41 protein-coding genes and 2 pseudogenes are annotated in these 51,574 nt (G+C 63.4%); 18 read left to right on the forward strand and 25 right to left on the reverse strand.

Annotation, left to right across the window (positions count from 1 at the left end; translation table 11 throughout):
* The 3 genes and pseudogenes from EB836_RS15995 to EB836_RS16005 all read right to left on the reverse strand — a co-directional run.
* Positions 1–226 (reverse strand): annotated as a pseudogene (locus EB836_RS15995) (ISL3 family transposase); the annotation flags it as partial.
* 294 nt (positions 227–520) lie between these two features.
* A complete protein-coding gene (locus EB836_RS16000) occupies positions 521–1,879 on the reverse strand; it encodes a hypothetical protein (RefSeq protein WP_135542174.1) in 1,359 nt (452 codons plus the stop codon).
* Positions 1,880–2,000: 121 nt separating this feature from the next.
* Positions 2,001–3,206, reverse strand: coding sequence for an NADP-dependent malic enzyme (locus EB836_RS16005; protein ID WP_135542175.1), 1,206 nt, complete (start codon positions 3,204–3,206; stop codon positions 2,001–2,003).
* 707 nt (positions 3,207–3,913) lie between these two features.
* Here EB836_RS16005 and EB836_RS16010 point away from each other — a divergent pair.
* The gene (locus tag EB836_RS16010) at positions 3,914–6,391 is read left to right on the forward strand and encodes an HNH endonuclease signature motif containing protein (protein ID WP_135542177.1); all 2,478 of its coding nucleotides are present in this window, start codon (positions 3,914–3,916) and stop codon (positions 6,389–6,391) included.
* Between the two features lie 281 nt (positions 6,392–6,672).
* Complete coding sequence (locus tag EB836_RS16015; protein ID WP_135542179.1) at positions 6,673–7,326, forward strand: histidine phosphatase family protein; 654 nt, start codon at positions 6,673–6,675, stop codon at positions 7,324–7,326.
* 170 nt (positions 7,327–7,496) lie between these two features.
* Here EB836_RS16015 and EB836_RS16020 read toward each other — a convergent pair whose 3' ends face one another.
* From EB836_RS16020 to arsB, 3 genes and pseudogenes are all read right to left on the reverse strand, one after another.
* Positions 7,497–8,930 carry an FAD-dependent oxidoreductase gene (locus EB836_RS16020; RefSeq protein ID WP_135542181.1) on the reverse strand — a complete coding sequence of 478 codons (1,434 nt, stop codon included), beginning with the start codon at positions 8,928–8,930 and terminating at the stop codon, positions 7,497–7,499.
* A gap of 133 nt (positions 8,931–9,063) precedes the next feature.
* Positions 9,064–9,468 (reverse strand): annotated as a pseudogene (locus tag EB836_RS16025) (arsenate reductase ArsC); the annotation flags it as partial.
* A 2-nt stretch (positions 9,469–9,470) separates the two neighbouring features.
* Positions 9,471–10,562, reverse strand: a complete 1,092-nt coding sequence (arsB, locus tag EB836_RS16030; RefSeq protein ID WP_135542183.1) for an ACR3 family arsenite efflux transporter — start codon at positions 10,560–10,562, stop codon at positions 9,471–9,473.
* A gap of 173 nt (positions 10,563–10,735) precedes the next feature.
* On the opposite strand from arsB, the gene EB836_RS16035 reads away from it, so the two are divergent.
* Positions 10,736–11,050: a metalloregulator ArsR/SmtB family transcription factor gene (locus EB836_RS16035; protein ID WP_240690077.1), complete on the forward strand. Its 315-nt coding sequence runs from the start codon at positions 10,736–10,738 to the stop codon at positions 11,048–11,050.
* Between the two features lie 125 nt (positions 11,051–11,175).
* Here EB836_RS16035 and EB836_RS16040 read toward each other — a convergent pair whose 3' ends face one another.
* Complete coding sequence (locus EB836_RS16040) at positions 11,176–13,287, reverse strand: SpaA isopeptide-forming pilin-related protein (RefSeq protein WP_167854490.1); 2,112 nt, start codon at positions 13,285–13,287, stop codon at positions 11,176–11,178.
* 452 nt (positions 13,288–13,739) lie between these two features.
* Between EB836_RS16040 and EB836_RS16045 the strand changes: the two genes are divergently transcribed.
* Positions 13,740–15,542, forward strand: a complete 1,803-nt coding sequence (locus EB836_RS16045; RefSeq protein ID WP_135542185.1) for a sigma-70 family RNA polymerase sigma factor — start codon at positions 13,740–13,742, stop codon at positions 15,540–15,542.
* Positions 15,543–15,559: 17 nt separating this feature from the next.
* Here the strand turns inward: EB836_RS16045 and EB836_RS18535 are convergent, their stop codons facing one another.
* Complete coding sequence (locus EB836_RS18535; RefSeq protein WP_240690068.1) at positions 15,560–17,845, reverse strand: LuxR C-terminal-related transcriptional regulator; 2,286 nt, start codon at positions 17,843–17,845, stop codon at positions 15,560–15,562.
* Positions 17,846–18,068: 223 nt separating this feature from the next.
* On the opposite strand from EB836_RS18535, the gene EB836_RS16055 reads away from it, so the two are divergent.
* The gene (locus tag EB836_RS16055; RefSeq protein WP_240690070.1) at positions 18,069–18,938 is read left to right on the forward strand and encodes an Ltp family lipoprotein; all 870 of its coding nucleotides are present in this window, start codon (positions 18,069–18,071) and stop codon (positions 18,936–18,938) included.
* 84 nt (positions 18,939–19,022) lie between these two features.
* On the opposite strand, the gene EB836_RS16060 is transcribed toward EB836_RS16055, so the two are convergent.
* From EB836_RS16060 to EB836_RS16075, 4 genes are all read right to left on the reverse strand, one after another.
* On the reverse strand, positions 19,023–19,739 hold the full coding sequence (locus EB836_RS16060) for a response regulator (protein WP_135542187.1): 717 nt from the start codon (positions 19,737–19,739) through the stop codon (positions 19,023–19,025).
* A complete protein-coding gene (locus EB836_RS16065) occupies positions 19,729–21,456 on the reverse strand; it encodes a sensor histidine kinase (protein ID WP_240690071.1) in 1,728 nt (575 codons plus the stop codon). The genes EB836_RS16060 and EB836_RS16065 overlap by 11 nt, the downstream gene beginning before the upstream one ends.
* The gene (locus EB836_RS16070; RefSeq protein ID WP_135542189.1) at positions 21,453–21,860 is read right to left on the reverse strand and encodes a hypothetical protein; all 408 of its coding nucleotides are present in this window, start codon (positions 21,858–21,860) and stop codon (positions 21,453–21,455) included. Before EB836_RS16070 ends, EB836_RS16065 begins: the two co-directional genes overlap by 4 nt.
* A 70-nt stretch (positions 21,861–21,930) precedes the next feature.
* Entirely contained in the window at positions 21,931–22,584 is a 654-nt protein-coding gene (locus tag EB836_RS16075; RefSeq protein WP_205683394.1) for a TetR/AcrR family transcriptional regulator C-terminal domain-containing protein, read from the reverse strand.
* A 346-nt stretch (positions 22,585–22,930) separates the two neighbouring features.
* Here EB836_RS16075 and EB836_RS16080 point away from each other — a divergent pair, with 346 nt between their 5' ends.
* The 3 genes from EB836_RS16080 (at position 22,931) to EB836_RS16090 (ending at position 26,280) form a co-directional block, all read left to right on the forward strand.
* Positions 22,931–24,322 (forward strand): trehalose-6-phosphate synthase, encoded by a 1,392-nt coding sequence (locus EB836_RS16080; RefSeq protein WP_135542191.1) that lies wholly within the window; start codon positions 22,931–22,933, stop codon positions 24,320–24,322.
* Between the two features lie 69 nt (positions 24,323–24,391).
* On the forward strand, positions 24,392–24,697 hold the full coding sequence (locus EB836_RS16085; RefSeq protein ID WP_135542193.1) for a hypothetical protein: 306 nt from the start codon (positions 24,392–24,394) through the stop codon (positions 24,695–24,697).
* Positions 24,698–24,999: 302 nt separating this feature from the next.
* Entirely contained in the window at positions 25,000–26,280 is a 1,281-nt protein-coding gene (locus EB836_RS16090) for a cation:dicarboxylase symporter family transporter (RefSeq protein WP_240690079.1), read from the forward strand.
* A gap of 284 nt (positions 26,281–26,564) precedes the next feature.
* On the opposite strand, the gene EB836_RS16095 is transcribed toward EB836_RS16090, so the two are convergent.
* Positions 26,565–27,101 carry an HXXEE domain-containing protein gene (locus EB836_RS16095; RefSeq protein WP_135542195.1) on the reverse strand — a complete coding sequence of 179 codons (537 nt, stop codon included), beginning with the start codon at positions 27,099–27,101 and terminating at the stop codon, positions 26,565–26,567.
* A gap of 51 nt (positions 27,102–27,152) precedes the next feature.
* Between EB836_RS16095 and EB836_RS16100 the strand changes: the two genes are divergently transcribed.
* Complete coding sequence (locus EB836_RS16100; RefSeq protein WP_135542197.1) at positions 27,153–27,824, forward strand: TetR/AcrR family transcriptional regulator; 672 nt, start codon at positions 27,153–27,155, stop codon at positions 27,822–27,824.
* 156 nt (positions 27,825–27,980) lie between these two features.
* Here EB836_RS16100 and EB836_RS16105 read toward each other — a convergent pair whose 3' ends face one another.
* Entirely contained in the window at positions 27,981–28,325 is a 345-nt protein-coding gene (locus EB836_RS16105; RefSeq protein WP_135542200.1) for a hypothetical protein, read from the reverse strand.
* Positions 28,326–28,759: 434 nt separating this feature from the next.
* Positions 28,760–29,962: an FAD-dependent monooxygenase gene (locus tag EB836_RS16110; protein ID WP_135542202.1), complete on the reverse strand. Its 1,203-nt coding sequence runs from the start codon at positions 29,960–29,962 to the stop codon at positions 28,760–28,762.
* A 50-nt stretch (positions 29,963–30,012) separates the two neighbouring features.
* On the opposite strand from EB836_RS16110, the gene EB836_RS16115 reads away from it, so the two are divergent.
* Positions 30,013–30,231, forward strand: coding sequence for a helix-turn-helix domain-containing protein (locus EB836_RS16115; protein ID WP_135542204.1), 219 nt, complete (start codon positions 30,013–30,015; stop codon positions 30,229–30,231).
* Complete coding sequence (locus tag EB836_RS16120) at positions 30,224–30,679, forward strand: Clp protease N-terminal domain-containing protein (RefSeq protein WP_135542206.1); 456 nt, start codon at positions 30,224–30,226, stop codon at positions 30,677–30,679. The genes EB836_RS16115 and EB836_RS16120 overlap by 8 nt, the downstream gene beginning before the upstream one ends.
* Before the next feature lie 479 nt (positions 30,680–31,158).
* On the opposite strand, the gene EB836_RS16125 is transcribed toward EB836_RS16120, so the two are convergent.
* The gene (locus tag EB836_RS16125) at positions 31,159–32,736 is read right to left on the reverse strand and encodes a hypothetical protein (protein WP_240690073.1); all 1,578 of its coding nucleotides are present in this window, start codon (positions 32,734–32,736) and stop codon (positions 31,159–31,161) included.
* 186 nt (positions 32,737–32,922) lie between these two features.
* Here EB836_RS16125 and EB836_RS16130 point away from each other — a divergent pair, with 186 nt between their 5' ends.
* Positions 32,923–34,113 carry a YbfB/YjiJ family MFS transporter gene (locus EB836_RS16130; RefSeq protein ID WP_240690075.1) on the forward strand — a complete coding sequence of 397 codons (1,191 nt, stop codon included), beginning with the start codon at positions 32,923–32,925 and terminating at the stop codon, positions 34,111–34,113.
* A gap of 60 nt (positions 34,114–34,173) precedes the next feature.
* On the opposite strand, the gene EB836_RS16135 is transcribed toward EB836_RS16130, so the two are convergent.
* A complete protein-coding gene (locus tag EB836_RS16135) occupies positions 34,174–35,610 on the reverse strand; it encodes a plasmid pRiA4b ORF-3 family protein (RefSeq protein WP_135542210.1) in 1,437 nt (478 codons plus the stop codon).
* Between the two features lie 187 nt (positions 35,611–35,797).
* On the opposite strand from EB836_RS16135, the gene EB836_RS16140 reads away from it, so the two are divergent.
* The gene (locus tag EB836_RS16140) at positions 35,798–36,373 is read left to right on the forward strand and encodes a peroxidase-related enzyme (protein ID WP_135542212.1); all 576 of its coding nucleotides are present in this window, start codon (positions 35,798–35,800) and stop codon (positions 36,371–36,373) included.
* 18 nt (positions 36,374–36,391) lie between these two features.
* On the opposite strand, the gene EB836_RS16145 is transcribed toward EB836_RS16140, so the two are convergent.
* Positions 36,392–36,769: a hypothetical protein gene (locus EB836_RS16145; RefSeq protein ID WP_135542214.1), complete on the reverse strand. Its 378-nt coding sequence runs from the start codon at positions 36,767–36,769 to the stop codon at positions 36,392–36,394.
* Positions 36,770–37,342: 573 nt separating this feature from the next.
* On the opposite strand from EB836_RS16145, the gene EB836_RS16150 reads away from it, so the two are divergent.
* From EB836_RS16150 to EB836_RS16165, 4 genes are all read left to right on the forward strand, one after another.
* Positions 37,343–38,218, forward strand: coding sequence for an NmrA/HSCARG family protein (locus EB836_RS16150; RefSeq protein WP_167854491.1), 876 nt, complete (start codon positions 37,343–37,345; stop codon positions 38,216–38,218).
* Positions 38,219–38,289: 71 nt separating this feature from the next.
* Positions 38,290–38,862, forward strand: coding sequence for a TetR/AcrR family transcriptional regulator (locus EB836_RS16155; RefSeq protein ID WP_205683395.1), 573 nt, complete (start codon positions 38,290–38,292; stop codon positions 38,860–38,862).
* 219 nt (positions 38,863–39,081) lie between these two features.
* On the forward strand, positions 39,082–39,849 hold the full coding sequence (locus EB836_RS16160; protein WP_135542218.1) for a YceI family protein: 768 nt from the start codon (positions 39,082–39,084) through the stop codon (positions 39,847–39,849).
* 191 nt (positions 39,850–40,040) lie between these two features.
* A complete protein-coding gene (locus EB836_RS16165; RefSeq protein ID WP_135542220.1) occupies positions 40,041–41,759 on the forward strand; it encodes a DUF885 domain-containing protein in 1,719 nt (572 codons plus the stop codon).
* Between the two features lie 69 nt (positions 41,760–41,828).
* Here the strand turns inward: EB836_RS16165 and EB836_RS16170 are convergent, their stop codons facing one another.
* The 6 genes from EB836_RS16170 to EB836_RS16195 all read right to left on the reverse strand — a co-directional run bounded on the left by EB836_RS16170 (position 41,829) and on the right by EB836_RS16195 (position 49,237).
* On the reverse strand, positions 41,829–43,634 hold the full coding sequence (locus EB836_RS16170) for an ABC transporter family substrate-binding protein (RefSeq protein WP_135542222.1): 1,806 nt from the start codon (positions 43,632–43,634) through the stop codon (positions 41,829–41,831).
* Between the two features lie 72 nt (positions 43,635–43,706).
* A complete protein-coding gene (locus EB836_RS16175; RefSeq protein WP_135542224.1) occupies positions 43,707–44,372 on the reverse strand; it encodes an ABC transporter permease in 666 nt (221 codons plus the stop codon).
* A complete protein-coding gene (locus EB836_RS16180) occupies positions 44,372–45,091 on the reverse strand; it encodes an ABC transporter permease (protein WP_135542226.1) in 720 nt (239 codons plus the stop codon). The genes EB836_RS16175 and EB836_RS16180 overlap by 1 nt, the downstream gene beginning before the upstream one ends.
* The gene (locus EB836_RS16185; protein ID WP_135542228.1) at positions 45,088–46,104 is read right to left on the reverse strand and encodes an ABC transporter ATP-binding protein; all 1,017 of its coding nucleotides are present in this window, start codon (positions 46,102–46,104) and stop codon (positions 45,088–45,090) included. Before EB836_RS16185 ends, EB836_RS16180 begins: the two co-directional genes overlap by 4 nt.
* Position 46,105: 1 nt before the next feature.
* A complete protein-coding gene (locus EB836_RS16190; RefSeq protein WP_135542229.1) occupies positions 46,106–47,074 on the reverse strand; it encodes a glycine betaine ABC transporter substrate-binding protein in 969 nt (322 codons plus the stop codon).
* Between the two features lie 6 nt (positions 47,075–47,080).
* Entirely contained in the window at positions 47,081–49,237 is a 2,157-nt protein-coding gene (locus EB836_RS16195; protein WP_167854492.1) for a CocE/NonD family hydrolase, read from the reverse strand.
* A 161-nt stretch (positions 49,238–49,398) separates the two neighbouring features.
* On the opposite strand from EB836_RS16195, the gene EB836_RS16200 reads away from it, so the two are divergent.
* Complete coding sequence (locus EB836_RS16200) at positions 49,399–49,683, forward strand: hypothetical protein (RefSeq protein WP_205683396.1); 285 nt, start codon at positions 49,399–49,401, stop codon at positions 49,681–49,683.
* Positions 49,684–49,946: 263 nt separating this feature from the next.
* Here EB836_RS16200 and EB836_RS16205 read toward each other — a convergent pair whose 3' ends face one another.
* Complete coding sequence (locus tag EB836_RS16205) at positions 49,947–51,047, reverse strand: hypothetical protein (RefSeq protein WP_135542233.1); 1,101 nt, start codon at positions 51,045–51,047, stop codon at positions 49,947–49,949.
* Between the last annotated feature and the right edge of the window lie 527 nt (positions 51,048–51,574).

A 51,574-nucleotide genomic window follows, 5' to 3' on the forward strand; every position in this document is an offset into this window, starting at 1 on the left:
GCGTGGTTGGTCGGTGGCCGAAAGGTTCGTGGGCCAGCTGGCGGACGACGGTATCGCGAACGATCCCGTGACCACCACATCGTCGGCACCAGTCATCAGCAGTGTTTGGACGGCATTCCAGAATGGCTTTGTGCCCGGTGATGTGTTGGCCGGTGCAGGTCAGATCGAGGTCATTGAGTCTGCAGAAGGTCGTGAGGTCAGGCGTCGAGAAAGTAGGCTTGGCCACGTCGAGGTCTTTCGGATGGACGGTGTGAGAACTTCCATCATCGGAAGACCTCGACGCCTATCTGAGCAGCGACTCGCCGTGTCTGAAAATCCCTGACCCACACTCTCGATTACGAAGAGCCCCTTAACCGGCGCACCACTTTGTCCGACCACACGCCCAACAACAGATTTAAAAGCGTTCCGCACCCAGTCCAACATTCTGGCTTCCGGCGTTTTGACACCGCCAACGCGGCACGCGCCCGCCCCAGGTCGGGGAAACCTTCAAGACAAGGACTTGAGCGCAATCAGCGGCCCATTATTCGTAGACAGTGACATAGTCTCGATCGGCATCAAACGACAGGGCCGCGACCCACCGCCGCTGGTTTTCGTAGTCAACGACGCTCAATTTCATTCCCATTCCAACGGCTGGAATTTCAAACAGGCCATTCTCGAATTCTCGGCTACCTGCGCCAAATGTATGGGCGATAGGACTTGGTCGCGAACTAATGCTTGAAATTGAACTAACGACCACAGCCGCCACATCAAAACGCGAAACTTTGAACTGGACGTAGCAATTGTCACCATAACGTACCGCCCAAGGAGCATTCACTTCAACAGACGCCGCTGGTTCTAGATCACCACGAAAGTTACGCCCCTCGGCAATTACGCCATGCACGTCATCTTCGAAAGTCGTTTGAATGGCCGCCATCACGGCGTTTTCGCCGAGGAAGAAGTCTTCATAAATTTTCGCGACAGCAGAGATGTTTGACGAGCCTTCGTTATGAGCATTCGCGAGGGCCTTCACTTGGTAGACTCCAAATTTCACTTCACCATCCGGAATAACAACTCCCGAATATTGTCTACTGACTCGCTCCAGAGACTTGCGATCAACTTCGTTCAATCGAATTCGCCAACGATTTCGCCAAGATCCCGCTCTTTCAATCGACTGCTGCGCAATGCCCAGTGTCCGCGGGACCAAAACAGGAAACGAATACTTGAACAGAAATAATTCAATTTGTCGAAGAAATTTTGGGCGATTACTCGACTCATGCGCAACCATAGCAAGAAGCAACGGCAAATCTGCCTTATTTTCGAAAGCACATTTTGCTAAATACCCAATATAATAATCGTCAATTTTGAGCTGACTCAACGAACCGGCACGCCCGCCACCAGTACCACGGCTCAGAGTTATAGCCTTGAACACAGCAAACAGAATGGCGACACATACAGCCGTCCAAAACCCTTGTACCAGCGATTTCGCCTCTGGGACAACACTGTCAAGATTCGGACGCCCCCAGTCCAGAGCCCCCACGACTACAGCCAAGGAGATGGATATTCCAAGCAAATAAACACCCTGGACAACAAACCCTGAATGTCTGGAGTATGCCGAAAACAGTGAAAGAAAATTCGTGGTTGCGATGTGGCCAAAGTAAAACACCCACAGCGCAAGGCTGACGTCAGTCTCTAGTTCGTGGGCCACTGCAACTAGGAATACGGCGGCAAGACCAAAAGGCACCAGGCGCCACACAAGAACTTTTAGAGGAGCTTCGACCACCCAATGCTTCGCTCTATCAGAGCTGTCGAAGTAGTTGTCTGGCCAGGACATCCTGGCTACCAGGAACACGACCTTGAGCGCTACTGCCGCACTGGCACCCACAACTACTGGCAGAATCACGGAACTCCCTTCATTCATGTTCCCGCAAACTAAGGAATCTACGCGAAATAGTGCGGGCTGGCGTCAGGCCCCTCTAAAAACCCGTCACCAACCCGCACAGGCAGAGTTGAACCACCAGACGTCAGCGGGTGGCCATGGCTTCGAGCGCGGACTTCTCGACCGCCTCGGCGACGGCCGGAGCGACACGGGAATCGAGTGCACCGGGCACGATATAACCGGGTGCCAGGTCATCACCGACGAGATCGGCGATCGCACGAGCGGCGACGAGCTTCATGTCATCGGTGATCTCGTCGGCATCGGCGTCGAGCGCGCCGCGGAAGATCCCGGGAAACGCGAGGACGTTGTTGATCTGGTTCGGGAAGTCGCTGCGTCCGGTGGCCACCACGGTGGCGTACTTGGCGGCGATGTCTGGGACCACCTCGGGGTTCGGGTTCGACAGCGCGAAGATGACTGCGTCGTCGGCCATGTTCTCCAGGTGCGCCTCGGCGATGGTGCCGCCGGAGACTCCGATGAAGGCGTCGGCACCGTCGAGGGCTTCGCCGATCCCGCCGGAGATCCCGCGCGGATTCGTCGACCCGGCGATCGCCTGCTTGGTCTCGGACAGGTCGGACCGGCCGGCTTCGACGATGCCCTTCGAGTCGAGAACGACGATGTCCTTCACCCCGGCGTCGGCGAGGATCTTTGCCACGGCCACGCCGGCAGCACCGGCACCGGAGACGACGACGCGGACGGAGTCGAAGGACTTCTCCACCACCCGCAACGCGTTCGTCAGCGCGGCGAGGACAACGACGGCGGTGCCGTGTTGGTCATCGTGCATGACGGGGATGTCGAGGGCCTCCTTGACCCGGTCCTCGATCTCGAAGCAGCGCGGGGCCGAGATGTCCTCGAGGTTGATCGCACCGAAGGTCGGAGCCATGCGGATGATGGTTTCGACGATCTCGTCGGTGTCGTTGGTGTCGAGCACGATCGGGATCGCGTTGAGGCCGGAGAAGCTCTTGAACAGGGCGCACTTGCCCTCCATCACCGGCAGCGAGGCGGCCGGACCGATGTCACCGAGCCCGAGCACGGCCGATCCGTCGGAGATGACCGCGACGAGGCGGCCCGTCCAGGTGTGGGTGCGCGCGAGCTGCGGCTCGTCCTTGATCGCGGTGCAGACCTTGGCCACGCCCGGCGTGTAGGCGATCGAGAGATCGCGCTGGGTCTGCAGCGGGCTGGTCAGCTCGGCGGACAGCTTGCCGCCTTCGTGCGCGGCGAAGATCTCCTGATCGGTGATGGGAGTCGGCGCGTTCTGGCCCGAAGCGGTGGAGTTTTCGGCGGTGGTCGTCATGATTGATCCTCGTGGTTGATGCGGCGACAGGGCGTATTCGTCGTTGCCGGCAGTGATCGTCTGACCGCGGGCAGTGGCGGCGCAGCGTCGGCGGAACTCGGATGAGTTCACATGAATCCGTGCGGGCTCGCTTGAGCCACGGTGAGTTCGGATGAGCCGGAAGTGGGCTCGCCGAGGCGGTCGGACGAAGAACTGGTCACCAGTGAAGGATGGTGCGGTGACGTCGGCGCGTCCTGTGGTGCAGACCCTAGGTGAAGGGCGCCGCAGGTGCGCGCTGTGCGGATACGGCTCGCATGGGGGCGAGTGTCGACCTCATGGGTCGCATCCGGCAACCCGATCAGCATAACCGATGAGGTGACCCATTTCACCTGAAATCCCTCCCCTCGCCGAGGTTGCCCTCCTTTTCGGTGGCATGTTCTCTAGACCTTTAGGCCGAGGTCCGGGGGCGATGGCGGCGGTGCCGAGCAGGCCGGGCGCACGGCGGGCAGAGACTGCGGCTGCGTCGATCACAGCTTCAATGTCATGTCAGTGCCGGATGCGAAAATGATCGGACAACGGAATCACTGGCCATTGGGAATCGAGAAACATTCGAACAATTTCTCACTTTTCTATTGTGTACCATTGTTTGATCGTTTACCATAGTAATAACAGCTTTTCAATTCAGCTCCACTTCTCCGACAATGAGGTCTGAGGCAGGTGAAATCGCAATGAAGGGCACCACAGGCTCGGCTCCGTCGAGCACTGACGAGGCAGCGGCATCCGGCTGCTCGCCGCGTTATGCCATCCGGCTCGAATCGAACATGTCCCACTTCGCCGAGGCGGCCGCGGCCTCCGATCGCGCCCGTTTCGAAGTCCTCGAATCGGCTTCGGCAACGGTGCTCGAGCAGGTCCTTCTCAACTCGGAGTTCGCCGTGCCCGAAGGTTCGGAGCCGTTCCGATGCGCAACGATCGCCGGAACCTTGGAACGTCGCCGTCATGAGACGCAGACCGAAGGCGATGTGGCGGGTCGCCGTCAACGGGACGCTCGCAGGAAAACAGCCGCCTGCACCAAGGCTGAAGTCGACCTCTATGACGCCGAGTTCGCCCGCGCCCAGCGGAAAGCAGCCGAGAAGGCCGCAGAGGAGGAGCTGCCCGACTTCCCCGAGTTCGACCCTAAGGCGTGGTTCGCGCAGTGGGTCTACGACAACGTGCTGTCGGAGGACCTCGTCGAGATCTCGACGGTCCTCGGTACGAACAGTGCGCGCACGTACCGTCAGCTGTCGGGTGCGATGACGATCTTCTACGGTCTTCCCCGATTCGCTGACCGCGTCCGCAAAGGCGAATTCACCCAAGCACACGTCGAGGTGGTCACCCAGCTGTGCGTGACGGTCTCCTTCGAATTCCTTCCCAAGCTCGACGAGTACCTCGCCACAAAGCGCGCGGACATCACCTGCGAGACCCTCCGCCGGGCGCTGGCGAAGATGATCAGCCTGCTCGTTCCTCCCGTCGCCATGACCGAGATTGCGGCGAAGCGACGCCGCGTCGACGTCGAGGGGTTCAAAGACGGCTCGGCCTGCCTCACCGTCAACGGCCCTTCGGCTGAGATCTTCGCCTGCTACAACCGCATCCAGGCCATGGCGCTGACCATCCACGGGAAGAACAGGTCAGCTCTCAATCTGCCCGTCGGCATGGCGATCAGCGATGAGCGGTCCATCGACCAGCTCCAGTACGACCTGTTCGTCCGCCCCGTACCTGAGCTGAGCGTCAAGGTCGTGTCCATCGACCCGGTCACCGGTTTTCAGGTGACCAAAGAAGCTTCTCTGCTCGACGCCGATGGCGAGATGATTCCCGGCATCGACACCGAGGACGGCCTCGCCGACTTCGCCAAGACCGTAGCCGATGAGGTTGCGGACGACGATGCTTCCCCGTCCGACCGTGCCACCGGATCCGCTTTCCGCGCCGCCGCACCCACGCGAAACAGCAGCGGAAGCGGCAGCGGCGACAGCGACAGCGTCGCCAGCCCCACCCGCGGCGGCAACGGCGACAGCGACAGCGTCGACGAGCTCGGCCCGGCCGAGTACTGGGTGAAGGTGCGCATGCCCACCAACCAACAGTGGCTGGCCAGTCAGGCCGCCACGGTCGCGACCGTACCGTTCCTCTCACTGACCGGAGACTCAGAGCTGCCCGGCACCTTCGCTGATGGCTCACCCATGCCCGCCGAGGTGGCACGCATGATCGCTGGACGGTCGAAGTCCATCCAACGGATCCTCACTGACCCCGCCACCGGCACCCCGCTCGATGCAAAGGCGACGAGCTACCAGGTTCCCAACGACCTGCGCAGGACGCTGGTCGAACAATGGACGGTCTGCACCGTCCCTGGTTGCTCGCGCCGGGCCGAGAAGGCGGAGATCGACCACGTCATCCCGTTCTTCCACCTCAATCCCAGCAGGGGAGGGCTCACTCGGTTCGGCAACCTTCATCCTCTGTGCAAGAAGCACCATGCGTTGAAGACCGCCGGTCGCTACGGCGTGACTATGCCCAAATCCGGAGAGGTCGACTACAAGTTCCGGCACGGAGTCTCGGCCAAGGTGACAGCTCCCGACCAGCCGATCAACATTGCCCAAGCTCTCGAACTCGAAGCCTTGGCACAGGTCCGCCTCAGGCGGTGGAGTCTGCCCAAGAGCATGGTTCCGCCAGCACCACAGGTGCTCGAACTCATGCCCGGAGAGTCGACGATTCGCCAGCGCGACGAGGCGAAGCGTCTCAAAGAGGAGCGAGAGGCACGGCAGCAACGTCTGACACGGGCCTACAAAAACGGTCAGGCTGCACGGCGGCGGCTGATGCTCGAACGTTGCCTCAACTGGGAGAGTGCTGTCTTCCAACCTTGCCTCCCCGCCGGTTCCGACCCTGCGGCGAGGAAGCAGCTGACCGGGAATGCCCGGTATGCCCGAATCATCAAATGCCGCCGTCTTTCAGGAATCGACGACGAGGATGTCGACTTCGACCCCAACAAACCTAGTGCCCCCAACGGACCCAGTGATACCAACGGGTCCCATGAGCCCAGTGACCCCACCGCCGTCGCCTCACGGCCCAAGCGCACGACGAAATCCAAAGTCTCCGGGGCGAACGACCCGTGGGACCACCGCTATGTCCCCACGAAGGTCAACTGGGACCACGACCTCGAGGCCGATCCCCCACCGTTCTGACCGTGTCCGCTCGTCTGACTGTGCCCGCTCGTCTGGCCCTGTCCGCTCGTCTGGCCGTGTTTGCTCGCCTAACCCGGTCCATTCGCCTGGCCCGGCCCATTCGCCTAGCTGCGCACGCGCGGTCGGGGACGAAGCACCGCTGAAATATCTGGCGCATCTTCTTCGCGGAGGCACCACAAATTTGAGATTGGGCTAGAAGAACTCCCGCCAGCGGATATGTTGAGAAGTATCAGCATCCCCGAAAACGTTTCGATGTGTTGCCTTATGAAGCAGGAGTGAAGATGAGTGTGCTCTATCTGGTCCGACACGGACAGGCCTCGTTCGGTACCGACGACTACGATCGGCTGTCCGATCTCGGCAAGGAGCAGAGCCGCGTCACCGGCCGGTTCCTCGCGGCTCAAGGTGTAGCTCCCGACAGGCTCATCCACGGTGAGATGCTGCGGCAGCGGCAGACGGCCGAAGGGCTTCTCGAGGGACTGGGCATGACGATCGATACCCGTGTCGATGCCGGCTGGAATGAATACAGTGCGTGGGAGATCACCGGGGTTCTGCCCGAGACCGACCCGCGGGCGAAATACGACTCAAAAGTCTTTCAAGCTGAACTCGAACGCGGCTGTGCCCGCTGGGCCTCCGGTGAGCATGACGAGGACTATTCGGAGACTTACACTCAGTTCACCTCACGAGTCGATCGGGCCCTCGACGATGCTGTCGCCGCAATGGGTTCGGGCGAGTCGACGGTCGTCGTCTCCAGTGCCGGCGCCATCGCGTGGACGGCCGCTCGACTGCTCGGTGCCGGCTTCGACCAGTGGATGGCGTTCAACCGGGTGACCATCAACACCGGCATCACGAAGATCATCACCGGCCGCGGCGGCACCAGCCTCATCTCCTTCAACGACCACGGCCACCAGGCTCCGCAGGACGCAACCTACCGTTGAGGCTGAAGCGCCGGGTGCCGAGGCGCTGGGGTGCCGGGGTGCTGGGGCGCCGGGGTGCCGGGTGCTGAGGCGCCGAAGTATCGAAGTGTCAACACGGTCGTTGCGCAGCCGGCCGGCGGGGCGTCTCTGCTCATGAGCTGGTCCGGGGCCTTCAACTGTCGGCGAGACCTCTATTTCGCTTCGCTTTCGCCCGAACGACCGTGCCTCAGTCCTGTGGGGATTCCGATCACGACAGGCTCGGCCGGTCCGCAGCATCCGGTCGACTCGACGCCTTCCTCTTCCGACGGACTGTCGCACGAGGAACCGACATCGGCTGAACACACGCCTGTTTCGGGCAGAACGAGCTCGATTCGGTCGGCAGCGTCTTGGTCCCCCGCGATCGCGGCGACGATGGAGCGAATCTGCTCGTACCCGGTGAACATCAGGAAGGTCGGAGCTCGACCGTAGGATTTCATTCCCGCAATGTAGAAGTCCTTCTCCGGGTGGGAGAGCATTCGAGCACCGTGGGGTGGGACGGTGCCACAGCTGTGGAACTCCGGGTCGATGAGCGGGCCGAGTTCCTGTGGCGCTTCGACGACGGGATCAAGGTCGAGTCGGATTTCTCGAAGGAACCCGAAGTCGGGCCGGAAGCCTGTGGCCGGGACGACCCGATCGGCATGGAGCTTCACGGGGCCTTCGTCCGTCGCGGCTATGATCGTGAGACCGTCATCACCGCTGAGGTCCGCGGTCGTGACACCATCATCACCGCGGAGTTCCGTGATCGTCATCGACGTATGCACGTCGATCACTCCGGTCTCGACGAGGCGCCGCAGCCGTGAGCCGAGAGCTCCGCGAGCAGGCAGACCGTCCTTGTCCTCTCCGCCGTAGACACTGGCTGGGTCTGCGCCCCTGATCGCCCAGCTGATGCGAGTATCCGGTTCGCGTTCGCGAAGTTCGGCCAGAGCCAGCAGCGTATTTGCTGCCGAATGGCCCCCACCGACGACTACTGTGTGCTTGCCGGCGAACCACGCACGGTCGCGGTTGAGCACGTCTGGCAGAGCTGAGGTGACGGTCCCTTCCCGGCGGGCCCGATCTTCACCGAAGGCAGGCAGACCGGCCCGCCCGATCGGGTTCGGTGTCTGCCAGGTACCGGAAGCATCGATGACCGCACGCGCGTAGTGTTCGGACACCGTCCCATCCGATTTCTCAGTGCGGATGAGGAAGGGCGTCTCATCTCGGCCCGGCGTTCGAGTCCGGTCTTTGCCGATTCGGCTCACGGCTGTGACTCGAGAGTCCAAATTGATGGTCGTGCGCAGCTCGGGAGTCTCGGCCAACGGTTTGAGATAGTCCGTGACCAGCTCTTCACCGGTAGGCAGATAGTCTCCGTCTGGTTCGCTCCAACCAGCGGCTTCCAGGAGACCGCGTGCCGCATGGTCGACGTTGTACTTCCACGGAGAGAACAGCCCGATGTGTCCCCACTCCGAGACAGCCGAAGCTGGAGCAGGGCCCGATTCGAACACCAGCGGCCGAAGACCTCGCGTGACCAAGTGCGCGGCGGCAGCCAGCCCGACAGGTCCGGCGCCGATGACGGCTACCGGCAGTTCATCGCGAGTGGTTTCAGACATGAGGCGCCTCCTCGGCGTTTGATGTCGATGTGTTTCGATGGCCATCCGAGGCAGGGCCGGCAGGCTCGGGCACGGGCGCAAGCACGGACTCAGGAGCGATCTCGGCCTCGGGAGCGATCTCGGCCTCGGGAGCAAGCTCGGTCACGAGAGCCTCAACGCGAGAGCGTATCTCGTCGCGGATTCTCCTGACGGCGTCGAGACTTTGCCCGGCGGGGTCGTCGAGCGTCCAGTCTTCGTATCTCGTGCCGGGGAAGACAGGGCAGGCATCCCCACAGCCCATGGTGATGACCACATCGGACGCGCGAACGTCTTCAGTGGCAAGAAGCGCGGGTCGGTTGTCCGTGATGTCGACGCCGACTTCGGTCATCGCCGCAACTGCAGTGGAGTTGAGCGAATCTGCCGGTTCGCTGCCGGCGGACCGGATCTCAACGAGGTCACCGGCCGCGTGGTGGAGGAAACCTGCCGCCATCTGCGATCTGCCCGAGTTGTGCACGCAGACGAACAGCACGCGTGGTTTCCTCGACGGTGTTGGACTCATGCTCAGATCGCTCGCCGTTCAGCGCTGGATGGAAAGAATCGCGGACGAGCCCAGAGCGCCACATAGACGAGACCGACGAGGATGGGCACCTCGATCAGCGGTCCGACCACGCCCGCCAGCGCTTGCCCGGAAGTCACACCGTAGGTGCCGATCGCAACGGCGATGGCCAGTTCGAAATTATTGCCTGCTGCAGTGAACGCCAAGGTCGTTGTCTTCTCGTATCCGAGCCTCAGCACACGGCCGACGACCATCCCGATGGCGAAGACGCTGACGAAATAGACGAGCAGCGGCAAGGCGATGCGAGCAACGTTCTTCGGGTGAGTGGTGATCTCGTCACCCTGGAGCGCGAAGAGCACGACGATCGTGAAGAGCAGACCGTAGAGCGCCCACGGGCCGAGCTTGGGGAGGAAGCGCTCTTCATACCAGGACCGCCCCTTGACCTTCTCCCCGAACGTGCGGGTGAGGAACCCCGCAATGAGAGGGACGCCGAGGAAGACGAGGACGCTGAGAGTGATTGCCCAGAACGAGAACTCGCTGCTGGTCGTCGGCAGACCCAGAAGCTCGGGCAACCACTGCAGGTAGAACCAACCGAGGAGTCCGAAGGCCAGCACCTGGAACACTGAGTTGATCGCCACAAGCACCGCGGCGGCTTCTCTGTCACCGCAGGCGAGATCGTTCCAGATGAAGACCATGGCGATGCATCGAGCAAGACCGACGATGATCAGCCCTGTGCGGTACTCGGGGAGATCGGGCAGGAAAAGCCATGCGAGGACGAACATGAACGCGGGCGCGGCCAACCAGTTGATGATCAGCGAGGTGACCATGAGCCTCTTGTCGGCGAGCACGTGCCCTGTCTCGTCGAAGCGGACCTTAGCCAGGACCGGATACATCATGACGAGCAGGCCCACCGCGATCGGCAGAGACACATCGGCGACTTTGACGGAGTCCAGTGCCGCCCCGAGACCGGGAATGATCCTGCCGAGGAGGAGGCCGACACCCATGGCCACGAGGATCCAAACCGGCAGGAATCGATCAAGAGTCGAAAGCTTCGCAGCCACCGGCGAGGCTGTATGCGCGGTCGTCGTGGAGGTCATCGCTCTCCCTGGGAAAGAGTCGGTCGGGCGGCGGGACTCACCGCAGACACATTGAAGTTCATCGATACGATCGAAACACAACGCATCGACAACTGTCAATATGTAGGCATAATGGTGGTGTGAGCCTTGCACACCCCGACCCAGACATCGCTTCGGACACCTGCTGCCCGTCGCTGACCGTTGCGCCTCTGAGCCGCGACGACGCCCAGGACTTCGCCCGCACACTCAAAGCCGTGTCCGACCCGACCCGGCTCCAGCTGGTGTCCCTTGTCGCCGCACACGACGATCAGGAGGCCTGCCTGTGCGACCTCATCGACCCTGTCGGTCTCGGTCAGCCCACGGTGTCCCACCATCTGAAGATCCTCGTCGACGCGGGAGTCCTGCGTCGCGAGAAGCGCGGAATCTGGTCGTACTATTCGCTGGAGGCGGAGACCCTGAGCAGATTGGCGTCATTCCTGTCCCCGAGTAGGACACCGCAACCAGACTGAGTTGCTGAAAGTCTCACCGAGCCGAACGTCGGCCGAGGCCGCCGACAACGGTCCCCGAGTGCACAGGGGCGGAGCCGATATCAGTTCGGCTCCGCCCCCGTTCTCATCTCAGGCTCGAGACTTCATCACATCGGGGTGGTCTTCCGTCGCCTCGAGACGAGGACAGCAGCGATTCCGCCCCCGATGAGAAGCACGCCGAGGAGGCCGAACGTCACAGCCCCGGCAGCACCTGTCCGCGGCAGATGATCATTGCCATTGCCGTGACCGTTTGCGTCACTGTCACTCGCAGACCCATCGGCCGAGGTGGTGCCACCGTCCGACGCGCTCGACGCGTTACTGTCCGCGGCGGGATTCGTCGAGACATCTTCACGCCCCTCGGGATCGGTCGAGGCCTCCCCCGCCGGGTCAGTCGACGCTTTCCCCTCAGGATTGGTCGACGTGTCGGCATCAGGATCGGCAGACGCCTCCGCCGCTGGGTCAGTCGATGCCTTCGCATCCGGGTCAGTCGAGACATTCCCGTCCGGATCGGCCGCGGTATCAGCGTCAGGATCAGTCGATGCTTTCGCATCCGGGTCGGCCGCGGTGTCCGAATCCGGATCGGCAGCAGTGTCAGCGTCAGGATCGCTCGCGGTGTCCGCATCAGGGTCAGCCGCAGAGTCCGCGTCCGGGTCAGTCGCGGTGTCGGCATCAGGATCGGCCGCAGTGTCCGCGTCCGGGTCAGTCGCGGTGTCAGCGTCAGACTCCTGCGATGCCTCGGATTCGGCGTTCGGGTCGGTCGACGCTTCTGCATCTGGATCTGCGGAGGCATCGCCGTCCGGATCGGCATCGGCACCGGTGCTCTTCGTGTTGACGATGTCGGAGAACGTCACGACCCGCTTCTCGCCACTGATCGTCACCGTCTGCGTCTCATCCGAGAGTGCATAGCCCTCGGGAGCGCTGGTCTCCTTGATGGTGTAGTCGCCCCAGGCCAGGTCCGACACTTCGAACTGTCCGGCAGCCTCGTCGGCGTCGAGATCGCCGTTGTCGGTTACGACGAAGTCTTTGCCGTTCGGACCCGTGAGAGTGAACTCAGCTCCGGCAAGCGCTTTGCCGTCCTCATCGACCTTCTTCCAGCTCAGCGCCCCGGGGATCTGCTCATTGATGATCTGGCAGGTGACGATCGCGTCCGTGCCGACTGTTTCGGTCAGCTGGAATCCATCAGCGATGTTCTTCGTGTCGACTTCACGTCCGTCTGCGGTGCAGACCGCGTTCGCACCGGTCTGCTGTTGCAGCCGGTAGCCTTCCTGCTGCTCTTCGGTGGCCTGCACTCCATCGGCAGGAGCCTTCAGTTTGAAGCTCACCGTACCGTCGGCGTTCGTGGTCTTCTCGGCCCCGTCCACCGCATCCGGAGACGAGATCGCCCAGCCTTCGCCGGGATGCTTCTTCGTCTCTCCGTGGCCCCCGACTCCGGGATCGATGAGCTTCGTGACATTGAGTGTGCCGCGGCAGCTCTTCGTGGCGATCTCGCGCAGCTGTTTGGTCAGTGCGGAGTAATCGGAGATCACGTAGTAGTCGTCGCCTGCTGTTTGGCCGGAGACCAACTTGATGTTGTCCTCATTGATCTCGCTGCCCACCCCGAGGCCGACGACCTTGGTTCCCTCGGATTTCAGCGCGTTCGCCGATTCGATGGCTTTGTCGATGTCGATCTGGTCGGTTCGCGTACCGCGGTCGGTGTTGCCCCTCTCGGATCCCGGCACACCGTAGGCCGTGGGTTTGCCGTCGGTGACGAACAGCACCAGATCATGGCTTGTTCCGTCGAGCTGTCCGAGCCCCCGGTCCCAGTTCGTGCCTCCCGCGTCCTGCGGAACTCGCCGGAGTGCATCGACCCGGTCGTTGAGCTCGCCGACGGAGTCAGAGGTTGCAACAGATGTGCTGGCGATCGGGTCATTGGTGCCATCGGGTCCGAAGGTCGCGAAGGTGTTGACGGACACTCTGCTCGGAGTTCCGGCCAGGCCCTCGGTGACAGCCTTGGCCGCCGTCTTCGAATCATCGACGTCACGATCGGACAGGGAATTCGACAGGTCGAGGACGACCCCGATATCGAGACCACACTTGTCTGCCAATGAGGGGTTCGGCTGTGGTTCGGGGGCCGCCTGCGCGGGCGAGACGGCCGCGCCGAGGAATGCGAACGAAGCGAGAACGGACGACGCGAGGATCGCGGCTCCGTGCTTCGTGAGGGGATGTCGCTTCAGGGACAAGGAGTTGCTCCTTCGGAACGGTCCCGCCGCCTCGGCGTTCTGCGAACGACAGGCGAGGGGATGCACTGGAAATGATGTGAGGTGGCCCTGCAGCCACGTGGTTCCGCAGGGCCGCCTCGGTGAGTCCGGGACTCGGAGGGGACCCGAATCGGCTGTTGTACAACCGCCGGCTCGGGCATGGAGCGGCCTTGGGTCTTGACCTCTCCATAGACTGAGACCCGTGAGCGGCCGCATTCGTTCGCGAGTCGAGAAAAGTTTTTTCTCCGCCGCACAGGTCCGAAACCTCGCCGCCACCCGCCGAGACGCCAATGTTTGGGAAGCCGAGAATTCCTGCTGTATAGTTTCAGCATTCCCCCGAAATACCCCGGTACTGTTCCCCGAATCACAGTCGAGGTCCCCGATATGCATACTCGAAAACGACGTCCGTACCGCTGCTTTGAGGCACCGGGCCGATGACCGAGGCGTTGTCGTCTCCGGCCGACGGTTCCCCGTCCTCAGCCGGGTTTGCGCACTCGAGCAGCACACTCACTGACGCCGAGCTCTGTGCCCGCATCCGTCACCATCGACCCGATTCCTCAGCAGGACGGGCGGCCTTCGGTGAGCTCTATGCCCGGCATCGGCTGCCCGCACTGCACTTCGCACTGCGCCTCAACAGAGAACGCGGTCGAGCCGAGGATGCCGTCGCCGAAGCCTTTGCCAAGATCTGGCGCGCCTGGGGACGGGGTGCGGGTCCCGAAGAGTCGTTCAAGCCCTACCTCATGGCCGCTGTGCGGTCCGAGTCGTACCGGCGCTCAGCGACGACCCGTGCCACCACGACCGTTGAACCCGAGGTGCTGACGTTCCTCGCCGACCCCGAACCGAGCGACCACGCCGCCGAGGTGGCTGAGCGAGACCAGCTTGGCCGTGCGTTCAGAGGGCTCCCCGATGCGTGGCAGAGCGCGCTCACACTGATCGACATCGACGGCGTACCGACCGCCGATGCCGCCGCATCGATGGACTTGTCCCCGAACTCCTTCAGCTCGCTTCTTCGGCGCGCCCGAGAAGGGCTTCGCGCCGCATACCTGCAGCAGCACGTCGAGCCGAGTCCACCGGAATGTGCGGAGTTCTCCGCCGACCTCGCGCGCTTCGTGCGCCATCAGCTGAGCCCGAAACGCGCCGAGGCGATCCAGGCTCATCTCAGTCAGTGCAGTCACTGCCGTCGACAGTCCTTCAGACTCCGCAGCCTCAACACGACGTTCCAGGCATGGATCACGCCTGCCGTACTCGCCGCCGCGCTCATCGAGATCGGCCATTTCCCGAAGGGCGGCGTGCTGCTGACGGGAACGAGCACGTTGAAGGCCGAATCCGGGGCTCAGATGGGAGCGGGCGCCTCTGAGCCACACTCGAGCGCACTCATCGGAGGCTCGAAGAGCGGCGTGGGCGCCGCAGGCGCGGGAAGCTCCGGGAGCGGCGGTGCGGGGATCGCAGCCGGAGTGTCGACACTCAAAGTCGCTCTCGCAAGCATCGCTGCCACCGCTGCCATCGCCGCCGGCACCGTCACTCTGGTGGATCTGCAGAACGATTCCGCCCCTCGTCCTGCCGCTGCGGCGGAAGCTTCTTCGGCACCCGCGCCCGCACCACTACCGATTTCTCCTCCGACCTCTTCGCCGCAGGCGGCGGTGCCGGATCGCGGCAGCGAGAACAGTGCGGACGCAGCCGAACGCGACGAAAAATCGGATTCCGTTCGCTCCGGCCCACCCGACGAGGCCCCGGCGCCGGACGCACACGATGAACATTCTCCGGTCCCACAGGAAGACGCTCAAACGCCGGCCCCTGAAGCGGAGAACCAGCCATCTGCACCGAGCGATGAGCCGGCAGGGACTCCGAGCGATAAACGTGCGGAGGCTCCGGGTGATGAGCCGGCAGAGGCTCCGGGTGATCGGGATGAGCCGGCAGAGGAGGGCGAAGAGCAGAAGCCCGCCGAGGAGGCGGATGAGTCCTCGCCTCCGCCGATCACCGATGCTGCCGACCCTGCACCGACCGAGGGACCGACGACTGCGGGTGATCCGGGACCGGAGCCCACGGAGTCAGACGCAGAGACCTCTGCCGCCTCGGATGGTTCCAGCGACTCGGACGATTCCGCCGACGCAGGCACCCCGTCCGACTCGGACGATTCCGCCGACGCAGGTTCTTCCGACGCCTCGGATACCGTGGGCGAAGACGGTGACGGGGGATCCCACTGCCACTACTTCGGCTGGTGGGAACACTGTCACTGAGCCTTCTCTGAGGAGCCCTACCCCCGCTGGTTCCGGTGAGCGTAAGCAACAGCCTCGGCCCGGCTGCGCACCCCGAGCTTCCGGTACAACGCCGACAGCCGGTTCTTCAGTGTTCCGGGCACGACTCCGAAGTCCCTGGCGATCTGTGCCACGGACTTCGGGGAGTCGATGGCGAAGAGCAGCGACATCTCGGCCGAGGTGAGGTCGGTCTGGAAGTCAGGCGGCACCGGCACCGTCTCGGGAAGCTCACGCAGCCGTCTCTGCAGTTCGGCCGCCGTCACCTCCTCGGCGCAGAAGGATCTGGCCAGGGCGCGCCATCTCGTGCATTCGGCCGTTGCGGAGATGAGCGCCTCTCGGGCGGCCTTCGACAGTTGGGCGACGGCGAGCGCCGAGGAGGTGATCGCACAGTAGTCGAGCATGTGGCCGAAGGCCTCGAATGCTTCGGCCGCGCGGCCTTCGTGGTGGAGCATCTCCACGCGCAGCGCCATCGCACAGCTCTTGATCCGGGGTCCCTGATCGCCATCGAGTATCTGCCCGGTGGTGGTCCACAGCCGGTCGTGCTGACCGAAGGCCAGGGCCAGGCGCGCCTTGATGATCGAGTATCCGGGACTCTCCGGGCCCATGTGATCGCCGAGGTCCTGCAGGCCCTTCGTGTCCCCCGCGGCCACCAGGACGAGACCGAGGATGTTGACCATGCCGGAGAAGCGCGCATTGGAAACCCCGGCCTGCGGCGAGAACCCGACCTCCTCGCTCTCGGCCAACAGCTTCGCCGCGATCGAGGCGTAGTCGAGGTACACATAGCTCAGGCTGTGGACGAGGTCGGGGACCGGACCGAGATACTGGGTCGGCCGTGCCGCCTCGAGCGCGGGTATGCAGCGCACGGCAGCGTCGACGTCTATCCGGTCGAGGCTGCGCATCATCTCGACGCAGAGGGCGGTGTGTTCATCGGGAAGCGAATCCATCCCGAACCGACGAGCGTTGACCCGCGCCTGCGCGAGCCTGCGATCCATGTCCACCCCGTGGCCGTGGCCCATTCCGGCCAGAGCCGTGACCACCAGTCCGGAGAGCAGGGGGTGGGGCGAGTTCGGTGTGTAGATCTCGGCGAACCGGACGACCTGTTCGAGCACCCTCATCGCTTCGGGAAAACGCCCGGCTGCGACCAGGTTCCGTCCGTGTTCGAGGTCGAGTTCGGCCTGCAGCATGAGCGTCGGCCCGGGTGCTTGCGCAGCGATCCGGCGCAGGCGCTGCCGCCCGAGGTCGATCACGTCCAGTGCTGCTTTGCTCTCGCGGTTCAGCCGATGCGAGCGCGCTTCGAGCATCGTCAGCACGCTCACCTCGTTCGCGGTGAGCGCATCCGCAGGATCGGCGGACAGCCGACCGGCCATTTCGGGCAGCACGATGCTGTCGAAGTCGGTCGCAGCCAGCAGCTGGGCCATGTCATCGGTGCCGAGCCGCAGACGGGTCGAGTCGATGCGGCGTGCCGCGCTGCGGGCCAGGGTGAGGATGGGGTTGCCGGCCAGCACATCTTCGGGGACGCCGAGGAGGGCCTCGATGGCGCCGGGAACGTCGACGAAGACGTTGACCGAACGCCGCGTCCACCCTCGTTCGAGGGCACGCCAGTCTCTGGTCTCGACGACGAGGTCGAGGATTTCACCGAGTCCGGCCCGACTCTCCGAACGCTGCCGGCCGACCGCATCGGCCACTGCCGCGCTGAGGGCCTGTCGGGGGCTCTTCTCGGCCAGATCCGCATCGACTTCGGTGACTCGGCGCATGAGGGCGCGGATGACAGCGGGGACGGCGAACACCTCATCGGTGCCGGTGGACACGGTGAGCAGGCCCTCTGCAGTCAGCAGTGAGGTGAGGTCCGCGGGGGCAGCCGTCGTTTCCACCTCGGCGGAGGCGAAGGCCGAATGGACCAGGTCGATCATGCTCGTCGTGATCTGCGGGGCCCATGAGAACAGGGCGAGCAGGTACAGGGCCCCGGATTCGCGCGACGGTCCGGCCGGGGTGGGTGTGAACTCGGGGCCGAGCATGGCGAAGGTGCGGTCCGGGTCGGTGTCGGCTGCCGGGAGACCGGCATCGCTGCGGCCTCTGAGAATGGCGCCGGCGATTCGGATCCGACCGCCGGTCGAGTGGCGCAGCCGGTCGACTTCGGCGTCGGTCAGGGACTCGCCGACCTCGATGGCTGCAGCGAATTCCGCCGCCGAGGCGGCGCGGGGACCGAATTGCGCCTCGAACGCCGAGGGCCGCCTTGAGGCCGGCGCTTCCGGGTTCTCGGGTCGTTTCGCGGGTTCAGCTTTCACAGATGGGGATCTCTTCTCTCATCTCGGCCAGAGCCGAGGCATGCAGCCGGGGAGCTGCGGGGATGGTCAGGGGCGTGCGTTCTCAGATTATGGCAGAGTTCGATCGTTACACAACCGAGACAACATCTGACGTTTTCAGTTGAAATTTTAACCTTAATTGATTGGTGGAACACCCCTCTTCAAGAATCCGGAAGTGATAATGACCCAGCAGCCTCCAGCGCCGATGAACTACCCGAGCCAGTGGAACCCTGCCCAGCCCTCATACGGACACAACCAGCCCACTGTCGGGCAGAAATCGTTTCTCGCTACATGGTTGCTGTCGTGGCTGCTCGGCGGACTCGGTGCCGATCGCTTCTATCTCGGGAAGATCGGAACCGGAATTCTCAAGCTCATCACCTTCGGCGGTTTGGGCTTATGGTCCCTCATCGACCTGATCATCACCCTGGTCGGCGCCCGGAAGGACAAGCAGGGACTGCCCCTGCAAGGCTATGACCAGCACAAGAAGACCGCCTGGATCATCACGGGCATCTTCTTCGTCCTGGGGCTCATCTTCGGCGGAATAGCCGCTGCCACCGCCCCCACACCACAGACCGACGATTCGTCGATCGTCTCCGAAGAAGAAGCCGCCGACGAAGCGCCCGTGGCCGAACCGGCCGAGGAACCTGCCGAAGAACCTGCCGAAGAACCCGCCGAGGCCGAGCCGGCCGCCGAAGAGGAACCTGCCGATGAGCCCGCGGAGGAAGAGCCCGCTGAAGAGCCGGCCGCGGAAGAGGACGACTCGAGCGTGCCCGCCGAGTACTCGTCCGCTCTGACCAAGGCCGAGACCTACTCGGACATGATGCACATGAGCAAGCAGGGCATCTACGATCAGCTGACGAGCGAATACGGCGAAGACTTCTCAGACGAGGCAGCCCAGTATGCCATCGACAACGTCGAAGCCGACTGGAACCAGAACGCCCTCGAGAAGGCCCGGAGCTACCAGGACGACATGGCGATGTCACCCAACGCCATCCACGACCAGCTCACGAGCGAGTATGGCGAACAATTCACCAGCTCGGAAGCCGACTACGCGATCGAACACCTCAACGACTGAGGCGGTTCACAGCCGCGGCCTCTCACGCGCGCCGAACAGTGCGTGATCTGCAAAGCGGGCGAAGGAAGCGATTCCTTCGCTCGCTCACAGCCACCGGTATTCGTACTCCGGTCGGCCCGGTGTTCCGTGGCGGGGCTGCTTGATCGCCTGCTTCGTCGCGACGAGATGTTCGAGGTAGCGGCGGACGGTCACGCGTGAGAGATCGAGCGCTTGTCCGACCTCGGTGGCCGAGACGGGAACCGCGGACTTGCGCACTTCGGCCGAGACCGTGTCGAGGGTTTCGGCGATCAGCCCCTTGGGCAGGCGTGTGGCCGAGACCGAACGCAGAGCCGACAGCGCATTGTCGACCGAGGCCTGAGTCGCCAATGACCCCGACCCCGTGAGCCCGCGGCGGAACTCCCGTGCGTTCTCCAGCTTCTCCCTGAACGCGGCGAAGCTGAAGGGTTTGATGAGGTACTGTGTGATGCCCGTTGCGATCGCCGAGCGGATCACCTGCAGATGCCGCACCGCGGTGATCGCGATGATGTCGACATCGCGGCCGCGGGAGTTCAACCGCCCGGCGATCTCGAGTCCGTGCGAGTCCGTGAGGTTCATGTCGAGCAGCACGATGTCGACGGCACGGCCCGCCTCGGCGAGGTCATCGAATGTCGTGAGCGCATCCCGGCCGCTCAAGCTGATGCCGGCGACGGCGAAACCGGGGATGCGGCGCACGAAGTCGGCGTGCGCCTCGGCGGTGGTGGGATCGTCCTCGACGATGAGGACCTGCAGCTGCGCTCCCGCCTCCACGGCGTCACTGTCCATCGTCGGCTCCTTCCCCATCGGCACCTGCCCCCAGTGGGAGTGTAACCGTGAAGATCGCACCGCCATCGGATTCGACATCGAGGTCCCCGCCGAGGCGGCGCACCGCCTGCCGCACCAGGACGAGTCCGAATCCGTGCTGCCCCACTCCCCCGCTGTGGGGTTTGCCCGAGGCGCCGAGGTGGAAGAGCGCGTCGATGTCCTCCGCGGCGACGCCGTCGCCGGAGTCGGCGATGGTGATGATGAGTTCCCCCTCGGCGGCGACGAAGTCGGCCCACACGTGCTTCTCCTCGGAGTCCGCGGCCGCGTCGAAGGCGTTGTCGAGGAGGTTGCCGGCGACGGTGACGAGGTCGCGGGCGTCGAGGCGCCCGGGCGGCAGTTCGCCGGTGGCGGTGACGGTGAGTTCGATGCCGCGTTCGTGAGCCTGGGCGGCCTTGCCGATCATCAGCGCGGTGATGAAGGGTTCGTCGAGCGCCCCGACGAAGGAGTCGGTGAGTCGTTGGGATTCCTGTTCGTCCTTGACCGCGAAGTCGAGTGCTTCCTGGGCGCGGCCGAGTTCGATGAGAGTCGAGACGGTGTGCAACCGGTTCGCGTGTTCGTGCGTCTGCGCCCGCAGCGCCTCGGACAGGGTCGTCATCGTCGCCAGCTCCCCGGTGAGCTCCTGGATGTCGGTGCGATCGCGCAGGGTCGCCACCGTGCCGCCGCGCCCGGCCCCGCGGCCGCTGCTTCCCCTGCGTCTGCTGTGCCCCCTGCGTCTGCCGCGACCGCGCGCAGCCTGGGAGGTGCCGCTGCTGCGCGGCTGGCTCGCCGTCTTCTGGCTGATGACGAGGACTCGGTCCTCGGTCAGGTGGATTTCGTCGACGGCGACTCGACCGCTCGACAGCAGGTCGCGCACGGATTCGGGCAGGGCCACCTCGGCGAGGGCGATGGGGGTGGACTCATCCGGCTCGGGCAGGCCGAGCAGGGCGGCGGCCTCGTCGTTGTAGAGGACGAGGCGACCGGAGTCATCGGCGAGGATGAGCCCCTCACGCAGCGAATGCAGGGCCGAATCGTAGAACGCGAAGAGCCGCCTGAGCTCCTCGGGACCGTAGCCGAGCGTCACGTCGCGCAGATAGCGGCTGAGCAGCCAGGAGCCGAGTCCGCCGAGAGCGATCGCGGCGAGCGCGACGATGATGATCTGCGGCAGCGACGCCGCCTGCGCCACGGACAGGGTCTCAAGGGTCACGCCGACGGCGACCATTGCGGTGACCTCGCCGTCGGCGTCCTCGATGGGCACGATCGCTCGCACCGAGGCGCCGAGCGTGCCCACGTACTCCTCGGTCTGGCTGTGACCGGCCCGGGCCCGGTCGGTGGATCCGAGGTAGTGCCTGCCCAGCTGAGCAGGGTCCGGGTGGGTGTAACGGGTGCCGTCGCGATCCATGATCGTGATGAAGTCGACCTCGGCGGTGTCGATCACGGTCAGTGCGTAGGGCTGCAGTTGTGCCGAAGGATCGTCGCCGGTCACCGCCGTGTTCACGAACGGGTCGTGTGCGAGGGTCTCGGCGATGCTGAGCACCCGTTCGGCGGTGGCCTGGCGGATATTGCCCATGGTCGTCACATAGCTGGTCACCGACAGGGCGGTGCAGACGAGGATGATGAGGACGAGTTGGACGAGGAAGAGCCGCCGGGCCAGAGGGCCGCCACGGGGGCGGAATCGATCCCGATTCCGCCCGACCGTCACTTCTTCTTGCCGCCGGAGATCAGGAGAGCCAGTCCGATCGCGGCCAGCCAGGTGTCCTTGGCCACGGGGATGCCGTCCTCGGACGGGCGGATTCCGTCGTCCTCGGTCATCGAGTCGATGGAGAAGTAGTTCGCGACCAGGCCGGCGGCGAAGGTCGTCAGCGCAGCACCGGCGATGCGGGTGGGCACGAAGGGAAGCAGCAGAGCGGATCCGACCGCAACCTCGCCGTAGCTGAGGAACTTCCCGAACTGGGACGCGGTGAGGTTCTCGACCATCGGCACACCGTTGGCGGCCATCTGCTGGAGGCCCGCGGCGGTCTCCTCATCCATGCCGAGCTTGCCGATGCCCGAGTTGAGGATGAAAGCGCCGGGAACCGCGCGCAGAAGTGCTGTGCTGAGTTTCATAACCTGCTCCTTCGTTGTGGGATTGTCGCTGAGCCCAGACTATCCGTGAGGGTCCGAAGGCGCCACAGCCTCAGCTCTGCGTACTGATGCGGATCCGTTCGATGAGATCGTCGAGGGCGTCGTCGAACTCGCGCTGGGCGTGGTCTTCCATGAGCAGGTTCTGCAGACGCTGCACAGTCGGGTGTTCGGCAAGATCCGTGGAATGGCTTTCGCCCTCCTCCCCCAGGACCTCGGGGGCCGTCGACGCGACCTGGAGCAGCAGGGCTCCGACGAGGAAGCTGGTGAAGGCTTTGTAGGCGGCCACGGCCTGCGCATCGGAGAAGCCGAAGCGCAGCAGCGACGACAGGAAGTCCTCAACCCAGCGCACGCTGCGCAGAGGAGGACGGAGCCAGGGAGCCTCCGGCGGCTGCGTCGCGATGAGCGGGAAGATCCGCGGATGCGCGCAGGCCAGGTTGCGCGTGGCATTGGCGACCCGCTGCAGGTACTCCTCCCAGGACTGGGAGTCCTCTGTCATGAGTTCGTCATCGAAGAGTCCGTCGATGAGCTCATCGACCATCGCTTCGAGCAGGTCCGCACGCCCGGAAACGTGCCGATACAGCGCCATCGCCTCTACGTCCAAGGCAGTTCCGAGGCGACGCATCGTGAGTTCATCGAGACCGCAGGCGTCGACGAAGGCGATCGCCGACTCGACGACCTGGGCACGATCGAGTCGCTGCTGAACCACGTGCACCTTCCTTCCCCTGCCGCAGATGACGCAGACCGGACGGTTTGCACGACCAGTCTACTCGGATGAGAAGTCACGTCGAGAGAAGTTCTTTGAATCAGATTACGCTGTAAACATCGCACGGAGCCCTAAGCTACCACCGCACCATTCGGACCCCGAACCCACCCATCCCGATCCACCGCAGAGATGACACTGTCGAGCACCCGGTCGACGTCGAGGTCAGCGAGGCGGTCGGCGACCATCGACATTGCGTGCCCGTAAATCTCTCTGCTAATTTGATTACACCGTAAACACAGCTGGCCGACAAGCCGCCACGCGCCCGTTCGACCACTACAGAGGAGTAGAGATGCCGGATTCCGAAAAGCATTCCTTCATCGTGGTGGCCGATCGCCTCCCCGTGGATCGCAACGACGGGACATGGGAGTTCTCCCTCGGCGGATTGAGTTCAGCCGTGGCGCCCGTCGTCCGCGACCACCGTGGCGCGTGGATCGGCTGGACCGGATCGCATGACGGTGACGGCACACCGTTCGACTTCGATGACATGCGGCTCATCCCGATTCCGCTGAGCGCCGACGAGCATCGTCGCTATCATGAGGGCTTCTGCAGCGCCACCCTCTGGCCTCTGCACCACGGCCTCTTCGTCGCTCCTCAGATCCATCGCTCGTGGTGGCGAGCGTATCGGGACATCAATGCCCGATTCGCGCAGGCCGCCGTCGATGCCGCAGCCCCTGATGCCATGGTGTGGGTCCACGACTACCACCTGCAGCTCGTGCCCGAGATGATCCGCGCCCAGCGCCCCGACATCCGCATCGGATTCTTCGACTACATTCCCTTCCCGCCCGTCGAGCAGCTGGCACAGCTGCCGTGGCGTGACGAGATCCTCAACGGCATCCTCGGTGCCGATGTCATCGGCTTCCAACGCGAAGACGATGCCTTCAACTTCCGTCGGGCCGTGCATCGGCTGCTGGGCACAGCCCCCGAGCAGATGGATAAGCACATCGGCTCCTATCCGACGTCGATCGACGTCGACAAGATCCGGGCTGCCGCGCAGTCCCCGTCGGCGCAGGCGGCCGCTCGGCGCATCCGCAAGGATCTCGGCGACCCCGATGTGCTCATGCTCGGCGTCGATCGGCTCGACTACTCGAAGGGGATCCTCCACCGGCTGCTCGCCTTCGAGGAGCTGCTCAATGACGGCCTCGTCGATCCGGCGACGACGTGCCTCGTCCAAGTCGCCGTGCCTTCGAGAGAAGGCGTCCCTGCCTACCGGGAGCTGCGCGACGAGGTCGAACACACGGTGGGGCGCATCAACGGCCGGTTCTCCACCCTCGGCCGGAATGTCATCGACTACTCGCATCGCTCCTATTCGACCGACATCGCCGTGGCACTGCACCTGGCCGCCGATGTGCTGCTCGTGACCTCACTGCGAGACGGAATGAACCTCGTCGCCAAGGAATTCGTCACTGCCCGCCGCGGTCGGGCCGGTGCCCTCGTGCTGTCCGAGTTCGCCGGCGCCGCCGACGAGCTGAGCCAAGCCGTGATCGTCAACCCCTACGACCGGACGGGACTCAAAGACGCGATCCGTCGGGCCGCCGAGATCGCCGCCGAGGGGACCCACGCCCACATCGATGCGATGGCAGACATCGTCGCCGCACACGACGCGCGCGACTGGGCGGAGACCTTCCTCGCCGACCTGCCCACCACCGCTGCCGCCTCGGTGCCGATGAAGCCCGACTGGTGAGCACCCCCCGTTCAACGTCACCGCACACCTACGCAGACCCCCTCGATCCTCGCCTTCAAGGAGCCGCGAATGTACACACTGCTCAACAACCAGGAGTCCTCGAAGTACGACCTCTACCTTCCCGGTCAGCTCGTCGCCGCGCTCCACTACAAGCTCGAGCGTGACGCCAACGAGGTCATGTTCATCTACTGCGAAGCGATCGAATCCACACAGGCCGATCGCCATCGCCGGGAACTCATGCGCAGGGCTGTCGAAGATGTCAAAGGCAGACGGCTCAAGCTCATCATCACCTGTCCGATCGCCCGCAAGACCCTCGAACAGGCGGACGCGCCTGCCCACGTCGAAAAGCCGCAGAAAGACACGCCGCACACCTGATCCTCCCCGCCTGCTCGCCGCCTCGGTGCTCGCGTCACTCCTTGCGTGAACACTATGAACGCAACCGAGACACCGGTCACATCCGCTGACAGAGTTGTCGCGTACATCACCACCGCGGCCAGCAGTCGCGTGCAATCACGCCCGCTGGCGGGTGCGGTTGCGAAGAAGCAGATGGAGGAATCATGGCAACGTCGCCACACCAGGAAAGCGGCTCCTTCGACAAGGAGATCGCCGCCGCTGCGAGCACCCCCGAATCGGGTGCACCGCAGCGGAAGAAGGACCGGACACACTGGCTCTACATCATGGTCATCGTCGCGGTCATCGCCGGCGCCGCCATCGGGCTCATCGCCCCCGAAGCCGGCATCGCGCTCAAGCCCTTGGGCACAGCATTCGTGGCACTCATCAAGATGATCATCGCCCCGGTCATCTTCTGCACCATCGTCCTCGGCGTCGGTTCGGTGGCGCGGGCGGCCACCGTCGGCAAGGTCGGCGGACTGGCGCTCATCTACTTCCTCGTCATGGCGACCTTCGCCCTGGTCATCGGCCTCGTCGTCGGCAACCTCATCCACCCCGGCTCCGGTCTGCACATCACCCCCTATGAGGAGTCCTCGGGCGGCGGGGAGAACGCGACCGTCGAGTTCCTCATGAGCCTCATCCCCGGTGACATCCCGGTCCTGCCGACCCTCGTGCTCGCGCTCCTCGTCGGTTTCGCGCTGCAGTCGATGGGCAAGGCCGGCGAGCCGGTGCTCACCGGCATCAAGCACATCCAGGCCGTGGTCTTCAAACTCATGATGATGATCATGTGGGCCGCTCCCGTCGGTGCCTTCGGTGCGATCGCTGCGGTCGTCGGTGCCACCGGCTGGGCCGCGATCGGTGCGATGGCGACCCTCATGGGCGCCTTCTACCTCACCTGCGCCCTGTTCATCGTCATCGTCCTCGGCGGGCTGCTCAAGGTCGTCACCGGGCTCAACATCTTCCTGCTGCTCAAGTACCTGGCGCGAGAGTTCCTGCTCATCTTCTCCACCTCGTCGTCGGAGTCGGCTCTGCCGCGTCTGATCGCGAAGATGGAACATGCCGGTGTCTCGAAACCGGTCGTGGGCATCACGGTTCCCACCGGCTACTCGTTCAACCTCGACGGCACCGCGATCTACCTGACCATGGCCTCTCTGTTCGTGTCCTCGGCCATGGGTATGCCGATGTCGATCCCCGAGCAGATCTCGCTGCTCGTGTTCATGATCATCGCGTCGAAGGGTGCCGCCGGTGTCACCGGTGCGGGCCTGGCCACCCTGGCCGCCGGTCTGCAGTCACACCGTCCCGAGCTGCTCGAAGGTATGGGCGTCATCGTCGGCATCGACAAGTTCATGTCCGAGTGCCGCGCCCTGACGAACTTCACCGGCAACGCTGTCGCAACCCTGCTCATCGGCAAGTGGACGAACGAGATCGACCTCGATGTCGCCCGCGCCACGCTGTCCGGTCAGAACCCGTTCGATGAGCTCTCGCTCGAGCCCGATGCACATGGTCCGGCGGAGACGGCGAGCGCCCCCGCACCGGACGAGAAGCAGATGGTTCCCGCGGCCGGCTGACGACGCGAACCAGCACCGTCAAGGTGACCTGACACGGGTGCCGGCACTGCCCTGTCGTGGGAGGGTCGGCACCCGTGTTGTTCCTCTGCGCCGTCGCCGAGGCGGCCGACCAGCACCCGTGAGACCGGCAGGCGCAGGCGCGCGAAGACACATAGAGTTGCCGGGTGGCAGCAAAGACCTCGCCACGGTCGAGGAGGCATTGCAGTTCGGCACAGCCGGCCGCACCGGCCCCGTCGCTCTCCTCGGTGCGCTCGGGATGGTGCTGGCCATGGGAATGGGCAGGCTCACTTCACACCCGTGAATACAGAGGCCAGAGCGAGCGCTCCCACTGCAATTCCCACGGCGGCGACCACCGTCATGATGACGCTCGACATCGTCCATCGCGGAGACGGCAGAACGTGAATGACGAGGGCCCCGACTGGCAGCAGCATGATGACTCCGGTGATGACTCCGGGCATCAGGCTCCACGTCAGTATGCTCAGAAGAACATGGCTTGCGCCATTGATGACGATCGCATGAGCGACGTACACCAGTGCCTCGGCACTCCAGCGCGGCCGAAAGGCGACAGCGGTGGCGGCGAGGATGAGAACAGTCGCCGTAACGATGACCAGTGCGACTTCAAATTGGACCTGATCTCCATGCAATGCGCGCCCCGGAAGCCCGGGGTGCGCAGCGACCCAGCCGGTCATATCGAACAGCCACTCTTCGATATTGTGCAGCACAACGGCGCCGGCTGTCGCAATCCAAAGGGTCGCCAGACGCCGATCACCTAATCCCGGAGACTTATTGCCACTCGTGGTCAGAGCTGGCATCTGATTCATGAAATCACCTTACGTCTGTATTGGTCAGTCATACGACTGTATAATGTCCGTATGACTGATACAAGAGATGGCAAACACAGATTGGCCGATGCCCTCACCCGAGTCGTCGCTCGAGAAGGGATCACGGGGGTCAGCGTGCGGGCGGTCGCCGCCGAGGCGGGGGTCAGTGGAGGAACGGTGCAGCATTACTTCCCGACTCGCGCCGAGATGATTCGCTACGCCATGGAATGGACATCAACGCAGGTGGAGAAACGCCTCGTCGATATTCCCCGGTGGGGTGAAGTCCGCGAGTGGACCGGAAGAATCTTGCTGGATCTGCTGCCGCTGAGCGCCGATCGACGACGGGAACACGCAGTCTGGCTCGCGTTCGTCGCCCACGCTGACACGGACCCGCTGCTCGCTGACCTGAAACGGCAGACGAGCATAAAACTGCATGAACTCTATTCAGGCGTCATCCGCGCACGGCGGGGCCTGCCCGTCCACACGGAGAAGAGCACCGCCGTCGTCGACCACGACTTCGACGCCGATGCGGTGCTCCTGCAGTCAGTGGTGGACGGACTTTCTCTCCATCTCGCAGATCTCGAGCTCGATGAGGCGGCAAGAGTCGGGCCTAAGCTTCTCGACCGCTATCTCGCCTTGGCTGTCGACAGCATCGACGGGCCCACTTACGGATCACCCGGCGGAGGCTGGGTCCACTCGGTCCGCAACAGCCCTGACCGGTAATGCCGGGTGCCTTCGCCTGCCGACATGAAGGTCTCCAATGGACGCGAGTGGAGCGTGATATCGGCGGGTCCCTCAATTCGGCTGGACACGCTGACAATCAGAGAGTGCCGTCGCTCGTTCACCAGCTCGAGCAGCACAGCGGGATCGACGGGCATTTCACTGGGCACCCATCTCCTGAGTACTCGATGACGTCTGCAAGCAGCTCGCGTAACCGGGAATTGCAGCCTGAGCGAACAAGGCACCGCTCAAGCAGGTGCAGCAGATGCTGACGCCATGTGGCCAGGTTTCACATTCGCGGTGCGGCTCCCGAGGATGCAACGTCCACCGGATCACATTGATCGGTGGCGTGAGCATATCCGGATGGCAACCGGCAAGCAGCACGTCGACCGGCCGATTGGCGTCGACGACCTCCCAGTGGTCATCCAAGAGCAACGCCGGATTCGGTTCGTGCGCGTCGAGCAGGTTACGCAGACATGGCCATGACAGACAAGAGCTGCTCATCGTCGAAGTCTCGTTCGGAATGCCTCGGCGCGAAACCGCCAATGAGCAGTAGCTCATTCTGCTCGCCAATAGGTACATCAAGGGCGTCTGCGAGTAGCGAGGGCCATGTGGCACCGCCGACTGGCCGGCGATGGCACCTGAGATGCCATCCACTCCGCAGCAACTGCCCAGCAGAAAAGAACGACAGAGTCGACTTCACCTTGTATTTGGCGACGATCATCGACCTGTGATCGAGGCGGATCGGGGGCTGGTCGGCGATACGCTGCAGAGTGCATTGAACAACAGAGAAACCCTCGAAGGTGCGATTGACTGCTGTTGTCCGGCCAGCACTGCAATCGGCATTCAGGACGTGCTGCTCAGGTTACTGGTGGGACAAGGGGTGTCGCGGCGAGGCAGATTCCGGCGTGCTCGTGCCTTGTGGTGGGGTCGTCGACTCAGCCTTCCATAAGCATCGCGATGCGGCGCGCAGCCGTACGATCACGCAGCAGCACCTCGAACATGCCCCGCAGCGCGTCGCCGCTCTCGCCGGCCGTCTCGAGGGCATGCTGGACGCGTGTGACGGCCAGCGCGCGCCTGCCGGCCGGATGGCGCTCGCCCTGATAGCCATCGAGCCGGCTGAGGTCGGCATCGGCGTGAAGGGCGACGGCGAGTCGCTCGGCGAGTGCGATAGCGTCGGCGAGCCCGACGTTGAGGGCAGAGCCCCCAGCACTGAAGACATGCGCGGCATCACCGGCGAGGAAGACGCGTCCGGAACGGTAGTGCTCGGCCTGGCGACTGTTGGCTATGACGCTGCGTGCGGCATGTGCGTCAAAGAACGGCAGTTCGGTGCCGAGAATCCGGCGGAGGCTGGCCCGCAGCGCGTCTGTGCTGAGTTCGTCGGTGGCTGCGGTGTCGCCTCGCGGTTCGTGCGTTCTGACGGTGTAGAGGCCCGCCGGGGCGGAGGGGTCGAAGGCGTGCACGGGCGCGATCGTGACCGAGCCGTGTGGGGTGAGGTTCGGCCGGAACAGTGACAACCATCCGACACCGCGGATGTCGATGCCGCGCCGGTCACGGACGACGGCTCCGGTCGCGATGGTGATGCGAGCGATCCGGGTAATGGATGAGTCCGTCACGCCTGGGAAGGCGATGCCGAGATGCTTCCGAACCCGACTGTGCGCACCGTCGCATCCGACGAGATAGCGAGTGCGCAGCTCGCTCTCGGACCCTGCTGCCGATACGCGCACCGTGACGTGGGTGTCATCCTGTTCGAACCCGATGAGTTCATGCCCGCGCAGTATGGTGACGCCGCGGGCGACTGCGCAGAGCTCGAGCTGCTCCTCGAGTCGGCGCTGCGGAACAGGGAGGATGTGCAGGGGACTGCGAAGCAAACCGAGGTTCAGGGTGAACGGGCCGTAGCCGAACCGCCGCGGCCGGACCACGCGCAGACGCGACCCGTTCAGCAAGCCGCGGCGACGCAGCTCCACCGCTGCTCGTCCCACGACGCCGTTCGCCTTCGGCATTTCGCTCGGGTGGGTCGAGGCCTCTATCACGAGCGGGCGAGAGCCCGCGGCGGCGAGCTCTGCGGCCAGTAGCAGACCGGTGGGTCCTGCGCCGGCCACGACCACGTCATGTAAGGATCTGTCAGTCTGGATTGACATAGTTGTCAGTCTGACTTGACATGGGTGTCGTGTCAAGACAAACTGACGGCATGGATGCGAATAAGATCGCCGCCGAGGTCGAGGCCACGGATCCCGCGACGGGGCTGCGGGCGGTCGCGGCCCTGCATCGGCTGGCCGAGCGCGTCGAGGCGACCTACGTCGCTGCGGCGCGCGGTGCCGGGTGGTCGTGGGAGCAGATCGGCGAAGCGCTCGGGGTCACCCGCCAGTCTGTCCACACCAAGCACGGGAAACAGGATCGACATGTTTGAGCAATTCGCCGCGCAGGCGCGCCAGGCGATGCACCGCGCGGTCGAGGAATCGGGTCGCCGAGGCGACCGGAAGGTCTCCACCGACCACCTCCTCATCGGCATCCTGCATGACTCCGCGATCACGACGGAAGTCGGCGCAAGCCTGGAGGCAGCCCGGTGCGCGGCCGATGGGCTCGATCGCGAGGCGCTGACCGCGATCGGCGTCGATGCCGCGGCATTCGGCTTGTTGAAGTCGGCCGCAGGTGGCGCGCGCCCGCCGTTCACACCGGGCGCGAAGGCCGTCCTGAAGCGAACTCTCGCTCATGCGGCCACCGAGAAATCGCGCCGCATCGAGACGAGACACATGCTGCAGGCACTCCGCGAACGCCGTGCACCCGACCCGGCCGCCGAACTCCTCGCCGTCCTGCAGACTGCCGCCGAGCACGGAAGACCAGCGGACGGAAGTTAGCGGCGGTTCTGGTGTCCCGGACATCGCGTCCCCGGTCACCTTTTGAGCAACCCCAACATCCGTCATGATAGAAGGGGTCGCTGACCTGAGAGTCCCGGTATGATTCATGCCCCAGCCATCATGATCCGCTGGCATCTTCGATTCCGCTCGCGCCACGGAGACGGGGTCATCGAGTCACTGCGCCACGCGCACCACCCTCCTTTACTCAAAGTGGGACTCGTTATTATTACTTAGCACGAGGCAGTCGCCATATCACCAAAGGGTCGACTCCCGGTACGGACATTGCGGTCCTGGCTCAGCCAGGACCGTTCGAAAGCGAAGAGCCACGACGATCCGACCCCGTCAGACGCGATAAGGCCCCACCCGACCGCTTCCTCGGGCAGCCCAGCACTCACCACCAGCCGGCGCTGCTGCCCGCCCTCATCGAGGTCTCCCCGAGTCCTTCCGGCATCTCGTGCCGTTGGGGCACTGAACGGGATCTACTCTTTCTTCATAATGAACACCGTGACGGAGCTTCCCGCGATGTCGATGTTCAGTTCGCTGTCGTCGGTGTCCGTAGACGTGCTTGCCGTTGAAGTCTCGATCGATCCACTGAACGGCACATCAGTCGGCAACGGGTTCGCAGGCACCACCCGCGTAGCGCTCTTCACATCATTCGAGGCCCCATACACCTGCGTCGTCTCGTCGACAGCGAACCCCGAAGGCATCGACAGTGTCACCGGATTCCCGCCGACTTTCCCGGCGTCATTCGCATTGATCACCGTCGTCACGAGGGTGTGGCCGTCGTTCTTGACCACGGTGTAAGCAGTCATGTTCCCGCCGCCCCTGACCGTGGATTTCGTGAATTGTCCGCCGAGGCTGGGCACGAGCAGCCGCAACCCGAGCGCGTTCGGACGCACTCGGAACTCATCCGACGCCTGCCCGTGGTCGGCCGGGTCGCAGACGAGCGACATCGGGGCTCCCCCGCTGCAGGCTCCGAGCATCGAGTGCATGGCCATGCGTTCGACACCGATCGTTGCCGCATAGAGCGTGTAGTCGGCCGCCCACAGGGCCGAGGCGTTCGTCAGTGAGGTGTCGTTCGTGCCCGGGCAGCTCGTCGGTCCGGTCTCTTCGAGCCACAGCGGCAGGCCCGCGGCGTCGGCTTTGTCCTTGCCGATGCCGAGGTTCTTCTTCGCCGCCTTTTTCGCCAGGGGGTCGATGAGGTTCTCCGCCTGTGGGCCGCGACCGGGCACCGTCGAAGAGTCGCATTCGTAGAGCTGATACCAGTGCTGCGAGATCGCGGTCTTCTTCTTCACGTCCGAATCCGCGAAAGCCTCCATCCATGCCCCGTCGTAGACGTCGGGGCCGATGATCGGCGCCTCGGGGACCTTCTTATGGATCGCCTTCGCATACGCCTCGAGCTGTTGGACGTATTTGTCCTTATTCCATCCTTTGCCGCGCACGGCCCCGTCGGGAACGTCCTTGACCGTGTATCCGTTCGGTTCGTTGCCGATGGCCAGACCGACAAGGGAATCGCCGAGGATGTCGACCGCGTGTGCGGCCATATCGGCCCCGCGGTCCGGGTCGTATGTTCCCAGCGGAAGACCTAGGGTAACGGTGGAACCGGTGGCATCGACGAGCTTCTTCAGCCGCTTGAGGTCATCGGGGGTGACGGTGACCTTTTCGTCGTGCTTCGGCTCCTCCCTCTTCGATGTCCAAAACGTCCTCCGGTCCAGGGCATTGCCACCGAACCGCAGCGCCGGAGACCCGAGCGACTTCAACTGCTCGTCGAGGTTGGAATTCGCCGGATCAAGTCGCGGGTCTGCGAGATCGGTGGCTTCGAAGGAGACCCCGATGTTGTCTGGGGTGAGACCGGGGCCCAACCTGTCGACGGTCGCGGTGATCGTGGCAGCCTCACCAGTAACGGTGTCGGCAAACGACTGCTCGAATTCCGTCGGGGTCGGACTCGGCTCCGGGGTCGCATCCGTGGCAGGCGATGAACCGTCCGGGCCAGAGCACCCAGCCACCAGGAGGGCGAGCGCGATGGCACCGCTTCTCACGCTCCCCCTGATTTTCACGGCTCTCACTCTGCCCTGTTCGCGAGGATTCGACAACTTGCACAGCGGCAGTCACGCCATCACCAGCCGTCGTCTGCCCGCCCGCACCGACGCGACCGTGTCCGCATCGTCACCCGCCGAGGCGGCCGCCCCGAAGCCATGGCATCGTAGGGGCAGAGATCACGCCGCCTGATGAGAGGTACCACTGTGTCCGAGAGCACCGGCCATTCCACCCTCACACCCATCCGCGGCAATCTCGGGCTCGCAGTCGCGATGGGCATGGGCCGGTTCTTCTACACTCCGGCGCTGCCGCTCATGGTCGCAGCCCTCCATTGGAGTTCTGCACCCGGGGCGTGGATCGCCACACTCAACTACGTCGGCTACTTCATCGGCAACCTCGTCATCGCTCGCGGCTGGGTCGAACCCAACCGGTTCGTCTACCGTCTCAGCCTCATCGTCTCCACCGTCGGGTTGGCCGCGGTGGCGCTGACCCCGGATCTCCTCTGGCAGGGCAGCATCCGCACCATCGCCGGCATCGCCTCGGGGCTGATCTTCGTATGCGTGACCCAACGCATTCCCGCGAACTCCCGCAGGCCCCACCACGGCGGCATCGCCTACGGCGGGGTCGGCTTCGGCATCCTCGTCTCCGGGGCGATCGTGCTCGCCGCCGGCAGCTTCGCCGACTGGCGGCAGCTGTGGCTCATCTGCGCGGGAGTCTCCGCCGTGTTCTCCATCATCGCCTGGACCTGGCCGATCCCAGCTCGGATTCCCGCCCCGAAAAAGCCCGAGCCCAAGACAGCTCCCGCAGCCGCGACCTCAGATGACTCCCTCGCCGACCCCACGCCCTTCGACGCCTCCCGCAACCGTGCGATGGCATTCCTGTCGGCCGGCTACTTCTTCCAAGGCGGCGGCTACATCATCATCGGCACCTACCTCGTCGTCCTTGCCGGTCCCGTCTTCGGCGCAACCGCAGCCGCCTCGACGTGGCTCATCGCCGGGATCGCCACCGCAGCCTCTCCTCTGACGTGGTCAGCAGTCGCCGCCCGCATCGGCACCGTCAGATCGCTGACCGTCTGCTACAGCCTCCAGGTCTTCGGCGCCCTGCTCGCGGTCTTCGGCTCCACCCCGATCGTCCTGTTCATCGCGGCCGCACTGTTCGGGTTCACCTTCATCGGGGTCGTCATGATGACGATCGGCACCGGCACACAGCTGGGAGTTGCGAATGCCTCGGCGAAGCTGACGACGTGGTACAGCCTAGGTCAGATTGCGGGCCCGGCCCTCGTCGCCGCAGCATTGAGCGAACATATCGTCGCCGCATTCATCGCCTCGGCGGTCGCTTTGGCCATCGCCATGGGCCTGACCCTGATCGGGGTCCTCGCCGGCAACGTCGAACGGTGACCCTCGCCGAGGCGGAGCAGCAAAGCCCCAGTCACTGGGGGCTTCGGCTCGTTCTCGCCGTCAGGGGCGCAGCGCCGACCGAGCTGCGGCGCTGACAGCCAATCTGTGCCCCGACTGGCGCGTATACGGTTCCCCGCTCAGCACCCTGAGCACGTCGAGCGTCGGATTCCATGCCGGAGGCAGACCGATCCCGTCTTGGCCGTCTCGCCAGCCGAGGTCGAACATCAGTTCACTGATCCGCTCCCGACGGGCATGAGCAGGTGTCTCACTGCCGATGACCGCGAGGCTGACCCAGCCGGCGTGCCGATCGGCGTCGGTCCTTCCCAGCGGTAACCGGTCAACGATATGGTGCAGCAGCCTCTGTGAGTCGCGGGCCAGCACCCGAGCTGATTTCGTCGGCGTCAGGTGCCCCTTGCGCACGGCCACCAGCCCCAGGGCTTTGGCCGTCGCGCGCAGGTTCGCCACCGGAGGAGTCAGATCCTCACGATTCGCCTTTCCGATCCACCAGTCCGCAATGCCGGTTCTACGGGCGATCTGTTCGACCAGCGCGGGTTTGAGGTATCCGGCACCCGTCAGGGGCGCTCCGTCGCCGAGGATATCGAGCAGAATCCGGTACGGCGCAGTCAGCTCGGTTGCTTCGCTGTCACTGAGTTCCGTCGATCCGTGCGAAGCCAGCAGCGCCAGGACGGTGCGCAGGCTCTTGGATCCGTGTGTCTTCGCCTGTTCGATCAGGGACGCGAGTTCAGCAGGAACGGGAACGGGTTCAGCGACGGTGGCTGTGAGCAGCTCATTGGTCTCTGTGAGGTCGAAGACATCAGGATGCCAGCTCTCGGGCAGCCACATCAGTCCGTCTTCGACATCGTCGAAGACCTCAGGACGCAGATCGTCGCTGAAATCGCTGCGAACCCATTCGGCGAGCTCGAAGTAGCCGCCGACTCCCCCGCAGTCCTCAGGCGGGCAGGCCAACCGGCCCGCGGTGCAGACCGGAACCGGAGGGGGCTCATCATTGACTTCTTCGACTCGCAGGACATGCGTCCAGCTGTCACCGAAGTCGTAGTCGTACCACAGCCGGTCACCTGCTTCGGCGATGACCTGGTCGAGGCGGACGCCGTCTTCGAATGGTCCTTCTTCAGCCTCGCTGCGGTCGAATTCGGTGGCGAATGCCGCAGCAGCAGGACCCGTCCCGGTTCGGAAACTGTGCAGGTGGCTGTCGGTCCAGCCCATCACGGTTTGGAGAACGTCGTGCAGGCGATCCAGCGTGATGTCTCCAGCGATCTCGAATCTCCTCCACACCGGAGGCTTGGTGTGGAGGAGGTCCACACGGATGAGGAATCCCCGAACGTTCTCAGGTACCGGGCCGATTGCCGGCTCAGCTCGCACGTTTTCACCTTCTCCCCCATCGCGCAGCAGCTGCATGGCCACCTCCGGTGGAACACCGGGGTACAGAGACTCCAACAGTCTCGCAAGATCCGGTGGTTCGAAATCTTCAGTCGGCATAGAACCTCCGCAACGGCGCCTCACTGTCGTCAGACTCTACAGCTCTTTCGGACTGTCTGGAGCCAGTGACGAGGCCCATCACGGTGAAGTGCTGCTCCACTGGCGCTGGGTTTCGGTCTCTGCCCTGATCTTCATCAGATTATGATCCACGTCTCACTCCGTGCCGCAGATGCGTTAGCCTGCCGGTATGAGCGATGAACAGAAGATCTCTTTCCTTTCCATCCCCGACCGCGATCAGGTTCCCGAGAGCGTCACCAAGCTCTGGGACAAATCGGAAGAGGCGATGGGCTTTGTGCCCAATGTCTTCCGTGCTCAAGCGCTCAACAGCGACCAGTTCCTCGCCTGGTGGAAGTACTTCAACCTGCTCGTCAACAAAGAGGGATATCTGAGCAATGCCGAGCGCGAGATGATCGGTGTCGTCGTCAGCGGGATCAACGGCTGCACCTACTGCGCTGTGTCACACGGTGCCGCCCTGCGCGAGTTCTCGCAGGATCAGCGCACCTCGGATCTGGTTGCGATCAACTGGCGCCAGGCGGATCTCAGCGAGCGTCAGCGCGCCCTGGCCGAGTACGCCGAGGTACTCACCGAGGCCCCGGGCAGCGTCGACGAGGATGACCTGCTGCCGCTGCGCGAGGCGGGTCTGAGCGATCACGAGATCATGGAGGCCGTTCAGGTCATCGGGATGTTCAACATGACGAACCGCGTCTCCAGCGCACTGGGTCTTGTCCCCAACGCGGAGTACCACTCACAGGCACGGACGTAAGAGTCCTCCGGACCGAGGCTAGGGTTTCCTCGTCCGTTCCGAGACCTCCTGCGATGCCGCTGACGCGGCGTCGTCGGTCGGCTGTTCGGGTAGCTGCCTGATCGAGCGCATCTCACCGGCCCAGAATTTCGCGATCCGCTTCCTCTTCGCCGAGTCGTCGCTGAGCAGATCGGCCAGACCCAGACCTCGGGCGAGGTCGAGCGTCGTCTGGATGAAGCGATGCGTGCGCTCATCGGAGACATCCGCATTGAGGAATCGTACGGCCTGGTCATAGATTCCGCGAGCGAATTTGTCCTCCAGCGGCCTGATCCGTTCCCTCAGGGCCGGCTCGGACGCCCCGACTGTCCAGATCTGGAGAGCGGCCTTGAACGCCTCGGAGGCATAGAACTCGAGCACTCTCTCGACATGTGACCGTGGTCAGGATGTGGAGCGCGTGTCACGAAGCCCTGTTCGAGCAGCGTTGCCACAGCGGCTGACATCGATTGGGCGGTCACTCCGGCCCGATGTCCGAGCTCCGCACTTGAGAGGCCGTCGGGATGGCACAGTCCGAGTTGGGCCAGGGCGGCTAATTTGGCGTGATTGAGCGAGAAGTCCTTCAGTCTGCGTTCGAGTCGCTGCGAAAGGGCATTGCTGACCCTGCGCATGAGATACGGCAGTCGTTGGCCGAAATCGTCAGGCATCGTCCTCGACCCTCGCCTGGCCATGGTCGTCGGCGGCAGGTGAGGCCTCAGCATATCCGCTGCCTTATATGTTGCCTGAATGATTTGTGTGCGCACCGTCCATCCGGAATCCGACTCCAAGGAACATACCCACGGCGGACGCTTTCGTCCGAATGCATCGAATCTTTGTCGATCTTAGCGTCTCGCATACACGATGAATCTTATTAGCGGAATATTCCATCCGCTTAGGACGTTGGCCCGTCTAAGCCCGGAGGAGCCGGGGAAGCAGACGAAGAAGGAGGGGATCTTGATGATCACCACGAATGGATCGACCAGAAGCGACGCCCCGGTGGTCGTTGTCGGTGCCACCGGACGACAGGGCAACGCCGTCGTCTCGGCGCTGCTCGAACGAGGACAGAGAGTGCGCGCGCTCGTCCGCGACCACACTGCGGAGCGCGCACAATCGCTTGCCCGCGCCGGTGCCGAGCTCGTCACCGCCGACCTCAATGATTCGGACACGCTCATCGAAGCTCTGCGCGGTGCGCCCCGGGTCTTTGCGATGACGACTTTCACCGGCCCGGACGGGCCGGACGGAGAGGTCAGGCACGGACAGATCCTCACAGACGCGATGCGCAACGCCGGTGTCGACCACGTGGTCTTCAGTTCGGTCGGCGGAGCCGAACGTGCCACAGGGGTCCCCCACTTCGAGAGCAAACGACGCGTCGAAGAATTCTTCGAAGCTTCGGGCCTGCGCACGACGTTCGTCCGGCCCACGTTCTTCATGGACAACTTCACGACCTTTTCCCAACCCGTCATGGAGGAGGGCACCCTTGTTGTCCGCCTGCCGTTGCCCGAGGGGATACCTCTGCAGATGGTCTCGGTGCGCGACATCGGTCAAGTCGCCGCTGCTGCTCTCATCGATCCCAACAGCGTCCCGGGTGGGGCGGTCGAGATCGCCGGAGACGAACTGACCGGCGAGCAGATCGCGTCCGCGTTCTCCACCGCGTGGGCCGTTCCTGCCCGCTACGAAGCCGTTCCGGTCGAGGTGCTCGGCGACGATGATCAGGAGAAGATGTTCACGTGGTTCAGTCGGCTTCCGGCGTATCGGGCCGACTGGACGCTGACTCGGCAGCTCGTGCCCGATGTGCAGGATCTGCGCACCTGGCTGAAAGGGCAGGAAGCGTGATCGCTTGCGATGCTGCCGACCGCAGTGCCGGTTCCTCTGCGGAGCGACGACCGCCGTCGCGCAGTGATGCGGTGGCCAACCAGGAACGTCTTCTGGCAGCGGCCGTCGCTGCGATGCTGCGAGAAGGACGCCAGGTGCCGATGGCGTCGATTGCTCGAGACGCGGGAGTGGGCGTCGGCACGCTCTATCGCAACTACCCGACCCGCGAGGCGCTCCTGGCGGCGCTGACCCAACGATCCTTCGAACTGGTTCACACCATCGTCGAGGACGTCCTCGCCTCCGCGGGTCCGGCAATCGCTGGGGTGGAGGAATTTCTCTTGCGCACCATCGCCCATCGCGACCAACTCGTCCTTCCGCTGCATGGAGGGCCGGTGGCAGTCAGCCACGAAGCGCAGGAGTTGCGAGCACAGATCTCCGCCGACATTGGCCGGATCCTCGAGCGCGGCCGCTGTGATCGCACCATCCGCGCCGACGTCACCAGCGATGACGTGATCTTCTTCGGGGCGCTGCTGGCGCAGCCGCTTTCGGACGATGAGTCTTGGATGGGAATGAATCTGATCCGCCAAGCCCGCGTCTTCCTCTCGGGATTGGCGCCGTCGGCTCCCGAATTGGACGATGCGACTTCGGAACTCTTCGGCTCCTGAGCCGCAACAGCTTCCGAGGACGGCGCCGGAGTTTGGTTTCTGTTCCCCGAGCTGTCCGGGTTCGACGGGGCTGGTCGTGGGTCCGAGGTGGCACGCACCCGACCGCGCGTGTCACACTACATAGGCAATTGCCATTTCAATGATCGCTCGCTCATCGAGTGATCCGCCCGATGACGACAGCCTCCCCCGGGAGCGCGGAGGAACCGAAGGAGCGACCCCATGACAGAGACGCCGGGGCTGACAGGCCATTGGGACATCGATCCCGCCCATTCTCGACTGGGCTTCTCCACCCGTCACGCGATGGTCTCGCGTGTGCGCGGAGCGTTCAACGACGTGACCGGCTCGGCCGACATCGCCGAGGACCTCTCGGACTCGACCGCCACGGTCGTCATCAAAACCGCGAGCGTCGACACCCGCAGCACCGACCGCGACAACCACCTGCGTTCGGCGGACTTCTTCGACGTCGAGACCTACCCGGAGATCCGGTTCGTCTCCTCGGCCATCGACGAGGTGGACGAAGGCTCCTACATCGTCACCGGTGATCTGACGATCCGTGACATGACGAAGACCGTGTCGATCCCGCTCGAGCTCATCGGCATCGAGTCCGATCCCTTCGGCAACCTGCGCGCCGGCCTCGAGGGCACCCGCCGCATCGATCGCAAGGACTGGGGCGTGACGTGGAATACGAAACTCGATTCCGGCGGCGTGCTCGTCAGCGACAAGCTCACCTTGGAGTTCGAGCTCTCCCTCATCAAGAAGGTCGACAGCGAGGACGCGGCCCCCGCCGAATCCGCGGAGACCACCGCCCAGGACGAGGCTCCCACCCCGGAGCCGGAACCCGTCACCGAGGCGGCTCCCGCCACCGAGGCCTTCCCTCCCCCGCCGCTGGTCAAGCCGGCCGAGCAGTCGGCCGAGAAGCCGGCCGAACCGAAACCCGAGTCCCCGTCGTCCGGCAAACCGCTCGGCAAGCTCTTCGGCCTCCGCTGAGCACACACTGCGACGCGGTCAGGACGAACACCGCACCACTCACTCTGACCGCGTCGGACGGCACCTCCAAGCGCTATGCCGCAGACCACGCAGGCCGTTATCACGCAGTCCTGAAGGGGCCCCTCGCCCAGTCCGAATTTCGGACTGCGATCAGCACGGCGAGCTTTTCAGTTCGTGGATAGAGTCTCCTCATGACTTCCCATACCTCCCGCAGAACCTCGTCTACCTCCCGCAGAACCCCGTCAGCCGTCGACGCTATCGCCGATGCCTACTTCGACGAACTGTGTGTCCTCTCGCCATCGATCTCGCTGTTCCTCGGAACGGAGAACCCGCACGGTTTCGATGACTACTCTCCCGACGGGCTGAAGGCCGCGGATGAACTCCGTACACGCACCCTTGCCGACATCGATGCTGCAGAGGCTGAGGCTTCTGCAGAAGGCACCCTGGACGAGACCGATCTCGTCACCATCGATGCGATGCGCGAGCGGCTCGGCATCGCCTCCGAACTTTTCGAGGCGGGCCTGCAGCACACGGTCCTCAACGTCATCGAAACTCCCCTGCAGCAGATGCGCGATATCTTCGATCTCCTGCCCACCGACACGGCGGCCGGCTGGGAGACGATCTCAGCCACTCTGGCCGCACTCCCCCGGTCGATCGCCGGATACCAGGAATCATTGCGCTACGCCCGCGATGAATTGCATCGTGTGCCGGCCCGCCTGCAGATCGAACGCATCGCCGCTCAGGCCGATGCGCTGTCCGGAGCCCAGAACCGCTTCAGCTCACTCGTCGCCCGGGCCGAAGCGACCGTTGCCGACTCCCTCAGCAGCGAACTCACCTCCCATGCCGAAGCGGCGCGTGCCGGGTTCAGCGATCTCGCCCGGTTCCTGCGAACGAAGCTGGCCGATCACGCACCGGAGACCGAGGCCTGCGGTTCCGAGGACTATGCCCTGCACTCACGGGAGTTCCTCGGCGCCGAGGTAGATCTCGAGGAGACCTATGAGTGGGCTCTCGACCAACTCAGTTCGATCGATGCAGAGCAGCGACGAATCGCCGACCGCATCGAACCAGGGGCCGAGCTCTTCGACGTCATGGCCCGACTCGACAAGGATCCGCAGCGGGCACTGCACGGCACCACGGCCCTGCAGGAGTGGATGCAGGGTGTCGCTGATGAGGCGATCACTGAGCTGGGCAAGACCCATTTCGACATCCCGGAACCGCTGCGGACCATCGAGTGCATGATCGCCCCCTCGGCCACCGGCGCGGTCTACTACTCTCAACCCAGCGAGGACTTCAGCCGTCCGGGCAGGATGTGGTGGTCAGTGCCCGAGGGCGTGACCGAATTCGCGACCTGGCAGGAGAAGACGACGGTCTACCACGAGGGTGTGCCGGGCCATCACCTTCAGATGGGGCAGGCATCCTATCTCGCCGATTCGCTGAATAAATGGCGCCGGCACGTCTGCTGGGTCTCCGGCCACGGCGAGGGCTGGGCCCTCTACGCCGAACGGCTCATGGCCGAACTCGGATTCCTGGACGAACCCGGTGATTATCTGGGCATGCTTGACTCTCAGCGGCTGCGCACATCCAGGGTGATCGTCGACATCGGCTTCCACCTCGGTCTCAATGCCCCTGCCCACCTCGGCGGAGGGGTCTGGGACCGCGCCAAAGCGTGGGACTTCCTCACTCAGAACGTCGCCATGGAACGGACTTTCCTTGCCTTCGAGCTCGACCGCTACCTCGGCTGGCCTGGACAGGCTCCAAGCTACAAGATCGGCCAGCGCCTTTGGGAGGACATCAGAGACGAATCCCACGCCGCTGCAGGCGCGGGATTCGATCTCAAGGAATTCCACAGCCGGGCGCTCAACCTCGGGTCGATCGGGCTCGACCCGCTCCGGCGGGCCCTGTTGCGCTGATGCCCGTGCCGAGACCTGCTGCGCAAATATTCCCGCGCAGCAGGTCTCACACGCCAGGGCAACACGAACTCAGTTCGTCTCCCACTCCCAGTAGTTCCAGAACATCGAGGGATCCAGCGTCGTCGTCGACACGTTCGAGACCTTGTCCCCATAGATCGTCAGAGACGGATGTTGGAAGAGCGGCAGACCGAAGGCATCACCGACGAGCTGCTTCTCAACGTCCCCGGCCAAAGAAGCCTGCTTGTCCGGGTCGATGGTCACCAGCATCTCATCGAGCGTCTTCGTCAGATCCTTGTTGAAGTACCCGCTGTAATTGTTCAGCGCACCCTTGCGATAGTAGGAGTCCGACTCCGTCACCGCCGTCGTGCTCAGCGCCCATCCGAACAGCGAGGCATCATAGGTTCCGTCGCCGAGGCGGGTCCCCCAGTTGACATCACCGGCGTCTTCGACCTCGAAGCCGGCCTTCTCCGCTGATTCCTTGATCAGCGAGAAAAGCTGGGATCGCCTGGCATTCGTGTTGTCGTAGAGGAAGCGCACGCTCGGTGCCTCGGCACCGGCTTCGTCCAGGAGCTTCTTCGCTCCGTCGATGTCGACCTCGTCATAGTCCGTGATTCCGGACTCGGCGACGATTTCGTCGTACAGCGGGGAGTCAGGAGCCTGGTTGAACGAATCGCGGACCTCGGCCTCTTCGTTGAGAGGTTTGATGAGGCGGTCGATGATCTCCTGGCGCGGCAGTGTCTTGAGGAACGCCTGACGGACTTTGAGTGCCGCCTCTTCGTCGCCGCCATAGGAGGCCGGGTCGAAGGGGCCGTTGTTGTCGAACGTGAGGTCGACGTGTTCGAAGGTGGCGTCCTCGCCGGGCAGAATCGACACATCCTCGAGCTTCTCCGCCGCGGACAGGACATCGGCCGTCGACTGCGGCTGAGTCAGGTCGACTTCGCCGTTCTCGATCGCCTGAACCATCGCCATCGGGTCACCGTTGTAGCGGATCGTCACGGTGTCGATCTTGGGTTCGACCGCCCCGGTGTAGTCCTCGTCGCGAGACAGCGTCAGATACTGTCCCTCTTCGAAGGCGGTGATCTCGTAGGGCCCGTTGTGGACAAGGAGGTCCTTGTTCTCCGGCATCGCGGTGAAGTCGAAACCGGTGTTCCAGAAGTTCGAGATCTTCGACAGGGCAGCCTTGTCGTTGGATTTGATCGCGTCGAGGACCGCGGCCTTGCCCTCCTGCGGGTCCTTGGTGTCCAGAGCATTCTTGGCCACGATATGCGCAGGCACTCCGGAACCGTAGGCTCCGAGCCCGAATTCGGTCTCCCAGTCGGCGAAGGGCTTCGAATACGTGAACGTCAGGGATTTGCCGTTCTCGCTGATCTCCGGGAAGTCTTCGATCAGTGGAGCACCCACTGCCGAGGAGTCGAAGAAGACCGTTCCTTCGGGATTGTCTTTGAGCGTGCCTTCATCATCTCGATTGTCATCAACCGTGTTGAAGTGCTGGGATCGTGCCGCCCAGGTCAGAGCGAGGTCTGCTGCATCGACCGGTGTGCCGTCCGACCAGTTCGCGTCCTCGTCGAACGTGTACTTGACCTTCAGCGGATCGTCGGAAACTTTCTCCACCGTTCCCAACGCACCCTCGTGCAGTTCGAGCTTATCGTCGTAGTACTTGAAATTGTCATTGCTCATGTAAGCGACGATGGTGTTGGCCACAGCGTTGCCGTCCATCGTCATGTCATTCATCGATCGGAACGCTTCGTTCCATCCGATGTTGAGCACCGACCCCCTGCCGCCCGAGGAGTCGTCGCCGCCCCCAGGCGGCGTACATCCGGTTATGACGATCGCCGTGGCGGCGGCGAGACTTCCTGCGATGAAATGCTTCTTCACATTGTCCTCTGTTTCGTTGTGATCTTCTGTGGGTGGAGCAGATCTGATGTGCCGCAGTCCCTGCGGCTGTCCTCATGCGACGCTCGTGCTCTGCAGCCGTTTCACTCCGGCCGGGGCGCTGACGCGCAGAAGGAGTGCGAATGCCTGGTCGACGAGGATTGCGAGCACGGCGACCCAGATGGCACCGGCGACGACACCTTCCATCCCGTAGGCGACCTGGTTGAGGATGACGTCGCCCAGGCCGCCGCTGCCGGCGATCGTGGCGATCGTCGCCGAGCTCACGGTCAGCACTGCGGAGGTGCGAATACCGGCGATGATCATCGGCAGCCCCAAGGGCAGTTCGACCTTGAGCAACACCTGTCCGTGAGACATGCCCATGCCGCGAGCGGCCCGCGTCAGGTCACGGTCGATCGAGTTCACGGCTTGGAAGGCGTAGCTGAGGATCGGCGGGAAAGCGAGCAGGAACAGGGCGATCATCGCGTTGAGCATGCCGATGCCCACGAAGCCGATGAGGATCGCGATGAGCGCGAGACTCGGCAGCGCACGACCGATGTTCGTCACGCTCACAGCGAGGAACTCGCCGCGGTGGGCGTGGCCGAGCCAGATCCCGATGGGCACGCCGACGACGATTGCTGCCAGCAGCGGGATGAGGCTGATGACCAGGTGGTCACCGGTCTTGGTCAGCAGCAATCCGACGTTGTCGATCATGAAGGGGAAAGCCCCGAAAACGACGTCCATCAGCTCCTCGCTTTCGTCCAAGGGGTCAGCACTCTGCCCAGAAGCACCAGTAGACCGTCGAGCGCGAATGCCAGCAGCACGGCAAGGGCTCCGGCGCCGATGAACTGCGTGTTGAACGGTGAGGACACCGCTTTGATGATCGGCGATCCCAGACCGTCATCGACGACGAAGGCGGCGATCGTGGCGATGCTCACCGTAAGCACGGTGGCGATGCGCACTCCAGAGACGATTGACGGCAGCGCCAGGGGCAGCTCGACCTTGAACAGCAGCTGGTTACGGTCGAGTCCCATGCCGGTCGCGGCCCTGCGCACGTCATCGGGGACTCCGGAGAGCCCGACGAGGACGGCCTGGAAGATGATGACGAGGGTGAAGCACACGAGAGCGATCTCAACAGTCAGCAGGCTCAGCCCCGTGAAGGGCACGAGCAGCTGGAACAGAGCCAGCGGCGGCAGAGTGTAGAGGAAGGTCGCGGCGATGCCGATCGGTCCGGCCAGCCACTTCTTCCGATAAGCCAACAGCCCAGCGCAGAAAGCGATGACGAAACCGATCGACACGGCGATGGCAACCATGACGATATGGCTGATCAACGGGGGCCAGAAGACCGTCGACCATTGGCTGATGAACCAATCGGTGCAGAAAGCTCCGTTGTTGATCACACAGTCCGAGGCCTGCCCGTAGTCAGGGATGACGGGATCGCCGGCGGGGGCGAAATCGCTCATGCTCTCACGCCTTCCCGGTCCTCTCCGGCAGTCGGCGGTGCGATGAGATCGTGCAGGCTCACCTCGCCGAGGCGGCTGCCACCGGCGTGGACGATGGCCCCTTCCGCCTGCGCGGCGGAGACGACGGACAGCGCTTCGCGCAGAGTCATCGTGGCCTCGACGTCGGGCCATCCCGCTGTCTCGGCCCCGGCCCCCACTCGGTCGCTGCTGCCGGTGACGATTTCGCCGACGGTCGTCAGGGCCAGGCGTTTGAGTCCGCGCTCGGCTCCGAGGAACTCGGCGACGAAGTCATCGGCCGGGTTCGACAGCACTTCGGCGGGGGTCCCGAACTGGGCGAGCTTGCCGCCTGGTTTGAGGATGGCGATCCGGTCGGCCATCTTGATCGCCTCGTCGATGTCATGGGTGACGAACAGCGTCGTCTTGGCCACGGCACGGTGAATGGCGAGGAACTCGTCTTGGACCGCAACCCGGGTGATCGGGTCGAGGGCACCGAATGGTTCATCCATGAGCATCACCGGGGGGTCGGCGGCGAGCGCCCGGGCGATGCCCACACGCTGCTGCTGTCCGCCGGAGAGTTGAGCGGGGTATCGCGGCAGCCAGGTCTCGACCGGGCTGAGCCCGACGAGTTCGAGCAGTTCAGCCGTGCGGGCGCGGATTCGCTCCTTGTTCCAGCCGAGGATGACGGGGACGGTAGCGATGTTGTCGGCGACCGTGTAATGGGGGAAGAGACCGGACTGCTGGATCGCGTAGCCGATGGTCCGCCGCAGCTCGATGGCCGATTGGTCGGTGATCGAGCGATCGCCGATGCGGATATCGCCGCTGGTGAGGTCGACGAGCCGGTTGACCAGCTGCAGGGCTGTGGTCTTGCCGCCGCCGGAGGGTCCGACGAGGCAGACGAGTTCGCCAGCCTCGACCTCGAGGTCGAGGGCGTCGAGGGCGGGCGCGGCCGCGCCTGGGTAGGTCTTCGTGGCTCGGTCGAAGGTGATCGAGGTGCCTGTGGAGTGCTGGGTCATTTCACATCAATCCGTTCTCGTCGAGGAACATCTTCGCCACATGTGCCGGGTCGAGCCGGTTGATGGCGGAGGCCTCGTTCATCGCCTGGATCGCTTCCAGGGTGAGCAGTGACTGCAGTTCGTCGAGGAACTCCGACGCATCGTCGTCGAGTTCGGCGAAGGCATCGTCCCGGATGAGGGGGACGACGTTCTGGAAGCCGAAGAGCTTCTTGTCATCGTCGAGGACGACCAGATCGCTGCGCAGCAGCTGCGGGTCGGTGGTGAAGACATCGGCCGCTTCGATTTCGCCGCGTTCGATGGCTTGGTAGTTCAGCCCGATGCTCAGTGTCTTGAGCTTCATATTGTCCAGACCATAGGTATCCACGATTCCTTCGTAGCCCTGTGCACCGGTGACGTTGTCGGGGTAGGTCGAGTAGGTGAATTCGCCTATTCCCTTGAGGTCCGACATGGTCTTGAGATCATGCTCTTCGGCGAAATCCTTGCGGACGGCGACGGCGTTCTTATTCTCGAACGGCGTCGCTCGCAGCATCGTCACGCGGTTGTCCTCCGCCCAGGTCTGGGCGAGGTCAAAGGTCTCCTGCGCGGAGTCCATGAGCTTATCCTCGCCCATGAAGGTCACGAGCATGACACCGGTGTATTCCGGATAGAGGTCGATCTGACCCGACAGCAGGGCGGTGTTGATGATGTCGCTGGAACCGACGTTCGTCTTGAGGTCGACGGTGTAGCCGAGGTTCCGCAGCCCCTGGGCGTAGAGCTCTCCGGTGATCCAGCTCTCGGCGAAGCCCTTGGAGCCGACGGTGATTGACCTCGTGCTCTTCTTCTCCCCAGAGAGGTCACTCTCCGGGCTGCTGGTGCATCCGCTCAGTGACGCACCAACCGCCCCGAGCGCTCCCACGCCCAGCAGACCTCTGCCGAGTCCGGAGAGCACCTGCCGTCTGTCGACATGTCGAAGTTGTCCGAATACGGCCATCCCGCCTCAGTTCAGGTGGCGAGGAATGCTCGCCGAGGTGGTGCGAGTGTGGAACGGCTGTCCGTCGAGGTAGGCGACGAGTTCGTTGGTGACGAGGAAGTTCTCCTCGTCCCCGCGCATCGTCGATCGGGTGCGCAGTTCGACGTCCCATCCCGCATCGGCGGATGCGGTCGCGGCGGCCTGGGCGTGATTCGCGCCGATCTCCAGTGCCGGACGTCGGTAGATGATCGTCCTTTCACACGTCGCCACGGGAGACAGCGGGTCGGTCTCACTGCGTGAGTAGGAGTCCCGTTCGTTCGTGTAGTAGAAGAGACCATCGCTGAGGTCGGTCTGCCAATCCTCGGTGACCGTCGTGACCGTGGCCGTGCGCCCGACGAGGTCGCAGCTGAGCTCACGGGTCATCGGTGCACTGTCGGCGTCGATGACCGTCACCGGCGGGGTGGGCGGGGTGCCCAGCTGAGCGGTCAGCTCGGCGGAGGTGCGATCGTCCTCATCGGCCGAGGTGACCGTGCGGATGGGCAGTGTCAGCTCGGGGGTCGAATCCACGGTGATCTGTGTGGTCTCGGGCGAGGGCCAGAGGTTGGGCCAGAAGCTGGCGGAGATGCTCAGACGCAGCCGATGCCCGGGCGCGAACCTGTGGGCTGTGGCCAGCAGCGGGAAGTCGACGCTGACGGATTCTCCCGGGGTGAGTGCCTCGGGATGCTCGTGACTCGAATGATGCGTGAGGTTGAACAATCCGATCGTGACGAGTCGTGAGCTGCCGTCGGGGGCGACGTCGCACAGTCGTGCGGCGATGACACCGCGATCACGGTCGGAGGTGAAGGCTGCGCGCACGCTCGGGGTGCCCACGATCTCCAACCCGTTCTCGACCTCCCAGTCGCAGGTGTATGAGCGGGCATCGTCGGCGGCCTGATCTCCGGCCATACCGGCGGCTTCTCCGAACTGCAGCCAGCTGCCTCCCTGGTATCCCAGCAGTGCCGTGGAATCGAGCGGGGTCCGGTCTGCGATCTGTGCTTCGGAGGTGGGCATGACTGTGGTGGTGATCTGAGGGCTCGGCCAGGTCGCCTCGGCGATCCACCGTCCCGGTCGAGTCTCACGGTCGGAGTGGATGGGTGCGCTGTCGGGAATGTAGGCACGCAGCTGCGGCTGCTTCTCCACACCGTTGTCGACCTCGCTCATCCACTTGTCCCACCAGCGGACTGCTTCGCCGATGAAGTCGATGCCGGGCCCGGGTGCGGCCTGGTGAGGATAGTTGTGGGCCCAGGGGCCCAGCAGGGCGTGGACCGGCGGGGTGTCGGGGTCGGTGCTCCGACGCCGATTCGCGTTGTCCATGAGGCGGAACAGAGTGGTCCGGTACTCGTCGAGCAGACCGCCGACGGCCAGGACGGGGACCTCGATGGCGTCGGGTGTCTCGCACACCGACGCGTGTTTCCAGTAGTCGTCACGCCGCTGGTGTCCGAGCCAGTCCTCGATGTTCACAGGAGCTTCGTCGATGCGCCGCTTCCAGTCTTCCTGCCAGCCGTCACCCATGATCGCGGGGTCCTGTGGGCGAGCGTTGTACGCCCACATCGTCGAGGCCCAGGACAGCATCTGGTCACCGACAATGGTTCCGCCGTTGTAGTGGACGTCGTCGGCATAGCGGTCGTCGGTGGAGCAGATGGTGATGACGGCGGCGAGTTCCGGTGGCTGAAGTGCGGCAAGCTGAAGGCCGTTGAATCCGCCCCACGACTTGCCGATGACGCCGACCTTGCCGTTGCACCAGTCCTGCTCAGCGATCCAGGTGAGTACCTGCAGGCCGTCGTCGAGTTCTGTCGCCGAGTACTCGTCGGTCATAACACCGGTTGAGTCACCGCAGCCGCGCAGATCGACCCGGACGCTGGCATAGCCAGCGCGGGCGAATTCGGGGTGAATCGTGTCATCACGACCGGCGGTCATGTCGTTCTTGCGGTAGGGAATGTACTCGAGAACGGCAGGAACGGCCTCGTCGCCGAGGTCTTCCGGCAACCAGACGCGGGCGGCGAGTTCAATCCCATCGCTCAGCGGGATGCGCGTGTGTTTGATGATGCGAACCGGTCGGGGATCGTTGCGGTAACGGTCGGCCTGGGCCGGTGCAAGGGTGTGGGTGTCGTCGGGAAGTGCAGAGTTCTCAGTATTCGATGACATGGCATGGCACCCTAGCAAATTCCTGCACGGCCATTCAGTTAATTCGTAGTCTGAGATCGAGGCTGCCTGCAGGTTTGCGCAGCTCCTCAACATCGCCGATCCCACCCGCGGCTAGTATTGGGACCATCACCGTGTGACCGGACAGAGGATGTGGGACTGCCATGGCCAAGCTGACGAAGATGGTCTCCGCCATCGGGTCCCTCAAGGACCTCAACTCCGCTCGCTCCGAGTTCGACGATGCCTCGAAGACCATCCCCTCCGAGGCGGCCTTCCCTCCCGCAGACATCCGCCCCGCCGCTGGTGACGCCCGCACCGTTTTCCTCCGGGTGACGAATCCCGGAAACTCCACCGAGGCGGCTCCACAGTCCCGTACGAACGCTCAGGGTGACGGAACAGCCACAGATGCGATCTCTCTACCCCTGTGCAACTCGAGTTCCATGACTTAGATAATGCCAAGCTACACAACACGTCGTTATGCAGGGGAGCGGCTTCCGGTAGCGCCGCGCACAACAATCGGGTCATACAAAGTTCTGAGACTGGCTGCCCAGGACGCGGTGCGGTTCATTGTCCACCACGTTGCGAGATGATACACCAGGTCATTATACACGTGCCGCTGAAAGCCGACTCCGTACGCGCTACAGAAGTGTCACAAAACAATCAGTCCGAACATCCAGCACCGATAAGATATACGGTTCTCCAGTCATAGCACTCATAACGAAGCTTGAATAGCGGCCTGCAATGACTGATAGACAGGATCACTCTTTCCCTTATATTCTTCCAATACAAGGAGGTTGTCATTAGCATAATTTAAACGAGTACCGTTCAGACGCAACGCACGCAGAGCATTGAGATCGATATCAGCAGGTAAAGACTCAAATGCGGATAACTGGTCAATCGCGTACAAAGGAATCATCGTACGTAGACACTTCTCGCACGTTCCGCAGTTGTAAGCACCGTCACGATTCTCCCAGCACACCCTTAGACGGTTAACTTCTATTTTACTGTTCGCGATAGCCAGAACCTTTTGATTCCTGCTCATGAATTGCCCGTGATGCTCGAAGTGCAGATAACTTGTGGACCACAAATAGTCTAGGTCTGGATGCGTGCCCCAACGATGCAGACTCTCGAGTGGTGAACTCGACGGGATAATGGCGTGTTTGATGTGGTCCTTCAAAAGAAGGCCAATCGTTGCAAGAGCCGCGCCGTGATAGATATAATCCCAACGAGAGTATCGGTTGGAAAGCTTGCGAACTGTTGTGCGTATAACAACCAATTCCTTGCCAAGATCCGCAGCAGTCGCCCTCGCGTCCTTGACGGCTTGATCACACAATACTTTGTCGCCAAGTGGAATATCGAAACCTAATACTAATATTAAATGCGTAATTTCCGAAATACGACTTATGGCGGAATACAGAGAATCAACCCCGCCAGAGAAGAAACATCCAACGCCTCTGCTTCTTGACACAAATGGCAACGCTTCTGCAACTTTCAACTCAATATTGTGAGTTAATTTGGGATACCAGCCAATCAGGGTATTCTGAATTTTAGATTGATTCTTCAAAAGCTTTGAATCCTGCGGAGCCAAAAATGTTACAGTATCATTTTCTGACCCCATCACAATAGGCAGTACCGCGGGGAGCATTGCCCTGCCAGTTCGGTCCAAGGAATGCCCCGAGTCGCAAACCCAACGTAGCTCGTGAGTCGCACCCGGGTCCTTGACTGAATCGCCATTGAACTTCGCACCCAAGCCTGTGACAGTTAAATGAAAACGATTCTCTAATGAGGTATTTTTAGGACTCACAATAACCATGAACTATTCCTCTAATACTCTTCAGCGCTACAAAACAAGCCTTGACGATATATCCAAAATTATTCTCGCGAGGAGCAACTAAAAGTTCGTTCGCCACAACTGAGCACACACAGCAACTTACACCCCTGAACAAAAACGACCCCTATGCGCTTCGGTGTCATACACAATAAACCTAGAGCTAAGAGTGATCGGCTGTAGCCATCCCAACCATTGTGCTGCAACGTCAGCCCACAGTCCTGTTACGTCAGCTCGCCAGCATCTAATACAGGATAGCAGTGTACGAACGTTCCTTTCGGTAGTACATGTGTAACGAAATTCTGAGACCGGCTGTTCTCGAACTAGTGAAATTCAGTGTCCACGACGTTGCGAAGTTACACACCACTTCGTTCCACGTCCGCTACCCTCTGTGTCAGCCTTAGATGAGACACCCGGATGGTCCGGTTTGGTGTCGTAGAGGGCGGGAGGAGGTATCCCCGCGATGAACACAACGATGACAACTCCGATCGAGTCGAGGCATTCTGGGGGTA

This window comes from Brevibacterium sp. S111 (assembly GCF_004745075.1).
In the GTDB taxonomy this organism is placed as follows: domain Bacteria; phylum Actinomycetota; class Actinomycetes; order Actinomycetales; family Brevibacteriaceae; genus Brevibacterium.

Excerpts from the sequence above, each read along its gene's own strand:
- EB836_RS16080 (WP_135542191.1), top strand. The coding sequence starts at position 22,931 with ATGCCGGATTCCGAAAAGCATTCCTTCATCGTGGTGGCCGATCGCCTC.
- EB836_RS16090 (WP_240690079.1), top strand. The coding sequence starts at position 25,000 with ATGGTCATCGTCGCGGTCATCGCCGGCGCCGCCATCGGGCTCATCGCC.
- EB836_RS16020 (WP_135542181.1), bottom strand. The coding sequence starts at position 8,930 with ATGTCTGAAACCACTCGCGATGAACTGCCGGTAGCCGTCATCGGCGCC.
- EB836_RS16045 (WP_135542185.1), top strand. The coding sequence starts at position 13,740 with ATGACCGAGGCGTTGTCGTCTCCGGCCGACGGTTCCCCGTCCTCAGCC.
- EB836_RS16205 (WP_135542233.1), bottom strand. The coding sequence starts at position 51,047 with ATGGTTATTGTGAGTCCTAAAAATACCTCATTAGAGAATCGTTTTCAT.
- EB836_RS16200 (WP_205683396.1), top strand. The coding sequence starts at position 49,399 with ATGGCCAAGCTGACGAAGATGGTCTCCGCCATCGGGTCCCTCAAGGAC.
- EB836_RS16135 (WP_135542210.1), bottom strand. The coding sequence starts at position 35,610 with ATGCCGACTGAAGATTTCGAACCACCGGATCTTGCGAGACTGTTGGAG.
- EB836_RS16180 (WP_135542226.1), bottom strand. The coding sequence starts at position 45,091 with ATGAGCGATTTCGCCCCCGCCGGCGATCCCGTCATCCCTGACTACGGG.
- EB836_RS16150 (WP_167854491.1), top strand. The coding sequence starts at position 37,343 with ATGATCACCACGAATGGATCGACCAGAAGCGACGCCCCGGTGGTCGTT.
- EB836_RS16085 (WP_135542193.1), top strand. The coding sequence starts at position 24,392 with ATGTACACACTGCTCAACAACCAGGAGTCCTCGAAGTACGACCTCTAC.
- EB836_RS16140 (WP_135542212.1), top strand. The coding sequence starts at position 35,798 with ATGAGCGATGAACAGAAGATCTCTTTCCTTTCCATCCCCGACCGCGAT.
- EB836_RS16015 (WP_135542179.1), top strand. The coding sequence starts at position 6,673 with ATGAGTGTGCTCTATCTGGTCCGACACGGACAGGCCTCGTTCGGTACC.
- EB836_RS16175 (WP_135542224.1), bottom strand. The coding sequence starts at position 44,372 with ATGGACGTCGTTTTCGGGGCTTTCCCCTTCATGATCGACAACGTCGGA.
- EB836_RS16120 (WP_135542206.1), top strand. The coding sequence starts at position 30,224 with ATGTTTGAGCAATTCGCCGCGCAGGCGCGCCAGGCGATGCACCGCGCG.
- EB836_RS16195 (WP_167854492.1), bottom strand. The coding sequence starts at position 49,237 with ATGTCATCGAATACTGAGAACTCTGCACTTCCCGACGACACCCACACC.
- EB836_RS16115 (WP_135542204.1), top strand. The coding sequence starts at position 30,013 with ATGGATGCGAATAAGATCGCCGCCGAGGTCGAGGCCACGGATCCCGCG.
- EB836_RS16105 (WP_135542200.1), bottom strand. The coding sequence starts at position 28,325 with ATGAGCAGCTCTTGTCTGTCATGGCCATGTCTGCGTAACCTGCTCGAC.
- EB836_RS16010 (WP_135542177.1), top strand. The coding sequence starts at position 3,914 with ATGAAGGGCACCACAGGCTCGGCTCCGTCGAGCACTGACGAGGCAGCG.
- arsB (WP_135542183.1), bottom strand. The coding sequence starts at position 10,562 with ATGACCTCCACGACGACCGCGCATACAGCCTCGCCGGTGGCTGCGAAG.
- EB836_RS16185 (WP_135542228.1), bottom strand. The coding sequence starts at position 46,104 with ATGACCCAGCACTCCACAGGCACCTCGATCACCTTCGACCGAGCCACG.
- EB836_RS16110 (WP_135542202.1), bottom strand. The coding sequence starts at position 29,962 with ATGTCAATCCAGACTGACAGATCCTTACATGACGTGGTCGTGGCCGGC.
- EB836_RS16160 (WP_135542218.1), top strand. The coding sequence starts at position 39,082 with ATGACAGAGACGCCGGGGCTGACAGGCCATTGGGACATCGATCCCGCC.
- EB836_RS16070 (WP_135542189.1), bottom strand. The coding sequence starts at position 21,860 with ATGAAACTCAGCACAGCACTTCTGCGCGCGGTTCCCGGCGCTTTCATC.
- EB836_RS16055 (WP_240690070.1), top strand. The coding sequence starts at position 18,069 with ATGAACTACCCGAGCCAGTGGAACCCTGCCCAGCCCTCATACGGACAC.
- EB836_RS16165 (WP_135542220.1), top strand. The coding sequence starts at position 40,041 with ATGACTTCCCATACCTCCCGCAGAACCTCGTCTACCTCCCGCAGAACC.
- EB836_RS16100 (WP_135542197.1), top strand. The coding sequence starts at position 27,153 with ATGACTGATACAAGAGATGGCAAACACAGATTGGCCGATGCCCTCACC.
- EB836_RS16190 (WP_135542229.1), bottom strand. The coding sequence starts at position 47,074 with ATGGCCGTATTCGGACAACTTCGACATGTCGACAGACGGCAGGTGCTC.
- EB836_RS16095 (WP_135542195.1), bottom strand. The coding sequence starts at position 27,101 with ATGAATCAGATGCCAGCTCTGACCACGAGTGGCAATAAGTCTCCGGGA.
- EB836_RS16060 (WP_135542187.1), bottom strand. The coding sequence starts at position 19,739 with ATGGACAGTGACGCCGTGGAGGCGGGAGCGCAGCTGCAGGTCCTCATC.
- EB836_RS16005 (WP_135542175.1), bottom strand. The coding sequence starts at position 3,206 with ATGACGACCACCGCCGAAAACTCCACCGCTTCGGGCCAGAACGCGCCG.